At 42.3% G+C, this 57671-nt stretch carries 51 protein-coding genes, 3 tRNA genes, 3 rRNA genes, 1 other RNA gene and 1 riboswitch (2 of these 59 cut by a window edge); of the genes, 5 read left to right on the top strand and 53 right to left on the bottom strand.

Annotation, left to right across the window (positions count from 1 at the left end; all coding sequences use genetic code 11):
- The 15 genes from HUE98_RS00525 to yabG form a co-directional block, all read right to left on the bottom strand.
- Positions 1–724, bottom strand: the 5' portion of a protein-coding gene (locus HUE98_RS00525; RefSeq protein ID WP_241421960.1) for a ribose-phosphate diphosphokinase. 245 nt of this gene lie to the left of the window's left edge; the window shows 724 of its 969 coding nt (coding positions 1–724); the start codon lies at positions 722–724; the stop codon falls past the left edge of the window.
- Between the two features lie 48 nt (positions 725–772).
- Positions 773–2152 carry a bifunctional UDP-N-acetylglucosamine diphosphorylase/glucosamine-1-phosphate N-acetyltransferase GlmU gene (gene glmU / locus HUE98_RS00520; RefSeq protein ID WP_241421959.1) on the bottom strand — a complete coding sequence of 460 codons (1380 nt, stop codon included), beginning with the start codon at positions 2150–2152 and terminating at the stop codon, positions 773–775.
- A gap of 70 nt (positions 2153–2222) precedes the next feature.
- Positions 2223–2507, bottom strand: coding sequence for a septation regulator SpoVG (spoVG, locus tag HUE98_RS00515; RefSeq protein WP_241421958.1), 285 nt, complete (start codon positions 2505–2507; stop codon positions 2223–2225).
- A 151-nt stretch (positions 2508–2658) separates the two neighbouring features.
- Positions 2659–3867, bottom strand: a complete 1209-nt coding sequence (ilvA, locus tag HUE98_RS00510) for a threonine ammonia-lyase (protein WP_241421957.1) — start codon at positions 3865–3867, stop codon at positions 2659–2661.
- Between the two features lie 11 nt (positions 3868–3878).
- The gene (locus HUE98_RS00505) at positions 3879–4631 is read right to left on the bottom strand and encodes a nucleotidyltransferase family protein (RefSeq protein WP_241421956.1); all 753 of its coding nucleotides are present in this window, start codon (positions 4629–4631) and stop codon (positions 3879–3881) included.
- A 66-nt stretch (positions 4632–4697) separates the two neighbouring features.
- On the bottom strand, positions 4698–5552 hold the full coding sequence (gene ispE / locus HUE98_RS00500) for a 4-(cytidine 5'-diphospho)-2-C-methyl-D-erythritol kinase (protein ID WP_241421955.1): 855 nt from the start codon (positions 5550–5552) through the stop codon (positions 4698–4700).
- Positions 5553–5776: 224 nt separating this feature from the next.
- The gene (cphA, locus tag HUE98_RS00495) at positions 5777–8434 is read right to left on the bottom strand and encodes a cyanophycin synthetase (protein ID WP_241421954.1); all 2658 of its coding nucleotides are present in this window, start codon (positions 8432–8434) and stop codon (positions 5777–5779) included.
- 127 nt (positions 8435–8561) lie between these two features.
- Positions 8562–9374, bottom strand: coding sequence for a cyanophycinase (locus tag HUE98_RS00490; RefSeq protein ID WP_241421953.1), 813 nt, complete (start codon positions 9372–9374; stop codon positions 8562–8564).
- Positions 9375–9496: 122 nt separating this feature from the next.
- Complete coding sequence (locus HUE98_RS00485; RefSeq protein ID WP_277623693.1) at positions 9497–9685, bottom strand: small, acid-soluble spore protein, alpha/beta type; 189 nt, start codon at positions 9683–9685, stop codon at positions 9497–9499.
- A gap of 102 nt (positions 9686–9787) precedes the next feature.
- Positions 9788–10012, bottom strand: a complete 225-nt coding sequence (locus HUE98_RS00480) for a hypothetical protein (RefSeq protein ID WP_241421952.1) — start codon at positions 10010–10012, stop codon at positions 9788–9790.
- A 286-nt stretch (positions 10013–10298) separates the two neighbouring features.
- Positions 10299–11303, bottom strand: coding sequence for a CAP domain-containing protein (locus HUE98_RS00475; RefSeq protein WP_241421951.1), 1005 nt, complete (start codon positions 11301–11303; stop codon positions 10299–10301).
- 231 nt (positions 11304–11534) lie between these two features.
- The gene (locus tag HUE98_RS00470; protein ID WP_241421950.1) at positions 11535–13073 is read right to left on the bottom strand and encodes a DUF3794 and LysM peptidoglycan-binding domain-containing protein; all 1539 of its coding nucleotides are present in this window, start codon (positions 13071–13073) and stop codon (positions 11535–11537) included.
- Positions 13074–13235: 162 nt separating this feature from the next.
- Positions 13236–14240, bottom strand: coding sequence for a S1 family peptidase (locus HUE98_RS00465; protein WP_241421949.1), 1005 nt, complete (start codon positions 14238–14240; stop codon positions 13236–13238).
- Positions 14241–14358: 118 nt separating this feature from the next.
- Positions 14359–14637, bottom strand: coding sequence for a Veg family protein (locus tag HUE98_RS00460; protein ID WP_241421948.1), 279 nt, complete (start codon positions 14635–14637; stop codon positions 14359–14361).
- Positions 14638–14752: 115 nt separating this feature from the next.
- Positions 14753–15601, bottom strand: coding sequence for a sporulation peptidase YabG (yabG, locus tag HUE98_RS00455; protein ID WP_241421947.1), 849 nt, complete (start codon positions 15599–15601; stop codon positions 14753–14755).
- A 138-nt stretch (positions 15602–15739) separates the two neighbouring features.
- Between yabG and HUE98_RS00450 the strand changes: the two genes are divergently transcribed.
- Positions 15740–16582: a glycosyltransferase family 2 protein gene (locus HUE98_RS00450; protein ID WP_241421946.1), complete on the top strand. Its 843-nt coding sequence runs from the start codon at positions 15740–15742 to the stop codon at positions 16580–16582.
- Positions 16583–16593: 11 nt separating this feature from the next.
- On the opposite strand, the gene HUE98_RS00445 is transcribed toward HUE98_RS00450, so the two are convergent.
- The 5 genes from HUE98_RS00445 to metG all read right to left on the bottom strand — a co-directional run bounded on the left by HUE98_RS00445 (position 16594) and on the right by metG (position 22173).
- Complete coding sequence (locus HUE98_RS00445; protein WP_318036510.1) at positions 16594–17067, bottom strand: ribonuclease H-like YkuK family protein; 474 nt, start codon at positions 17065–17067, stop codon at positions 16594–16596.
- Between the two features lie 27 nt (positions 17068–17094).
- On the bottom strand, positions 17095–17979 hold the full coding sequence (gene rsmA, locus HUE98_RS00440) for a 16S rRNA (adenine(1518)-N(6)/adenine(1519)-N(6))-dimethyltransferase RsmA (RefSeq protein WP_241421945.1): 885 nt from the start codon (positions 17977–17979) through the stop codon (positions 17095–17097).
- A gap of 96 nt (positions 17980–18075) precedes the next feature.
- Positions 18076–19143 carry a 3D domain-containing protein gene (locus HUE98_RS00435; RefSeq protein ID WP_241421944.1) on the bottom strand — a complete coding sequence of 356 codons (1068 nt, stop codon included), beginning with the start codon at positions 19141–19143 and terminating at the stop codon, positions 18076–18078.
- A 315-nt stretch (positions 19144–19458) separates the two neighbouring features.
- Positions 19459–20232: a TatD family hydrolase gene (locus HUE98_RS00430; RefSeq protein ID WP_241421943.1), complete on the bottom strand. Its 774-nt coding sequence runs from the start codon at positions 20230–20232 to the stop codon at positions 19459–19461.
- Positions 20233–22173 (bottom strand): methionine--tRNA ligase, encoded by a 1941-nt coding sequence (metG, locus tag HUE98_RS00425; RefSeq protein WP_241421942.1) that lies wholly within the window; start codon positions 22171–22173, stop codon positions 20233–20235. It lies immediately after the preceding gene.
- A gap of 445 nt (positions 22174–22618) precedes the next feature.
- Here metG and HUE98_RS00420 point away from each other — a divergent pair, with 445 nt between their 5' ends.
- Positions 22619–22858: an AbrB/MazE/SpoVT family DNA-binding domain-containing protein gene (locus HUE98_RS00420; protein ID WP_241421941.1), complete on the top strand. Its 240-nt coding sequence runs from the start codon at positions 22619–22621 to the stop codon at positions 22856–22858.
- Between the two features lie 26 nt (positions 22859–22884).
- Here HUE98_RS00420 and rsmI read toward each other — a convergent pair whose 3' ends face one another.
- A complete protein-coding gene (gene rsmI / locus HUE98_RS00415) occupies positions 22885–23730 on the bottom strand; it encodes a 16S rRNA (cytidine(1402)-2'-O)-methyltransferase (protein WP_241421940.1) in 846 nt (281 codons plus the stop codon).
- Positions 23731–23821: 91 nt separating this feature from the next.
- Here rsmI and HUE98_RS00410 point away from each other — a divergent pair, with 91 nt between their 5' ends.
- Entirely contained in the window at positions 23822–24991 is a 1170-nt protein-coding gene (locus HUE98_RS00410; RefSeq protein WP_241421939.1) for a Mur ligase family protein, read from the top strand.
- On the opposite strand, the gene HUE98_RS00405 is transcribed toward HUE98_RS00410, so the two are convergent.
- From HUE98_RS00405 to HUE98_RS00295, 23 genes are all read right to left on the bottom strand, one after another.
- Positions 24948–25793, bottom strand: a complete 846-nt coding sequence (locus HUE98_RS00405; protein WP_241421938.1) for a PSP1 domain-containing protein — start codon at positions 25791–25793, stop codon at positions 24948–24950. The genes HUE98_RS00410 and HUE98_RS00405 overlap by 44 nt on opposite strands.
- Positions 25793–26767: a DNA polymerase III subunit gene (locus HUE98_RS00400; RefSeq protein WP_241421937.1), complete on the bottom strand. Its 975-nt coding sequence runs from the start codon at positions 26765–26767 to the stop codon at positions 25793–25795. Before HUE98_RS00400 ends, HUE98_RS00405 begins: the two co-directional genes overlap by 1 nt.
- A 27-nt stretch (positions 26768–26794) precedes the next feature.
- Positions 26795–27454, bottom strand: a complete 660-nt coding sequence (gene tmk / locus HUE98_RS00395; protein WP_241421936.1) for a dTMP kinase — start codon at positions 27452–27454, stop codon at positions 26795–26797.
- Between the two features lie 39 nt (positions 27455–27493).
- Complete coding sequence (locus tag HUE98_RS00390) at positions 27494–28933, bottom strand: aminotransferase class I/II-fold pyridoxal phosphate-dependent enzyme (RefSeq protein ID WP_241421935.1); 1440 nt, start codon at positions 28931–28933, stop codon at positions 27494–27496.
- Positions 28934–29008: 75 nt separating this feature from the next.
- Entirely contained in the window at positions 29009–29200 is a 192-nt protein-coding gene (locus HUE98_RS00385) for a sigma factor G inhibitor Gin (RefSeq protein WP_241421934.1), read from the bottom strand.
- A 306-nt stretch (positions 29201–29506) separates the two neighbouring features.
- Entirely contained in the window at positions 29507–30967 is a 1461-nt protein-coding gene (gene guaB, locus HUE98_RS00380; protein WP_318036531.1) for an IMP dehydrogenase, read from the bottom strand.
- Between the two features lie 223 nt (positions 30968–31190).
- Positions 31191–32168, bottom strand: a complete 978-nt coding sequence (locus HUE98_RS00375) for a tRNA 4-thiouridine(8) synthase ThiI (RefSeq protein WP_241421932.1) — start codon at positions 32166–32168, stop codon at positions 31191–31193.
- 5 nt (positions 32169–32173) lie between these two features.
- Entirely contained in the window at positions 32174–32650 is a 477-nt protein-coding gene (locus tag HUE98_RS00370) for a DUF523 domain-containing protein (RefSeq protein ID WP_241421931.1), read from the bottom strand.
- Between the two features lie 132 nt (positions 32651–32782).
- On the bottom strand, positions 32783–33448 hold the full coding sequence (locus HUE98_RS00365; protein ID WP_241421930.1) for a DUF3786 domain-containing protein: 666 nt from the start codon (positions 33446–33448) through the stop codon (positions 32783–32785).
- 29 nt (positions 33449–33477) lie between these two features.
- Entirely contained in the window at positions 33478–34377 is a 900-nt protein-coding gene (locus HUE98_RS00360) for a diacylglycerol/lipid kinase family protein (RefSeq protein WP_241421929.1), read from the bottom strand.
- Positions 34378–34592: 215 nt separating this feature from the next.
- Positions 34593–35663 (bottom strand): uroporphyrinogen decarboxylase/cobalamine-independent methonine synthase family protein, encoded by a 1071-nt coding sequence (locus tag HUE98_RS00355; protein ID WP_241421928.1) that lies wholly within the window; start codon positions 35661–35663, stop codon positions 34593–34595.
- Between the two features lie 634 nt (positions 35664–36297).
- Positions 36298–36414 (bottom strand): 5S ribosomal RNA (gene rrf / locus HUE98_RS00350).
- A 351-nt stretch (positions 36415–36765) separates the two neighbouring features.
- Positions 36766–39970: ribosomal RNA gene (locus tag HUE98_RS00345) — 23S ribosomal RNA — on the bottom strand.
- A 122-nt stretch (positions 39971–40092) separates the two neighbouring features.
- Positions 40093–40168, bottom strand: a tRNA-Ala gene (locus tag HUE98_RS00340).
- 190 nt (positions 40169–40358) lie between these two features.
- A tRNA-Ile gene (locus tag HUE98_RS00335) sits at positions 40359–40435 on the bottom strand.
- A 204-nt stretch (positions 40436–40639) separates the two neighbouring features.
- A 16S ribosomal RNA gene (locus HUE98_RS00330) occupies positions 40640–42173 on the bottom strand.
- Together the 16S, 23S and 5S rRNA genes with 2 tRNA genes alongside form the textbook arrangement of a ribosomal RNA operon.
- Positions 42174–42544: 371 nt before the next feature.
- Positions 42545–42997, bottom strand: coding sequence for a CBS domain-containing protein (locus HUE98_RS00325; protein ID WP_241421927.1), 453 nt, complete (start codon positions 42995–42997; stop codon positions 42545–42547).
- Positions 42998–43021: 24 nt separating this feature from the next.
- Entirely contained in the window at positions 43022–44227 is a 1206-nt protein-coding gene (locus HUE98_RS00320; RefSeq protein ID WP_241421926.1) for a cation:proton antiporter domain-containing protein, read from the bottom strand.
- A gap of 156 nt (positions 44228–44383) precedes the next feature.
- Positions 44384–44451: riboswitch (Fluoride riboswitch) on the bottom strand.
- Positions 44452–44503: 52 nt separating this feature from the next.
- A complete protein-coding gene (locus HUE98_RS00315; protein WP_241421925.1) occupies positions 44504–44773 on the bottom strand; it encodes a 4Fe-4S dicluster domain-containing protein in 270 nt (89 codons plus the stop codon).
- A gap of 5 nt (positions 44774–44778) precedes the next feature.
- On the bottom strand, positions 44779–45429 hold the full coding sequence (locus HUE98_RS00310) for a 2-oxoacid:acceptor oxidoreductase family protein (protein WP_241421924.1): 651 nt from the start codon (positions 45427–45429) through the stop codon (positions 44779–44781).
- Positions 45430–45435: 6 nt separating this feature from the next.
- On the bottom strand, positions 45436–46185 hold the full coding sequence (locus HUE98_RS00305) for a thiamine pyrophosphate-dependent enzyme (RefSeq protein ID WP_241421923.1): 750 nt from the start codon (positions 46183–46185) through the stop codon (positions 45436–45438).
- 20 nt (positions 46186–46205) lie between these two features.
- Positions 46206–47273: a transketolase C-terminal domain-containing protein gene (locus HUE98_RS00300; protein ID WP_241423466.1), complete on the bottom strand. Its 1068-nt coding sequence runs from the start codon at positions 47271–47273 to the stop codon at positions 46206–46208.
- A 153-nt stretch (positions 47274–47426) separates the two neighbouring features.
- Positions 47427–48089: a P-loop NTPase family protein gene (locus HUE98_RS00295; RefSeq protein WP_241421922.1), complete on the bottom strand. Its 663-nt coding sequence runs from the start codon at positions 48087–48089 to the stop codon at positions 47427–47429.
- Positions 48090–48595: 506 nt separating this feature from the next.
- Here HUE98_RS00295 and prxU point away from each other — a divergent pair.
- A complete protein-coding gene (prxU, locus tag HUE98_RS00290; RefSeq protein WP_241421921.1) occupies positions 48596–49192 on the top strand; it encodes a thioredoxin-dependent peroxiredoxin in 597 nt (198 codons plus the stop codon).
- A 213-nt stretch (positions 49193–49405) separates the two neighbouring features.
- Here prxU and HUE98_RS00285 read toward each other — a convergent pair whose 3' ends face one another.
- The 6 genes from HUE98_RS00285 to dnaX all read right to left on the bottom strand — a co-directional run bounded on the left by HUE98_RS00285 (position 49406) and on the right by dnaX (position 55363).
- A complete protein-coding gene (locus HUE98_RS00285; protein WP_241421920.1) occupies positions 49406–51466 on the bottom strand; it encodes a methyl-accepting chemotaxis protein in 2061 nt (686 codons plus the stop codon).
- 336 nt (positions 51467–51802) lie between these two features.
- Positions 51803–52075, bottom strand: a complete 273-nt coding sequence (locus HUE98_RS00280; RefSeq protein WP_241421919.1) for a pro-sigmaK processing inhibitor BofA family protein — start codon at positions 52073–52075, stop codon at positions 51803–51805.
- A gap of 59 nt (positions 52076–52134) precedes the next feature.
- Positions 52135–52392 (bottom strand): DUF2508 family protein, encoded by a 258-nt coding sequence (locus HUE98_RS00275; RefSeq protein WP_241421918.1) that lies wholly within the window; start codon positions 52390–52392, stop codon positions 52135–52137.
- Positions 52393–52504: 112 nt separating this feature from the next.
- Positions 52505–53101 (bottom strand): recombination mediator RecR, encoded by a 597-nt coding sequence (recR, locus tag HUE98_RS00270; protein WP_241421917.1) that lies wholly within the window; start codon positions 53099–53101, stop codon positions 52505–52507.
- Positions 53102–53145: 44 nt separating this feature from the next.
- On the bottom strand, positions 53146–53469 hold the full coding sequence (locus HUE98_RS00265; RefSeq protein WP_241421916.1) for a YbaB/EbfC family nucleoid-associated protein: 324 nt from the start codon (positions 53467–53469) through the stop codon (positions 53146–53148).
- Positions 53462–55363: a DNA polymerase III subunit gamma/tau gene (dnaX, locus tag HUE98_RS00260; protein ID WP_241421915.1), complete on the bottom strand. Its 1902-nt coding sequence runs from the start codon at positions 55361–55363 to the stop codon at positions 53462–53464. Before dnaX ends, HUE98_RS00265 begins: the two co-directional genes overlap by 8 nt.
- A 150-nt stretch (positions 55364–55513) precedes the next feature.
- Between dnaX and HUE98_RS00255 the strand changes: the two genes are divergently transcribed.
- Positions 55514–56071: a PH domain-containing protein gene (locus tag HUE98_RS00255; RefSeq protein ID WP_241421914.1), complete on the top strand. Its 558-nt coding sequence runs from the start codon at positions 55514–55516 to the stop codon at positions 56069–56071.
- Between the two features lie 70 nt (positions 56072–56141).
- Here HUE98_RS00255 and ffs read toward each other — a convergent pair.
- The 3 genes from ffs to HUE98_RS00240 all read right to left on the bottom strand — a co-directional run.
- An RNA gene (ffs, locus tag HUE98_RS00250) (signal recognition particle sRNA large type) lies at positions 56142–56406 on the bottom strand.
- Positions 56407–56469: 63 nt separating this feature from the next.
- Positions 56470–56563, bottom strand: a tRNA-Ser gene (locus HUE98_RS00245).
- A gap of 353 nt (positions 56564–56916) precedes the next feature.
- Positions 56917–57671 carry the 3' portion of a transglutaminase-like domain-containing protein gene (locus HUE98_RS00240; RefSeq protein WP_241421913.1) on the bottom strand. 394 nt of this gene lie beyond the right edge of the window, so only the last 755 of its 1149 coding nucleotides appear in the window; the start codon falls outside the window, past its right edge; its stop codon occupies positions 56917–56919.

Below are 57671 nucleotides of genomic sequence, written 5' to 3'. Positions count from 1 at the left end.
CTCCATGGACAATGGTCCCGGCGGTATCAATAATATCGTCAATCATAATTACCGTCCGGTTTTCTACCTTTCCAATAATGTTCATCACTTCAGAAACATTGGGTTCAGGACGCCTTTTGTCAATAATAGCTATGGGACAATTGAGATAGTCCGCCAGTTTTCGTGCCCGGGTCACTCCCCCTAGATCCGGTGAAACCACAGTAGGGGAATCCAGCTGCTTTTGATTAAAATACTTGGCAATTATAGGCACCCCCGGAAGGTGGTCTACTGGAATGTTAAAAAAACCCTGAATTTGACCTGCATGCAGGTCCATGGTAATCACCCGGTGAGCTCCGGAGGTGGTTATTAAATCCGCCATAAGCTTGGCCGTAATGGGATCCCGGGCCCGGGTTTTCCGGTCCTGTCGGGCATAACCAAAATATGGGATTACCGCATTAATACTTTTAGCAGAAGCTCTTTTTATAGCATCTATCATTATTAAAAGCTCCATAATATTATCATTGGTGGGAGGAGCCAGTGGTTGTACTACGTAAACATCTGCGCCCCTTACGCTTTCTCCAATATAGCTGGTTATTTCACCGTCACAAAACTGCTGGATTTCACCCTTACCTAAGGGAATACCAATATGCTGGGCAATTTCTTCAGCTAAAGGGATATTAGCCGTCCCGGTAAAGATCTTAAGTTTTTTATCGGGATACACTTTTTTAGACCCCCTGCTCTTCATTATCTATGCATACTTTATTTTCTCTTTATATAAAAGATTTTCCTGCTGCTATTTATTCTTTTTTGATTTTAATATGGAACGAAGACGCTCTGCTCCCTTTAATTTGTTAACCTGGGCAGCCCTTCCAATGGCCAGGGCATTTTGGGGCACATTCTCTTTAATGGTAGAACCGGCCGCCACATAAGCCCCTTCTCCTATAACTACCGGAGCGATTAGATTGCTATTGCACCCCACAAAGGCTCCATCTTCTATATAGCTGTGATGTTTAGTAACCCCATCGTAATTCACAATTATGGTGCCGGCTCCCAGGTTGGCCCTTTCTCCCACGGTAGTATCCCCGACATAACTCAAATGTGGCACCTTACTCCCGCTCCCGATCTGAGATTTTTTAATCTCTACAAAGTCTCCTACCTTTGCTCCACGACAGATACGGGACTCCGGACGGATGTAAGCAAAGGGGCCGATGTTAGCTTCCTCTTCCACAATGCTCTCTAAAATAATAGAATTTTGGAAAGTTACCTTATCTGCCAATGTGGAATCCACCAGACGACTTTGCGGTCCAATCACACATCTCTCCCCAATTTGGGTGCGACCCTGAACTATGGTTTGAGGCATAATTACAGTGTCCTTTCCTACCTTGACATCCACGTCAATGTAGATTGAGGCAGGGTCCACCATAGTAACCCCTTCCAGCATTAATTTTTCATTAATCCTTTTTCGTAAAACTGCTTCTGCCTCCGAAAGCTGCACCCGGGTATTGATTCCCTGAGCTAAGAAAAAATCATCAATTTTAAATGCAGATACTTTCTTTTGCTGATTACTTAAAATCTCCACCAGGTCTGTTAAATAATATTCCCTGTTTTCATTATCATCAGAAATGAGAGCCAAAGTCTCCTTGAGGAGCTGCGCATTAACACAGTAAGTACCGGTGTTTATCTCCCTAATCTTTCGCTCCTCCTCATTGGCATCCTTTTCCTCTTTAATTTTAGTAACCTTTCCTGTTTTGTCTCGAATTATACGGCCGTAACCAAAAGGATTATCCAGATTAGCGGTCAGAACCACCGCGGCACACCCTTCACTCCTATGAAAAGCCAAAAGACCTTCAAAAATATCTTGGGTCAATAGAGGAGTGTCTCCGCAAACAATGAGCACATCCCCTTGCTCTGGAATAGAACTCAATGCCTGGTTTACCGCATGCCCGGTACCTCTCTGCTGATATTGGTAGGCATAGATTACATTCTCTCCTATGGAAGCCCTAACCTCTTCTGCCCTATGACCAATAATAACAATACTTTTCTCCACCACAGGCTTCAAAGCATCAAGAACATGCCCAATCATAGTCTTCCCACATAATTTATGCAGTACTTTAGGCACATCTGATTTCATCCTTGTTCCTTCCCCTGCAGCCAGTATCACCGCCGTGCTCATGTAAATGCCTCCTGTCCTGTTAAAATTTTCCCCTAAAAGAAAAAAGGAGCTTTCAGCTCCGTTTTGATGGTTAAATAAATTCTTCTGCTACTTCCTGCTTATCTAGTTCCTGGTCGTAGGCAGTCAAAACTGCTAACTGAATTACCTCTCTAGTCTGTGAAGTAATTGGATGGGCAATATCTTTAAACTCCCCATCGGGAGTCCTTTTACTGGGCATCGCAACGAACAGACCGTTATTGCCGTCAATAACCCTTACGTCATGAACTACAAACTGTTCATCTAATGTTATAGATACGATTGCCTTCATCTTCCCATCTCGATTAACCTTCCTGACCCTTACATCAGTTACCTCCATAAATCATTCCGCCCCTTTCCTGTTATCCCTGATAACGTAAGCTCTTCATCCTCTCTCTTCCTCTAGCACCCTTCGACGCCCAGTTAAAAAATTCCTGCTACTTTTAGAAATATTTAGAAATAATTGCAACAGATGCTAAGATAGTAATATTTTAAATATAATCTTTTTTCCTAAGTTCCTCTACGATTTCTTCAGAATGCTCCCTGTCCCTGGTTTCCAGCGTCAACTCTACTTCAGCACAATCTACCGGCAGCTCAAAATCTAAACGGTTATGCCTGATACTCATGACATTGGCTCCCTTTAAAGCAACAAGCTCCAGCAAATCCTTTATAGAACCGGGAGCATCTTTTATCGCCACCGTAAACTTAATTAAGCGCCCACTCCGGGCTAACCCCCGGTCAATAATTCTTGCCAGCAGAGTAACATCTATGTTTCCGCCGCTTAAAACCACCACCAGCTTTTTATTAATAAAATCAGTATTGCCAGAAAGAAGTGCCGTAAGGCCCACGGCCCCGGCCCCCTCCACGATGAGCCGAGCCCTCTCCATAAGCAGCAGAATAGTCTGGGCAATATCATTTTCCTCTACGGTAATTATATTATCCACGTACTTCTTAATAAGTTCAAAGGGAATATTCCCCGGAGTTTCCACCGCTATTCCATCGGCCATGGTAGGGTTCCTTTTCAATGTAAGAAGGCGGCCCTGCCGAAAAGACTCACAGAGAATGGGACAGCTGGAGGTCTGAACCCCCACCACCTGAACCTCCGGCCTCATTTTTTTTACAGCCAGTGCAATACCTGAAATAAGTCCCCCTCCCCCCACAGGAACTAAAATTACCTCTACATCTTCCACTTCTCTCAATATTTCTAGACCGATGGTGCCCTGTCCCACAATAGTCATGACATCATTAAAGGGATGAATCAGAGTCATATTCTTATTTTTAGCAAAATCAACAGCAAATTTTTCCGCCTGGCTGTAAGTCTTTCCTGAAAGCAGCACCTTGGCCCCGTACCCTTGGGTAGCGGAAATCTTGCTTAAGGGAGCGTTTTCCGGCATAACCACTACAGCCGCAATACCCAAAATACCAGCTGCCAAAGCTACCCCTTGAGCATGGTTTCCAGCGGACGCCGCCACAACACCCCTTTTCTTTTCCTTAAGGGACAGAGAATACAACTTATTAAAAGCCCCTCTTATCTTAAAAGAACCTGTTTTTTGTAAATTTTCCGCCTTAAGATAAATTGAGTTTCCCGTCATCAAACTAAAGGTGGAGGAAAACTTAACTGGAGTCGGGGAAATCACTCCCTTTAATACCTTCTCCGCTTCCTGAACATCTTTTAAGCTTATGCTTTCGCTTTCATACATATTTTTACCTCTTATTTTAAATATTCTTCGGCTAAATGCAGATCACTTACTTTATCCACGTCAAAACCGATTTCTGCATAAGGGGATATAATTGCTTTGCCCTTAACCCCAAAGATAATTGAGGCTCTCCTTTCCGCATCCTCCAGGCTTACTTTTTTAAAAATAAATTTAACAATAAAAGGAAGCCCTAGTTTCACAGCCATCAGGTGGGGTTTTTTGCGCAGAGCAAGAAAAGAAATAGCTTTTTTCGCTGTTCTCTCCACAATGGCAGAATCAATGAGAAAAATATTGCCCCCAGTAAATAAACCCTCTTTCAATCGGACGTAAGTCCTGACCACCCCTGAATATTTCTTTTCACAAACCTCTTTTTCTATTACCGGATAACAAAAATCCGCCTGGGTTTCAAGGCTTCTCTCTATAAAATCCTCCAGGGATTTACAGGTAATTAGAGGAATATCTGAAGTAAGTATAAAAGTGGGCCCGGCATCAGCAGTAGAGAAGCTGCGAAACCCCTCCAACATATTCTCCATAATTTCCCCTTTTTCCGGAACTATAGAAAAAGGAACAGCCGTTTTTATTTTTTTCAATTCCTCAGGTGGCCCTACCACCGTAATTTTTTTAATACCCTTTACACAATTCAACTCTTCCAAAACATACTGAATCATCGGCTTACCGTGAATAGGAATTAAAGATTTATTTGTAAGGCCTAACTCTTCCACCAGGGGGGAAGAGCCTCTGGCTCCGGCCAGCAGTAAAGCTTGCATGTCTTGTCTCCTCTCCGATTACTGCAAATAAGGTCAAAAACTATAGTGTTGACATAATTATTATTCTTATATAGTCCGTGTAATAATATATTCTTCTTCCTCCAGACTTAAAGCCTCCACAGCCCGCTCCACTTCATTACGTTCAGAACTTAAATAAAATAATGTGGGGCCACTTCCGGTCATGAGAGTACCGGAAAAACCTTTTTTTAAAAGATCTCTTTTCTTTTTGGCTATTTGGGGATACCTTTCCAAAGTAACACTTTCTAAAACATTGGCACAGGAAATTTTAAGTGCCGGCAGGTCACCTTTCTCAAGGGCCTTAATAACCGCAGAGGTGTCCGGTCTTCCTTTTAACCCCATCAGTCGAAAATGGCCGTATATTTCTGCAGTAGATACACTAATGGGGAAAACCACCAGCAGCACCCACATTGGCCTTAATGGAGATAGAAGAGTAAGCTCTTCTCCCTTCCCCCGGGCCAAACAGGTTCCACCTTTCATACAAAAAGGAATATCCGCCCCCAGCTCAGCCCCTATTTCCAAGAGCTTATCTCCGGATAAACCTAAATCCCACAACGTATTCAATGCTAACAGAGCTGCAGCGGCATCGGTACTTCCCCCAGCCAATCCCGCCGCCACCGGAATACGTTTTTCCAAGTGGATACTCACCCCTTTATTTGTACCGGTTTCCTCTCTTATTCTGCGTACCGCCTTCATAATAATATTAGAGTCATCTGAGGGAACTTTTAAATGAGAACACGTAAAAAGAACCTCCGAACCTTTCCTAAAGGTAAAGGTCAGCATGTCCGCCAGTTCAATGCTCTGCATCACCATCTCCACCTGGTGGTAACCATCCGGCCGCTTTGCAAGAACGTCCAGGGAAAGATTAATTTTAGCTCTGGCAGGAAAATAAATTTTATCCATTTAGCTTCTCCTCTCCAGCTTAGTGCCTTTAAATGGTTTGGACAAAGGAATCATTTGTCAGCAATTTAATTTCAGGTAAACTTCGCCATTTTAAACCTTTTCCCTTCTTCTTTAAAAATATTAATGGTTAGTAACACATTAAGATGACTCTAGAGTATGATGCTTGGCACAAATCCATTTACACCAGGTATGAGAAAACAGGGCCGAAAGAATTACAGCCCTGTTTATATGGCCCGGCCGGCCAGATGTTTTTTCCTTTTGGCTTCCGGTTGTGACAGGCTCACCACTTCACCTGTTTTTTGCAATATTTTTAAAATTGGCTCCAGCCTTTCATAAAAAACAATCACTATATCTCCTTCTTCTACCCTCTTAAGTGCGGTAATCAGGGCATCTTCTTCCTTCAATATCACTTCAGGTTTTATCTTGCTTCCCGCTTCTTTTATCCCCTTTTCCAGAAGGGAGGCTACTTCTCCTTTTTCCCTTCCCCGCAGGGATTGATCCTCTTTAATGTATATACAGTCAAAAACTCGACCCGCAGCAGCCCCAGCTTTTTTTATAAGCTCATCAGACCTATCCCCCGGAACGCCTACCACGCCAACCATGCGGCGGGCACCAATTTTCCTGCCCATCTCTGCGGCACTTAAAAATCCGGCTTCATTATGGCCATAATCCACAATCACTTTGAAACTACCATAATCAAAAACATTACCTCTTCCGGGATTATGATCCAGTGAAAGAGAGAAGGTCTTTAATCCTTTTACTATATTTTTTCTGCTTAACCCAAAAGCCCTGCCTACCGATGCCGCTGCTAAAGCATTCTCAGTATGATGCGATGCCTTTCCCTTTAAAGTGACCGGCAGATCGGTCACTTTTACCAAAAACTTGATTCTATGATCCTCTGCTGTATATATGGCCCCTCCTTTTATAAAAACAGCCTTTCCTCCATCAGCTAAATGTCTTTTTAAAATTATATTGCTGCTCTTCTTACTGAAGTAAATAACCTCCGATGCTGCCCAGCGGGATATATCCACAACATTGACGTCATCGGCATTTAGAATTACATAACCCCCGGGCTTAACCGCTTCTGCCACCAGGGATTTAACATACAAAAGATCTTCGATATCATTAATTCCATCCTGACCCAGGTGGTCATGACTGATATTGGTTATTACCGCAATATCACAACAGTCATAACCCAGTCCACCCCTGATAATTCCTCCCCTGGCAGTTTCCAAAACAGCCGCCTCAACAGAGGAATCCTTTAAAATAGTTTGAGCACTAATGGGGCCGGTAGTATCCCCCCTTATAATTCTTCGATCATTTATATAAATACCATCGGTACTGGCCATCCCCACGGTTAACCCCTTTTGTTTTAACAAATGAGACACCATTCGAGTCACCGTCGTCTTTCCGTTTGTTCCTGTTATGCTGATTACCGGTATACGAGCCTTCGCTCCTGGAGGAAAGAGCATATTCACAATAGCTTCCCCGGCCTTTCGAGGCTTTCCAATGCTGGGATGCTCGTGCATTCTTATACCCGGAGCGGCATTAATCTCAATAATTGAACCATAATTCTCAAATAATGGCATAGAGATATCTTTGGATATAATATCTACCCCAGCAATATCCAATCCTAATATTTTAGCTGCCCTTTCTGCTATATATTTATTTTCAGGATGAACTTTATCGCTAACATCTTCTGCATATCCTCCGGTACTCAGGTTTCCGTTATCCCTTAAAGTTACCTTTTCACCATAGGAAGGTACAGACTTTAAGTCCATTCCCTTTTTTTTCAGCACCCTCAAAATATGTGAATCCAACTTTATCCTGGTCAGGGGCTTTTCATGACCCTCCCCCCGAGTAGGCTCGCAATTAAGTTTCTGAATTAACTCCTTTATACTGCTGACACCATTCCCCAAAACAAAAGGAGGAACTCTCTTAGATGCAGCAACCAATCTTCCCCCTACCACCAGCAATCTGTAATTTTGACCATCTATCTGTTGTTCCACCACAACCCTTGAACTGTATACAGAGGCTTCCTTAAAAGCCTCCACCAAATCTTTTTTTCCATCCACATTCAAGGTTACCCCTCTTCCATGGTTTCCATTATGAGGTTTTAAAACCACCGGGTATCCTATACTGTCTACCAGTTCCAAAGCCTCTTTAATGGAACCCACAGTGGCTCCCCGGGGAACGGGTATCCCTGCTTCCTCCAATAGATTTTTACACATGCCTTTATCCCCTGCCAGGTCAACCGCCATACACCTGGTTTCACAACTTATTGTTGAGTTTAAACGTTTCTGATGTATTCCGGTCCCCAGTTGAATAAGGCTGGTACCCTCCTTTAATGCAATCACCGGTATATTTATTTTACGGGCTGCATTTATAATCGCTTTGGTACTGGGGCCGTAATCATATTTTTCAGCAACCCCAGCCAGCTCCTTTAATTTTTTCTTAAGGGGGTAATTATTATCCTCCAAAATATTTTTCACCAGATTAACCGCTATATAACCTGCACCAAACCCTACCTCTTTAACATCAAAGCTGTAAATAACCTGGTATATTTTTGGATCATCTGTCCCCCTGGTCTTACCAAAATTTAATGGATAACCTAATTTCCGCTGCAGCTCAATAGCCGTATGTTCAATTACATGTCCAAAGAAAGTACCCTCTTCCATTCTTTCCACAAAGCCTCCCGGCCTTCCCAGAGAACAATGGTGCTCCTTAAGTTCTGGTATTATTTTTACCAGTTTGTCTTTAAATGCCGGAACCATATCTGTAGAGATTCCCGCCCACTTCTGCAGATTTAACCTCATCAGGACACAGGGATGATGGCTGTAGATATTTCTGCCTGAAAATGCGCGAATATCTTCTATATACATTATTTTATGCTCCTCCTTTTACAACATCAAACGAAAGAAATTTTTCCGGTATTAATATTTCCTAAATAAAGTTTTATATTCAGCAGAAACCTTCCATTAAAGCTCTATAAAGAGTCTCTCCCATGACTCATTCGATGATTTTGGGCATTCTATCCTTCAAGCTGTACCTGGCACCGCTGGATAAGGCATGTAAAGTTACCCCAGTTATAGATAAAGACTGCTTTCCATCAGACAGTTCTGACACATTGGAATACTCTACCCTGGTGCCATCTAAAATAGTTACGGAATTGGAACCAATTACCTCCAGTTCCCCCCGGGGAAACACGACAACCGCCGTATCTTCATCTATCCCAATTCCCAAAATATTTGGATTGCAAGCAATTACGGACAACAGCCTACCAATTCTCCCCCGTTGAGCAAAATGCTGGTCCACTACGGATTCTTCCAGAAAACCCAACCCTGGGGCAAGTGATAAAGTGGAAATATGAGGGGCTTCATCACTATCTCCCCCAATAATCATAGTATCACTCATAACAGAAGCCCCGGCACTGGTCCCAGCAATAACCACACCTAAACGATACATCTGCAAAAGAGTTTTCCCTAAGAGTGTTCCCCCTAAAATACTGGTAATTCTTAATTGATCCCCTCCGGTAAAAAAAATACCTGTTTTTTTTGCCAACTCATTTACTATTCTTTTATTATTAGCATCCTGTCGATTACTAATGTCAAAAATACTTACTTCACTAAGCCCCAGTTTTTTAAATACTAATTTGTAACTCTCTCCTGTCTCTTCCGGTTTCTCAGAAGCTGTTGTCAAAACAGCTAAATCGGCTGAATCTCCCCCAGCCAGGCCTATCACTCTTCTTAAAATAATACAATCTTTTTTTTTATCCTCCGCTCCACCCACAATAACCAAATTCCCCTGAACTTGTTCTCCCATACAATCCCTCTTTTTATTTTTAGCTTAGTATAATTTTCAAATAGCTATACATATTACCAATCCCTTGGCGCTTTTGGTACTGAAAAAGTAAAGGGATATGCATTTAGCATACCCCTACCACTTTATTTTTTATTATTTTCTTCTTGTAAAAACCTGTCGGCTCTTCTAATCGCCAGCTTAACCATATTCCCGCAATTTCTTGAGCTTACTTCGGCAAATCCTTCGGTTCTTACAATGTCGTCGACACCCAGTTCTTTGGCTAATTCGTACTTAAGCTCCTCGGACATAACACTTCTGCGTCTTCTGCCCAACTCGCGCCAACTCCTTTTTTAAAAAAATAAAGCGGCACTATATATCTTATGTTTTTGCCTATATAATTATTACGCCAATAGTTTGACAAATTGCCAAAAAAATTATTTTTTAATTTTGTTTACAACAGCTTCACTAAGCTCTTCTTCTGTATCATAACTGGCAAAATCAAAATCTAAATTGAATAACAAATCCAGTGCTACTCTACACAATAAACTTTCATTTAATTTCCTTTTTCCTTTTTTTCGATTTTCATAAACAATGCCAGCCAAAACTTCTACCTGTTCGGCTCGCAGATAAATACCTTTTTTCACCAGCATATTCTCCACTTTTTCCACTCCCTCAGCTTATTGATTAAATAAAAATATTGGAACTTTATTAAGAAATCAACAGATATCACTTTTTTCTTCATTATAACTGCTTTTAAAAATTTCCTTGATGCCAAGCTTATCCACAAAAAATTTTTTGTATAATATTCTCGTTCAGTAATAGAAGTTTACTTATTGTATTTTATGCAGTATGCTTCAAAGTGTGCAGGCATAAAGGAAAACCCCTGTATACTTACAAGGGTTTTAAGATACCGCACCTTATTATTTTTTTTCTGCACAGTCTTTTTTACTTCTGAATAAACATCTGGGTAAATATTTTGCCATATTGTGATCCGTTAACAATTCCTATGCCTATATGAGTATAATGAGCATTTAAAATATTAGCCCGGTGTCCTGGTGAATTCATCAAAGAGGTATGAGCCCTCTGTACGGTGGAAGAACCGGCCAGGTTTTCTCCGGCCCTGATATACCTGATACCAGCATTCCTCATCATATCAAAAGGACTTCCATATGTAGGAGACTGGTGGCTGAAATAATTGAGATTTACCATATCCTGACTTTTTAAGCGGGCAATCCTAACCAAATCCATATCAATTTTCAATGGACTTAAACCGTACTTCACTCTCTCCTGGTTAACAAGTGTAAACATCATCTGCTCATCAGCAGTTAATCCGGCAGGCACAGGGTCAGGATCTGGCTTCGGCTCTGGTTTCGGCTCTGGAACTGGGTCTGGCTTCGGCTCTGGCTTTGGCTCTGGAACTGGGTCTGGCTTCGGCTCTGGCTTTGGCTCTGGAACTGGGTCTGGCTTCGGCTCTGGCTTTGGCTCTGGAACTGGGTCTGGCTTCGGCTCAGGCTTGGGCTCTGGAATTGGGTCTGGCTTCGGCTCAGGAACTGGATCTGGATTTGGCTTGGGAGCCGGTACTGGAGTAAGCTTGGAAGTCTTAACAATAATTATAGTCTGTCCCGTTTTGAGTTGATGACTATATAAATTATTAGTTTTGATGATATCTTGTACTGTACTGCCAAACCTGCTGGCAATACCCTCAAGGGTATCTCCTGTGTTAACTTTATAAAGAATAATAGTTATTCTCAAGTTCCAATTGGAAAGACTACCCCTGGGGACAAAAATAGGACTTAAAATTTTGTTTACCTGTACAGTTACGTCCTCATTAGCGCCGCTGCTTATATTCCGATTATTATCGCAATATTCAATTGTACTTGCTTGCACTGATGATATTAACAAACAAAACATTAATATGACCAGTATGGCGGTATTGATTATTTTACTCATTTTTCATTACCCTCCTCAATTTACATAATCAGACTCTTTTGCCATTATAGTAAACTTACTACAAATGGACAAGGAGCAATAAGAAGGGTAATATATTATGTAACCTTAATAACTGTTAATGCTTCTTAAAAATTGATTGTTTTTATACTATTTCACAGCAATGGTTATTGTTGGCAAATTTCACTCATCCTTTTTTAAAAAAAATTGGGTAGCATTATTAATGCTACCCAATTAGCTTCTGCTTCGACAAGTGATTAACAATTTCTGACCTTCATAAATAAGGTCTGCATCCTCCAGCTTATTTTCTTTTACAATGGTCTCTATGGATACATTAAACTTTTGAGCGATATTAAATATGTTATCCTCTCTCTGAACTACATATACAACGATTACCGCTCCGGAGCTTTCAAATTCTTTAACCTCTTCTTCCACTTCCCTTTTATCTATAATGGCAAACTGACGCTCTAGCACATCCACAGCCTTGACGGAAATATCTATTAATGCTGAATATTTAATGCCCCTTTTATCCTCCAACAGCAGTGTGTTGGTTTTTTCAACCCGGGGATAAATAAATACGGACATACCCTTGTCAACTCCCGGCACAGCCAATTGATGACTAAAATCCTCTTCAAATTCATCCCGTTCTATCTGGCCGTCTTCCTCGCTGACAAAGCTAAACTTTACCTTAACTGTTCCTTTGATTTCTATTTTATCTTCGGTTATGTCTGCCGTTAAGTTAACAATATTTGATTCCGGCGGACAGCTTACCTTTGAAGCCACCTTATCCAGCTCTATTTCTCCCAATAAGGATAACTGGTCAGATGCTTCGCCTATGACCTGAAAAGTGTTTAACCTACCTTTCTCCAACTGAAAACCTTCGATGCCGGTGACTACTTCAATTTCTTCCTTTCGCTTTACTTGAACATAAAGATTCAAATTCAAAGACTGGTTTACCTTATTTCTTTCCCGAGGGTTTATTTCATGAGTAATCTTTGAAACCCGGGGTTTAACTACAACATCCATACCGGGTTCTACCCCCTGCATATCTACCTCACAAGAAAAAGAATCCTTAAGATTTTCTTCCATTAGAGAGCCGGACATTTCCTCCAGGTAAAATACCTGCTTTATAATACTTCCTTCAATGGCAACCCTTTGATAGTCAGCCGATATAACCAGATCTTCAAACCTGCAGTTTACGGAATCAATCCTGGCAGCCGCTTCATCCAGTATAATCTCTGAGTCAACCGTTACTACTTCAACCTCTACCCCCACCAGTTTTTCAAAGGAAATCTTCTCTTTTTGGACTTTTTTAATATTTATTTCTTCAACATCCAGAATTATTTCTTCCTTTACACTGCTAAGGAATAAGGCCAGTACCTCCATCATCACTGTCTGGCTTAAAATAGTCTTTTCCATATCTTTTACCAAATCATCATGCTTTACAGTTTCAACTCTTGGATATACCTTTACGGTCTGGGCCCTGATTTCCTCGGGATAAGGAATAAAAATCATAAATTCTTCTTCCACATGATGTTCCAGGGGGGTCCCTTCTTCGTTTAAATATACTATTTTTTGAATTAATGTTCCCCTGGCCACCACCTTTCCTTCCGTGACTTCTGTCTCCACATCGCTTATTTCATTTTCGGTCTCTTTAATTCTTTTTACATCACCGGGGATAATTATTTCTCTAGACATAGAACACTGGGCTGCATTTTCCCCTACCAGCTGTTCCATTACCAGAGTATCAGTAACAAAGTTAACCTCTTTCATTGTATCCCTGCCTCCCTTCAGAATTCTAAACTCTAAAAAAGCACTCCCTCCTTTTCATAATTATTAAAAAAGCAAACAGGATATTCCTAATTTATAAAACTTCCCTGAAAACCGACACAAATAGAACCCCGGAGCCTCTACTGCCCCGGGGTTTTAATTAAATTATTCTGTTACTAATCTTACACCTAAAGCAGTTAATACATTACTAATTTTATTTCCTATTGTAGCCATATTTGAACCTGCACATAGAAGGCCTACCGCTTTCAGCTGTTGATCCATTATTAACGAACCGCTGTCCCCTGGTTTTCCCATGGAACTGCATACAATCTGTTCACTCATAATAATACTATTTTCATCATCTACAGCAACCTTTACCACAGCTTCTATAACTTTTACAGAGCCTGTAGTTACCCCGGTTGTTCTGCCGCTTTTAATTACTTTCATCCCAGGTTTGGCCTGCCTTATTCCTTTAGGGATCCCCAATTGATATATTTTAGGATGAACTACTCTTTGATTAACAGGTTTAGCCAGGGCAGCGTCTACCTGGTTTTCGGCTCTAGTATTTTTATACAATTCAATTCGGTAGTTTCTTTTTGATATATTTAAAAAAAACTGGCTAACCTTTTTAAATCTTTCTGCTTTAGAACAAAAACTCTTTACTCGCTCTCTGTGCAGAGGGACAAATTTATAAAGATGCCCTAACACATCCTTTTCTGTCCCTCCGTCATAAGAACCCGGCTGCAAGATTGGATCGTTTAGACTGGCCCTACCATCCCTGCCATCAGTTGCGTTGGCCAGAACATGATTATTAGAAAGAATAAATAATTGATTTTTACGATTACGAACCAGAGCTCCGAAAGTCCCCGCGGTAGAATTAATATGTCCTATACTTATACCGGGCACAGCTGGCCTCATTTTGCCTTTTACATCTAAAAGTCTTAACTCTCCCACTTCAATCACATCAGTATTCATATCCTCTATTTTTTTAGGTAAAACCTCAAAACGGGTCAGCATTGTTTTGGGAATCTTTTTCTTAACCAAAAAAACTAACGCCGACTCACTGCTTCTTACTCCATTCTTTTCTTTTAACCCCAAACCTGTCCCCACCACGTTGTCCATCTGTAAATATTTTAAACAGTTTTGTTTACTCCTGTTATTCCAATTCACTGAAAACCTCACCCCGTTTTATTTGATAAACAAGTCATAATATTATCATATTAAAACAGGCAAAAAAGTTTAATAAAAAAAAGAACCATTTAAATGGTTCTTTCCTGCATGTTAAAAATTAACTGGATGCCGCCGTTTTAATTTTTTCATTTCCGTGCTTGTTAAAAACTGTAAGCTCTACCGTTTCAGTCAGGACATCCGCGTAGCTAAAAGATAACCTCTGGTTATAGTTTATTTCATCTACACGAATTACAAAAATAGAAGGATACGTGTTTTCCAGAATTCCAACTTTCTCTAAAGTTTTACGACGGCCACGGTTTGCCCTTAACTGTATTTTTTCTCCTACGTGGGATTCAAGATCTTTTCTGATCTGCCATAATGAATTTTTTGCTGCCAATTGCATCACCCTTAAAGAGATTTTAATACTTTATAATACTATCATATTTTCTTATTTTTGTCAAATAATAATGAGTTTTCGTCATTTTTCGATAAATTAAGAGTCTATTTCAAATTTAATAGGGTGACTTGGGAAAACCAAACCGAAAGGTTCCCTTCGTCTCAATTCCTCCCAAACCATCAATCCCTGTGATGGTGTTATTAATGACTTCCGTTATTTTAATAGAACGTTTAAAAGAAGTATAGGCAATTTTTTCTACAATAAAAACCGGATCCAATGCACTAATTAAAACTCTCTGGGGGGACGAAGCAAAATTAGCTCCGGCGGCCATCAATTCTTCATAGTGAGACTGACAGGCTCCTGCAAATATAATCAGACTATCCTTACCAGGTTCATAATTGCGGGCAATTATGGTAGAGCGTACAAAATATTTAGAGTTCCGGTAGTTATTTATATTTTGATAATTTTTTTTCCCCTTTAAAATCGCGTCATGTCCCGTTAAGACTAGAATATCCGGCTGATTTTTTCGTAATAGGTTTTCTACCATATCAGGCTGTTTTTTTTCCGGTATAAAAACACCCTGAGCACTAATCTCCAGATTTTTGTATAACTTCATACACTCCTCCAGGTAGTCTTGGTCCCCATCTATATGCAAAATCTTACCGGGAATTTCATAATAGCTATCAGTATTCCCTCCCCGGGACTGCTTATTTCTGCTCATACTGCGGGTTTTATAAATGCGATTTATACACTCCCGGGCTTTTCCATTATATTTTTCATTGTTATCTTGAATACACTGACTTTCAGGTTTATACAGGTCATCGATAGGAGCATCCGCCATCAAACGAAAATGTACCCCTTTAAGCAAAGTCGTTTTTTTACTCCAGTTTATTTCTATTATTTTAAAAACTACATCTCCACCATATGATCTCCTGCAGACGATGTCCCCTACCTTTAAGTCCATGCAACCGCCTCCGATTAATATTCTAATACAGCTTACTTTTAATATATGAATAATTAAACTAAAGCGTACTTACTTTATTTGTCGTAACTTAATAAAAAACTCCATCATATAATGAAAGCAAAAAGGAGAGGACTTTATATGATTTCTGCAGTGGTCCCGGCTCAAAACGAAGAAAAAAGAATAGGCATAGCACTCCACCAACTGCTAAATTTAAAAATTGACAAAATCATTGTGGTTCTAAACGGTTCCAGCGATAACACCCTGGGGGAGATTCATCGGCTCAAATCCTCCCGGATAGAAATAATTAATTTTAAGGAAAAGCTGGGCATTGATGTGCCCAGAGCTGTCGGGGCAAAATACGCCTATAAATTAGGAGCTAAATACGTCCTTTTTGTAGACGGCGATCTAGTTGGAAATATCGCTTATGAATTAAACCTTTTGTTGGAAAATTGTATAAAAAATCGGCTGGACCTAAGTTTAACCGACTGTTATCCCACCACCCCAAAGCTTTGCTATCTAACTAAAATTATTGTTTTTTTTCGTCAACTGCTGAACCAGGAAACCGGCTTGATAGATTCCCTTGGCATCTCCTCCCCTTCCCATGGCCCCCACATAGTCTCCCGTCGGCTTCTGGAAACCATTCCCATAAAGGAATTAGCTGTTCCACCAATAGAAATGGTAATGGCTTTAAAATCAGGATTAAAAATTGCCAAAGGTGTAGAAATACCTCACAGTCGCCTGGGTTCTTCTATAAAAAACTTAGAACACAGCCAGTTGATCGCCCAAACCATTGCCGGGGATTGTCTGGAAGCCTTAACTATTTATAAAAATCAACCCCGAAACAGGGAATACAATGGAATTAAATATATGGGCTATCACAGCACTCGAAGATGGGACCTCTTGGCGGCCTTCTTTTCCCAGGTAGACAATATGAAATCAGCCTACAATAAAAAACTCCCTGAAAATGTTCAGAGAGACTAACTAATCTGATTTTATTTAGTATATTTATCTGCCACTGTTGAAGCGCCGTATGAATCAGGCTTAATACGTGCATCAAAACCACTTCCTATGACCATACCTACCACTTCCCGGATAATGTCCTTAGTATCACCATTTTCACCCACATCCAGGTGAATTTCTACGTTCATATTAGCGTAGCCATTTTCAGATAATTTTCCGGAAAGCCGGGAAGCCGCTTCCAGGCTCAGGAAGGTCTCATAATAAATCCTCTGACGTAAACTCTCCATATAACGGTGTTTCTGTTTGTGAAAGTAGTATCTGGCACCTTTCCCTACCCGGTGAATAATTATAGCAGTTACAAATATAGCAGACTCCTTCATCTGAGAATCGGAACCTGTAATAAGTTTGTACTGCTCTTTGGGCTGCTCATTTACATAGTTAATGATATCCTTAAACATTTCTTCAAAGGTCATTACACCTTTAGTTGGGCTGACAAATTCCATCATTCATCGGCACCTTTCTATAGGTCCTCCTCATATTTTGGTTCGTGTATATTCTCCAATGCTATTATAGAGGATATTCGCTAAATTTGCAAATTGACCAGGGGACAGGCTTTCTGCCCTAGAGGAGGGTTCAATACCTGCTTCTCTAATAGCTGCATCCAAACTGCCCTTGTCAATATTCAAGGACATCTTTAAACTGTTGAGAAGTGATTTTCTTCGATGCTGGAAACTGCCCCGGACAACTTTGGTAAAGAATTCTTCATTCCGGACTTCTTGCAGCGGTTTTTCCCTCATGGTTATTTTTATAAGCGAAGATTCAACCTCCGGCTGTGGAATAAAAACCCTGGGAGAAATATTAAAAGCTATTTCCGAATGAGCATAGTAGTGCACCAGAACGGAAACTGCACCATATTCCTTCCCTCCGGGCTGGGCTGTAATCCTATGGGCTGCTTCCTTTTGAACCATAAATATCATGTGTTGAATGAATTCTCGATGCTTTAACAAATTCATAATCAGGGGGGTGGTTATATTATAGGGCAGATTAGAAATGATTTTGCACTTTTTATCCACCGCCAGAGAACTTAAAATATTTGCTAAATCCTCTTTCATTATATCCCCCTGGACCACTTCAAGATTATGACACTGTTTTAGAGTATCCTCTAAAACCTCAATCAACCTCCGGTCAATCTCAACTGCCGTCACCTTTTTGACCCTGGGACACAAGTATTGGGTCAGAGTTCCAATCCCAGGACCAACCTCCAATACACTGTCATTTTGACTCAGGTCACAAAAACTGAGAATCTTGAGCAGTATATTCTCATCAACTAAAAAATTTTGCCCATATTTTTTAGTCAATTTTATATTATATTTTTTAATCACTTCTGCGGTCTTCCGCGGTGACACCAATTTATCCACAGGCCTATCCTTCCCTTAACTAATTTTATTAAGTATTCATTTAAAAAAGAAACAGGAAGTAATCTTTCTTACTCCCTGTGCGTTCTTTAAGCCTTGCTATCTTATACTATCTAAAATATATATCTTCAGCCTTTTCCTCCCAAAAGCAAGAGCCTTCCCATGGGAATCCATCAGGATATCAATCTTATTTCCCCGGATAGCGCTTCCTGTGTCTGCAGCAACTGCCACCCCAAATCCATCGATATAAACTTTGGATCTCAGAGGAATAACCCCCGAATCCACCGCAATAATATGAGGATTGGCCCTGGTACCACTTCCCGGCACCGCTGGGATACCTATTGAAGTCCTGGCACTACCACCTTCACTCCCTGTGCACTGTGCACAATTACAGTAGGCCAAAGCCGTAACCGTCAATGCCCGGTTATAATTCATAGTATAACCATCTCGAGAAAGGACCGAATTCTCTCCCACCTCTATAATTTCATCTTGCTTTGGTTGGACTATCTCCGAAGATATAACCTCTCTTCCTATCTCTTCACCATCTCTGTATACGATTTCCCACGTATCTTCCCTCAATCCCGGTTTTCCTCTTTGGACAGTTCTGGTTGATCCTCTGTCCAGACTAGAATTACCTCTTCTAACGACAGAATAGGCTAATTCCACCTCTTCAACTACATACTCTCTCTCTACCCTAACAATGTTAATGGTGGTTTCCTTGTCCACCAGGCTGGAGAGAGAAGGCTCCACTTCATCCTCTATTCCCAACACTATGTCTAGATTCTGTATAATTTCCCTTACAGAACTTTTAGTAGTCCAATGAGTGACTTGATCATCACTTATGGCTACATGAACAGGAAATGCCCTTTTAATAGTGACCTTCATTTCCTTTTCTAGAGGAGTTTCTAGAGAGGGATATATTTCATCCCGAGAATACAGACGAATTTCCGTCTCACTCAACGCCTCCTCTACCGTGGATGCCCAGGTTGTCACAACAACCTCCTGCCCATCATCGACACTAAAAACTACTTCCTTGTAAAAACGCTCATAACAAATAGCTGCTGAACAGCTTGCGAGGAAAACAAAAACCAGGATTAACAAGAGACAATTGTGCTTAACCCAGCCTCCTACACGCTTGATACCGGTGGCTATAGGAACATCATCCATTGTTAAACCCCCTTGTAAGGAAACATTTTACTTCATAAATGAAATTTTGTCAAATTTTTGTACTAACACAAAAGAGAATTTTTCCCTCATTCGGTAGAAATGTTATTATATCCCACCCCCCTTTCTCTGTCTTTACTAACATATGGTACAAACTTATAAAAATGACAAAAAAGTGAATAAAAAAGCAGGGCAGCTATTAAAGCCCTGCTTTTTATTTTCAGGTTATTTTTTCTTAAAGATTATACTTTACTTATCTTTTACTTTCCCTTATGTCTGCTTCAACCCTACAAAATTAACTTAATACAGCTTAAGGTATCAATCCAAGCGGAAACAATTTTTTGTGTTAGTAAAAGTAACCTGGGCCAGCTCCTCCCACTTCATTCCCCGGAGAGAAGCAATTGTTTCTACCGTATACTTCACATGGGCAGGTTCATTTCTCTTCCCCCTGTAAGGCACAGGCGTTAAATAAGGACAGTCGGTTTCCACCAGTAATCGATGCAGAGGAGTTCTTTTCGCTACATCCCGAAGGGAATCGGAATTTTTAAAGGTTACCGGCCCAGCGATAGAAATATAAAAACCCAATTCTATACATTCCTGCGCCATTTCCCAGTCTCCGGAAAAACAGTGAAAAACACCACTGTTTTTCCCTCCCTGCTCTTCTCTAACGATCTTCAGCACATCCTTATGGGCCTCCCGATCATGTATTATTGCCGGCAGCCCCATCTTCTGAGCCAACAGCAGCTGCTCCCGAAACACCTGCTTCTGTTTCTTCCGGGGGGAAATGTCCCGGTAGTAGTCCAGGCCAATTTCTCCAATGGCCACATTTTTCTTGTTCTGCGCCAATTCCTTTACGTTTTGCAGGTAATCCTCAGGCACCCTGGCTGCTTCATGGGGATGAACGCCTACTGATGTGTACATGAAAGGGTAATCTTGGGCCATATCTACGGCCTTAGAAGAAGTTTTTATATCATACCCCAGATTGATAATCAGCTTAACCCCAATATCCAGGGCCCTCTGAATTACTTGGCTGCTGTCCTTTCGGTATGCTTTGTCAATTAAGTGTGCATGGGAATCTGCCAGGAAGGTCAATTAACTCACCTGGCTTCCAGGGGCAATATCACCATCAACAGAAGATAGAACCAACTTTCCCTGGGAATCCACTGCCGCCAGCAGCATACCCTGAGATTCAATCCCTCTTATTTTAACAGGAGCTAAGTTAGCTACCAACAGTACTTTTTTACCGACTATTTCCTCAGGGTTGTAATGCCGGGCAATCCCCGCCACAACCTGCCTTTCCTCTTTCCCTAAGCTTACCTTCAACTTCAACAGCTTATCTGCTCCTTCTACCTTTTCCGCCGTAAGGATTTCCGCCACCTTAAGGTCCACCCGGGCAAAATCATTTATTTTTATCTGCCCCATCCTTTCAATCTTATCTTGAGCTTGAGCAGTAGATGCAGGAGCTTTCTTGTCAGGTTTTTGTTCCCCCTCATTATCCAGTTCTATACGGGGGAAAAGAACTTCTGATTTTTTAACCCGGGTACCCTTCTTAAAACAACCCCAGGTCCTGCTGCTGTCCCAGGTTTGAAGTTCCGGTTCATTAGACATCCCTATAAGCTCCCAGATCTTATGAGGAGTTTTAGGCATAAAGGGCTGGAGCAAAACACTAATGATGCGGATTGTCTCCAAATAATTGTAGAGAACTGTGTTCAACCTTTCTCTTTTTCCCTCCCGGTTCAGTGCCCAGGGTTCCGTTTCATCTATATACTTGTTAGCCCGACCCACCAACTTCCAAAGCACTGCCAGGGCATTACTAAACTGCAGATTATCCATCAGTTTTTCCATCTCTCCAGAGGTTTCCAAAGCCAATATCTTCAGCTCTCTGTCATAGTCCCCCTCCTCCAGGGAAGGTCCTTCTATAATCCCTTGGGAAAACTTACTGACCATGTTTAAGGTTCGATGTATTAAATTACCCAAATCGTTGGCCAGGTCAAAATTAATTCTTTGAATCAGGGCTTCAGGAGTAAACACACCGTCAGACCCAAAGGGAATCTCCCTCAACAGGTAGTATCTGATGGCATCGGACCCGTACAGATCTACCAGCACCGTCGGGTCAATAACATTGCCCTTGGATTTAGACATTTTTCCTTCTTTTAAAAGTAACCACCCATGACCAAAAATTTGTTTGGGCAGAGGTAGGCCCAGAGCCATCAAAAAGATGGGCCAGTATATGGTGTGGAACCTGACGATCTCTTTACCGATTAAGTGAACATCTGCAGGCCAATACCGGTTCACCTTTTCCATATCCTCGGGATAACCCAATGCTGTGATATAATTGCTCAAGGCATCCAACCATACATAAATAACATGTTCTTTGTCAAAAGGAACCTCTACACCCCAATCAAAAGAGGTCCGGGAAACACAAAGCTCCTCTAATCCAGGTTTTAAAAAATTGTTAATCATCTCATTTTTTCGAGAGGGAGGCTGAATAAAATCCTCGTTTTCTTGAATATGCTCATAAAGTCGCTGAGCATATTTTGACATTCTGAAGAAATAGCTTTCCTCAGACACCATTTCCACCTGTGAGCCACAGTCGGGGCAGCAGCCGTCTTTCGCCTGCCGAACCGTCCAAAAAGCCTCACAAGGAGTACAATAAAGCCCCTCATACTTATCCTTATATATGTCTCCCTGCTCATACAACTGATTAAAAATAGCCTGGACTGATTTTTTATGCCGCGTCTCTGTAGTTCGGATAAAATCACTGCAAGATATATCCAATATATCCCATAGTTCTTTAATCCAGTCTACGATTTCATCTACAAAAACTTGAGGAGATTTGCCTGCCTCTGCCGCTCTCCGCTCAATTTTTTGACCATGTTCGTCGGTCCCTGTCAAAAACCATACATCATAATCCTTTAACCGCTTAAAACGGGCCATGGCATCTGCAGCTACCGTAGTGTAGCAGTGCCCAATGTGCAGTTTATCACTGGGATAATAGATAGGGGTAGTTATATAAAAGCTTTTCCTGGTCAATCTCTTAAAAAACCTCCTTTATCTAAGGAACAGCTTTAAAAATAAAATATTCACTGCCCATAGTAATCATTTTGACTTAACTTTATCTTACCAAAAACTTATTTGTCAAGAAATCTATGTAATCTATTAGAATTATTTTTATATTTTAAGTCTACAGCACTATAATAGAATAATAATATCTAAATATAGAAAAAAATACTAATATTAATTATCCTTCCATGAACTCTAACAAAAATACCTAAAAACATTTAAAATTAAGAAAAATGTTATTCTTTTCAATAAATTAACGATGTTGACATTATATTGATTAGAAATTATGGGACCTTAATCCTATTTTTTAGTAATTATTGCTAAATTTGAATAAAAGTGTTGCTCTCCTTGGGAATTGTTGGTATACTATAGACATACAAAAAATGTCGAAGATTGTTGAAAGAGGAGGTTCTGGATGAAATCTACAGGTATTGTAAGAAAAGTAGATGAACTGGGGAGGGTAGTCATTCCCATAGAGTTGAGAAGGACTCTGGGAATCCAAGAGAAAGATGCACTGGAGATTTATGTGGACGCAGAAAAGATTATTCTTAAAAAGTATGAGCCTGCATGTATTTTTTGCGGAAGCGCGGACGACGTACAGCATTATAAAAACAAGATTATCTGCAGTGAATGCATCAGTCAAATGAAACAATAAAGAAAGGGCCTTTGCCCTTTTTTTATTTATCCTTCTTTTTCCTCAATCACCTTTTTATATAATTCTCTTGAGGGCAGGTTTAAATATTTGGCTGTTCTTTTTACCGCTTCTTTTTCCTTTAATCCTGCTTCTTTAAGCTGCCTGACCTCCTCAACCCCTTGGGTCAAACTTCCCCTGCTGCAGATCACTGCCTCCTTATTTGCTCCTATTATTAACGTTATCTCTCCCTTGGGTGCTTTAACTTCAAAATCATGAATTAACTGAGATAAGGATCCCCTTTTAACCTCTTCAAACAATTTCGATAATTCTCGACAAACTGCTGCATCTCTATCTCCTGCTGCCTCCAAAAGCTCTTTTAAAGTTTTAAGTAGACGGTGCGGAGCTTCATAAATAACTACAGTTTTGTTGGACTCAATAATTTCTTCTATTTCTCTTCTTCGGTCTTTTTTCTTCCTGCTTAAAAAACCATAAAAAACAAATCGATTAATGGTGAATCCGGACACTGTAACGGCAGTAACCGCCGCACAAGGCCCCGGCAAAGAAGTGATCTTTATACCCCGATGGATAGATTCTTGTATCAATTCAAAACCCGGGTCTGAAATTCCCGGAGTTCCGGCATCAGCCACCAGGGCTATTTTGTGCCCTGCCAGTAATTTTTCTATTATTTCTCTGCCTCTTTTTTCTTTGTTATGCTCATGATAGCTGATTATCGGAGTTTTTATTTGAAAGTGATTCAATAGATTTACGGTTCGACGGGTATCCTCCGCTGCAACTAAATCAACCTCCTTTAGAGTCTTTAAAACCCGAAGAGTGATGTCTTCTAAGTTCCCTATAGGAGTTGCGCAAAGATAAAGAATTCCTGCTTCATCCATTTTTATCTCCCTCTCAAAATGAAAAACACATATTTTTTTCGGCTTCACAAAGACTATTAGTAAGAAAGACAAACATGAAAGGAGCTATTACATGCCGGATAAACCTATTATAGCAGGAATTACTGGAATAAGCGGAAAGTCCAGCACCTTAAAAATTTTAGAAAACATCTTCCGATTAAATAATCCCCACTTAAAGGATTCATTTAAAATTTTCTCCTCTTCTATAACAGAGAAACCGTCATTGAAAAACAAAATAAACGACGCCTACCGTGATGGAACCAAATACTTCTTCCTGGAAATCTCTCCCCGTGCCCTGTCCAGCCCCCAAATAAAATCCCTAAATTTAAATCTGCTGGCCGTAACCAACCTATCCCCTGAAGCTGCCGCTGACCCTCCAGGTAAAATTAACGGCTTAATGTCCAGCTTTTCTAAACTGCTGAAGGAAGACAGCACAGCCCTGATAAATGCCGATGATACCCTGGCGTTACAGATGGCTGATGTGACTCACAGCCAGGTAATCACATATGCCCTTGATTATCCCAATGCTATGGCAACGGCAAAAAAGATTCAACTAAAATCAAAACAGTCCCGGTTCAGTGTAATGTTAGAGAGTGATATTGACACCCTCACAGGTAAAATCATCTCCCCCGGCAGCCAAGATTTTACTCTTCCTCTCCCCGGGAGGCACAATATTTATAATGCCCTGGTAGCCATCCTAATTTCCCTGGCCTGCGATATAAGCTTTGAATCCATAAGCGAAAAACTTAACCGGATGCCTCATTTTAAACGCTGCCTGGAAGCCGTGTATAGTAATCAATTTAAAATAATTGACGATGGAGCATCAAATCCCGGAGCCATCGAAAGCGTCCTGAAAACTATCAGTTCGTATCAATTTAAAAAAATTATTCTAGTTTTTGCCTTATCGGGAAATCACAGCAGCAGCATCAATGCCCTAAATGGCAAAGTAATTTCCCATTGGGCTGAAAAAATTCCCATAGAAAAAATAATTATTACCAAAAGCATACATCAAGTTAATAAAAAAGCTCGGGCCAGCCTACAGGAAGAAAAAGTTTTTTTGGAAAAATGTCAAAATATAAAGGGGCGTATTTCAGTAATCCCTGGACTGGGAGACGCCCTTCAGGATTCTATTCTCAGCGCCCGGGAAGGGGATATTATCCTCCTACTGGGAGAAAAAGGAATGGAAGCTGGAGCTTCTCTCAGTCAGAAAATCCTTCATTCTTTTTCGGGCACTTCTGGTTAACTATCTTTTCAATAACCTCTTCTAAGGGAAACTCCATGACTTTATGGGATTCAAATAATTCTACGGCTATGCTTTTTTTCAGCGTGTTGACTTTAACAACTCTGCCCTCCCCCTCCGGCGTAACCACTTCTTTGCCCATGCGGGGGCAGACTTCCCTTGCATCTTTATAGGCGTCAGATTCAAAACGCAGACAACACATGAGCCGACTGCATATACCGGATATTTTGGTTGGGTTTAGGGATAAGTTTTGATCTTTGGCCATTCTTATGGAAACCGGTTCAAAGTCTCCAAGAAAGATGGAACAGCACAGCATCCTGCCGCAGGGACCCAGCCCACCCATCATCTTGGCCTCATCCCTGACCCCGATTTGCCGGAGTTCAATCCTGGTTCGAAAAACTGCCGCCAGATCTTTTACCAGCTCCCTGAAATCTATTCTGCCGTCGGCAGTAAAATAAAAGATAATTTTGTTACGATCAAAGGTATACTCCACATCTATGAGCTTCATATCCAGGCCATGTTCTGAGATTTTATCCAGGCATATTTCAAAGGATTCATCCTCTTTTTCCCGATTCTCTCGTACCTGCTGATGGTCCTTTACCGTAGCAGTACGGATAACTCTCTTTAGAGGAAGTACCAGTTCCTCTTCTTTAACCTCCTTTCTTCCCACCACCACTTCTCCAAACTCTACTCCCCGGGAAGTTTCTACAATCACAAAATCTTCTTTTTTGATATCCTCATCCTCAGGGTCAAAATAATAAATCTTACCCGCCTTCTTAAACCTGACACCGACTACATCAGGCATTATTTCACCCCTTTCATTTTTACCAGCATTGCTTCCAGTGCATTTTTTTTATTCAACGGAACAGACAATTTTCTTTTAAAACTTTCCAGTTCTTCTATTGCTTTTATCAATAATCTACTGGAACCAACCTCAATCTTTTTTATTTCCTCTAAATAATCAATATTTATAATCAGGTCTTCTTCCCCAGTAGATCCATATACCAGGCAGTCCCGGTAATAACTTTCTATAAAATCTAAAAATTCTATTAAGTTTTCCTCCTGGGCTAACTGTTCCCCATAGGAAAATAATTCCCTTGATTTACAGTGGAGAAAACCCTTCCACCACTGAAAAGAACTATGCCTCCACTGGTTCCAATCCTCAGAACCTGCTAATTTTATAGCTCTCAAAATACTTCCTTCAGCCGCATGAGCAGCTGCCTGCAGTTTTTCCTGGGACAGATGGGGTTTTTGAACTTTCAATACATTATAAATTTCTTTTCGGGAAACCCTGCCAAAGGGAATACATTGACATCTGGAAACTACCGTATCAGGAAGCAGAAAGAGTTCAGGTACCAATAAAATAAATACAATATAATCAGGGGGCTCCTCCAATACTGCCAAAAGACTATTAGCTGCAGGGAGACTCATTTTATGTGCCTCCTGAAAAATGTAGACTTTTTTTCTTCCTTCATTGGGTTTAAAAGAGGAAAGATTTTTCAGCTGCCTGATCTGTTCTATCTTTATATTCTTTCCTTCGGGAGAGACCACTGAAACATCCGGGTGGATACCCCTGTCCACCTTTCTACAGGAAATACACGTACCGCAAGCATTCCCTTTGAGACAATTCAACATTTTAGCTGCCATTAGAGAAAAGGTAAACTTCCCACTCTCTTTAGGGCCGTAGAAAAGGTAGGCATGGTTAATCCTGTTTCCGTGAATAGCTTTTTCCAATAATTCTGATGCTTTTTTCTGACCTGAAATTTCTTTTAATTTCATTTTATTATTCCTTAACACATCTCATTTTCATACCTGAACATCCCTTACCAAAAACAGGTCCTCTACCGCTTTAATAACTTCCTTATGAACCTCTTGTTCCCCTACACCTGCTTCTAATAATAAAACTCTTTCTTTTTGAATCTTTGCCAAAAACAAATAACCCTGCCTTACCTTTTGGTGAAACTCCAGTTCTTTCATTTCAATTCGATCCTGTGCTTTTGATCCCTTAGAATATCTTTCCCTCTGCCGCCTCAAGCCCTCTTCGGGAGCAACGTCTAAAAGCAAAGTTAGGTCCGGGTAAAGGCCCTGAGTTGCCTCTTCGTTCACCGTCAGGACAAAATCAGTTTCCTCTCCTAACCCAAAAGACTGATAAGCAAAACTTGAATCTATGTACCGGTCACAGATCACAACTTTTCCCTGTTCCAGTGCCGGTAAAATTACCTGAGTTACCAGCTGGGCCCGGGCAGCTGCATACAAAAAAACTTCTGTTTTGGCACACATTTTTTTATTTTCGTTATCCAAGAGAATATCTCGAATTTTGTCTCCAATAGAGGTTCCTCCCGGTTCCCTGGTAAAAAGGCAGTCAATTCCCCTCTGTATAAAATATTCTTTTAATTTAAGAGCCTGAGTCGTTTTTCCTGCACCATCAGGGCCTTCAAATGTTATAAATATTCCTGTTTTTCTCACTGATCCCGGGAAAGTTACCTTCCCCGGAATTCACCTCCTTTATTTTATTACTCGTAATGCAGCAGCTTCCTCTATATCTATCTTAATTTCCGGGTGGATGTTTTTCTCCCGATGAATAAATTCAATGATTTCTGTAGTTATAACCTCCCCCGGCACCAAAAGGGGAATCCCCGGAGGGTAAAGCGTAATTAACTGGGAGGATATCCTACCCGCTGCTTTCTTCAACAGGACATTTTCCCAAGGAAGATTAAAAGCTTCCCGGGGAAGCAGGGACTTCTCCGGCATAGGAGGGAGAGAAGAATTATATCTGCAGTCATCTGTTTTAGAACGTTTAAGGGTAAGCCGTTCCCGCATAGAACCCAGAGCACTCAACATTGAAGCCCAGTCTTTATCATCATGCCCTAAGGTTAGTAAAAATAATATATAATCCTGCCCACTCATTTCTACCTGAATTTTACCGCTTCGACGCAGTATAAAAGCTGCTTTTTTTCCAGTTTCCACAAACCGGTCTGTAAAAAAAGCCAGCTTGGTAATATCTAAACTTAATTCCCCCTGCTGCCTGGGAATCAATTTAAAATCCAACTGCTTCAATGATTTCCTGGCTTCTTCGGCTAAAAAAATAACTTTGTCCAAAAGTTCTTTTCCTCTTAAAGCTATTTGCCTCCTGGCAGCGTCCAGAGATGCTAGAAGCAGATAAGAGGGGCTGGTGCTCTGAAAAATGGTCAGCATATCTCTTAACCGCTCCCGGTCAATTCCCTCACCCGCGGCGTGAAGCATAGAGCTCTGGGTCAATGATCCGAGAGTTTTATGGGTGCTCTGCACCCATAAATCAGCTCCTACTTCTGAAGCGGCGCAAGGCAGGTCCGGATGGAAGGAAAGATGACCGCCATGAGCTTCGTCAACCAGCAGAAGGACACCTCTCTTTGCAGTTATCTTTCGAATTTCTTTTAAATCTGCACAAACGCCAAAATATGTAGGATTATTCAACAAAACCGCCCGGGCCTCCGGGCATTTTTCTAAAGCCTGCTTTACCTGAGAGCTGGTTACATTGGTAAACTCCCACCTGTTTTGGTTAGAATCCTCCGGAATATAAACAGGATCCGCACCAGAGGTTATGATCCCTCCAAAAACCCCCTGGTGCATCCTCCGGGGAATGATAATCTTTTCTCCCGGCCGGCAGACAGTATTGACCATGGCCATAAGCCCCGCAGTAGACCCATTCACCAAAAAGAATGTCTCAGCGGCACCAAAAGCCTCTGCAGCAATTACCATTGCCTCCTTAATTATACTGCGGGGGGCATGAAGATTGTCCAACCCTGAAATTTCAGTTAAATCAGCCTTAAAAGGCTGCTTTAACAGCAATTTTAATGGCCCGTCCATTCCTTTGCCCCCCTGATGACCGGGAACATGGAATGACTTGTAGTCCTCTAAGATATATTTAAAGATACCTTCCAAAACAGGTGCTTTTTTCTGATTCAATAAATTCACCTTCTAGTTATTATAGCCTATCCTGTTAATTATATCAGAAAAAGACGGGGAAAACCCCGTCCTTTGCTAATATGTTAAAACGAACTCCCATATTTTTTTTAGCTTATGAAGATAGCCGCTGTACTCATGATCATGAACCCTGGTCTCAATAATTTTTTTCTCACATTCATCACAAATAAACGAACCCAGGACAAAAATGCCGGAACACTTCTCCTGCTCACAAACCAGACAGGCTGATTTAATTTTTTCCTCCAACATTTATCACCCCTTACTATTATGTGCATTATTTAGTATATTTTAGTAAATTTGGTATTATGCTTAGTTTTACTAATTATTATATCTTTTTTTAGAAAAAAAGTGCCTGTCTTGTTTATCTTTTCAGTTTCAAAACAATAATAGGCCAGGACATATTCATAAGTGAACTGGTTTCAGCAAGCTGAAACATCGGGGAATCAAATGGAGAGTCTACTCCACCTGAGTAAAAACCCCACCTACGCTAACGCATAGTGGTGGGGAGCTTATTAAAAACAAGTTTCTGCTAAAGTCAGGCTATTATCCCTTAAATTAGATATTCCCCAGCATATAGTTGGGGGCCTCTTTCGTGATTTGAACATCATGGGGATGATTTTCCTTTAACCCCGCCGAAGTCACCCTGATAAATTTTACTTTAGTTTTAAGTTCATTAACATCCTTGACGCCGCAGTACCCCATTCCTGCCCTGAGGCCTCCCACCAGCTGATAAACTGTATCGGATAATGTCCCCCGGTAGGGGACCCGTCCTTCAATACCCTCAGGCACCAGCTTGGTAGTGCAGTCCTGAAAATACCGGTCACTGCTTCCTTCCTTCATGGCTCCCAAAGATCCCATGCCGCGGTATACTTTATAGCTTCTTCCCTGGTATATTTCAAACTCTCCCGGGCTTTCCTCTGTGCCCGCAAAAAGGCTTCCGATCATAACCAGGTTTGCCCCCGCCGCCAGAGCTTTGGGAATATCTCCAGAGTATTTGATTCCTCCATCTCCGATAATAGGAACCCCTGCCTCCCGGGCAGCTTCAGCGGCATCATGAATGGCCGTAACCTGAGGCACTCCAATCCCGGCAATCACTCGGGTTGTGCAAATTGATCCAGGGCCAATTCCAACCTTAACGCAGTCGGCTCCCGCTTTAATCAAATCCCTTGTTCCCTCTGCCGTCGCTACATTTCCTGCTACCAGTTCAACCTGGGGATATTTTTCCTTCAAGGCACTTACAGTATTTAAAACTGACACCGAATGTCCATGAGCAGTATCTACAACAATAACGTCTACACCTGCCTCCGACAGAGCTCTCGCCCTCTCCATGGTAGCAGCATCAATCCCAACAGCGGCAGCGGCCAGCAGCCTCCCGTTTTTATCTTTCGCCGATTGGGGAAATTGAATGGCCTTTTCAATGTCTTTAATAGTAATTAGACCTTTTAAATTAAATTCACCGTCCACAATGGGGAGCTTTTCTATTTTATATTTCTGCAGAATTACCTTGGCTTCTTCTAAAGTAGTGCCCTCTGAAGCCGTTACCAGCTTATCTTTGGTCATCACTTCTCTTATTCTTTTGGAATAATCCTCTTCAAAACGAAGGTCACGGTTAGTTAAAATCCCTACCAACTTAATCCCTTCGGTAATGGGGACACCGGAAATTCTATAACGGGCCATAAGATCAGCAGCATCCTGCACCCTGTGATGGGGAGAAAGATGAAAAGGTTGGGTAATCACTCCGTGCTCGGATCTTTTGACTCGATCCACTTCCATAGCTTGTCTTTCAATGGACATATTTTTATGAATTACACCGATACCTCCCTCTCGGGCGATGGCAATAGCCAGCCTGGCTTCGGTCACTGTATCCATCCCAGCACTCATAATTGGAATGTTTAGTTTAATTTTTTTAGTTAAATACGTAGAAACATCCACATCCCCCGGCAGCACCTCAGACCTGGAGGGAAGCAGCAGAACATCATCAAAAGTTAGTCCCTCTTTACTATATTTTTCGGGGATCAATAAGTTCACCTCACTGTAAAGTATTAAAGAGTATTATACCACATTTCTTTTCCATTTAACACATCCGTCCAATCTGAGATCAAGCAGCCCATTTAACGCCTGGACTTCTGGAATTCTGGGGTTAAGCTTGAATGATTCCCAAATTCTTGTCTAACTAACTAATATCTTGGTTAAAATTAGTGAGTGAATAAAGGAATATTTCAAGCCTGACCCCCGTCTTTTACTCAATTCGTAAAACAGCTATTTTTTTATCCTCCAAAGGTTTTACTGTTATTTCTTCTTGGCCCTCTTTCCCCACCCTTGTCACGATGACCGGCACACTCTCCCCTTCAGCATCACTGTAGCGAGCGGTAAGGGCTGCTGCAGTGGGGAGGTAATCCCCTTCTCCCCGGTACAGTGCCGTAGGGCCCGGAATATTTGCAGCCTTTAAAATCCGATCCCCTAATTGGGCCAAGCTTTCTATAGTATTGTTCTCCTCATGATTCCTGCCCACCACCAATTTAATGCCCGGTGCCAGGCGAAAGTGCCTGCCCACCTTTAAAAGCTCAATCTCTAAGCGTTGGGGATCTGGATTATCCGCCAAAAGGTCTTTTAACTTTTGAGAAAAGCCCTCTACCGTCAAAAGGCAACCTCCGGCTGGACTGGGATACTCCTTCAGTTCATATTTTTTTGCCAGGGCCATTTGAGGCTTTCGGGAGCGTCCTTGAATGTCTCCAAGTTTTTCCCGGTCCACCCAACCCTTTTGTTCAGGGATTGTAGGGGATAATTGCCTGGCGGACAGAGGCCTCAAAAGAAGCCCTTCATACCCAGATTCCCTGGCCACAATCTCCAGGGCTTTATAATTTTGGGACTTAGGCCTTTCCCCTAAAACTTCCCCGGTGATAATAAATTGAGCTCCTATCTTTTCCATATATTGACCAGCCTTTTTCACCATGAGAGCATGGCAGTCGATACAGGGATTAAGATTTTTCCCATGGCCATAAACCGGGCTTTTAATTAACTCCATCAATCCCTGGGTAAAGTCCTCCACCTCCAGCGGAAGTTCCAGCTGTTCAGCAGCTTTTATGGCCGCTTCCGGGGTAAAAAAAGGAGTAGAAAAAGTAATACCTACCACCTCCACCCCCTGCTCCTGAACCATAAGGACCGACAATTGGCTGTCCAACCCTCCGGAAAACAAAGCTACCGCTTTTACCTTCATGTCTTTCACCTCTTTAAATCCTTTCCCTTTTGGTTATCAGAAAATATGTTTTCATTTAAAACCAGCAGTCCTTTTTCTTTCAAGAGAGCTGCCGTGACACCTTCTCCCTCTTTCAATTTTCCATCAAAATCTCCACTATAAATGAACCCTGAGCCGCAGGAGGGACTGTGGGATTTTAATATAGCCGTATTGGAGCCGGTGATCTCTGCCAGTCGCAGCGTCTCAGCCGCCCCTTTCAAAAAAAAAGAGGTAACCTCTTCCCCTTGTTGATTTACCACCTGGGCCGTTTTCCCTAAGACTTCTTTACCGGCTCCACCAATTATTTCCGCACCAACCCGGGGGGTAGGAAGGCCGCCTAACTGTTCAGGACATACAGGGATCAGGGGCACCTTTTTCCCCAATTCCAGCACAAAGGGATTCCGGTTGTTTTTCCCATTATATTTACAGTTGATCCCCAAGAGGCAAGCACTGACTATAATCACGTTTTTCATGCTCCTGATTTTTTAGTTAACACTCCTGAAATAATAATTGTTCTAATATAGACAATTGTCTATGGTGCGGCACTTCACATATATTTTTAGCAAACCCCATCATTTCAATACCCTTTTTTGAGCTTATATGATTTCATGAAGGGTTAGATTCTCCGCCTTATCCACCAGCAGTTCCGTCAGATATGCCCCGGCAGCGGCAAGATCTTCCGTATGAAGGTATCCGCCGGCAGAAGAATCAAATAAGATGTTTGCCTGGGAGTTAATCTCTTCATCTCCCGGCCATACAATGTACTTCAACGGAACCCTGGGAAGAAACCAAAAAATTATTTCAGTTCGGCAAGCTGTTTCTATGACATTCCCACCCAGCTTTGAAGAAAGAACCTTTAAATTATGAAGATTCTGCCCAAAAACCTGTGCCAGGGGTTGGATAGCACTCTGAAAAAATGCAGCATTAAAGGTATCTCCTCCAGGAAATTCCCGGTAAGGAATAAATTGATAGGTTAACGGTTCCCCATCTGCCCTGGAAAGATAATTTATAAATATGAGCTGTAAAGAAAAATGAGGTTCAAGCCCCTGCTCCCGGCTGAATTTGACTATTCCCTGAGGGTGCTTTACGCTAAATTCATGTCCTAACGCTTTCAATAATATTGTGTCCCCTTTATAATGTGTACCGCTTCTTAGGGCCATCTGCCCGGGGTCCTTAATTGAAAATTGGCTGCGGGATTCCTTCAGAGCTAATATATAGTTTTTAGGGTCGCTTTTTTCATAAGAGGGAAGATACAGGCTCATTTTATCTCCTTTTATCATTATGTAATGCTTTAACCAGCTAAAACCAGGGTTTCAGCTGTGCCGGGAACTTTAATTGTAAGTTTCCCGGGGACCACAGAATATTTAAGGGAAGTAAGATTAAGGATTTCTCCATCACAGTGGACCGGCAGCGGACGCTGTGTTTTTATTTCCAATTCTCTTTCCCGAAAAAACCTTACCTTGGGGTGATCCAGATGAGTTCCTTTATAAACCTGGGGAAAAACCTTCAAAAACTCCAACCGGGGTAGTTCTTCTACAATAATAATATCCAACAATCCATCATCTAAAAGTGCCCGGGGGGCCACCATCATTCCGTTACCATAATACTTCCCATTGGCTACAGAAACCATCCAGGCCCGGGCAGAATAGCACAGATCCCTGCCCAGCACTTCAATATGTATGGGTTTAAAACAAATTAACTGCTTTAAAAGACCCACAACATAAGATATTTTTCCTAAATATTTTTTTAAACGATTGGCATCACATACAGTCATGGCATCCAGGCCGGTTCCCGAAAGATTAATAAAATAGTATTCGTTAATTCTACCCAGGTCCACCGGCATCTCATTACCATTAGCCAACACCCGACAGGCTTTTTTCCAGTCCTGAGGTATGCCTGCCGTGCGGGCAAAATCATTGCCTGTACCCATGGGAATAATCCCCAGGGTAACCTTTCCTGGATCAATTCCGTTAATCACTTCAAATATTGTTCCATCCCCACCCACTACAATAATTTTTTTAATCTTTTTTGCCATAGCCCGGCAGGCCAGTTCCCTGGCATGATTCAACCCCCGAGTAAATTCATAAGTGAAACATATTTTTTGCTTCTTCAGATAACTTTCTATATCAGGCCATAATTTTTTTACTTTTCCTTTACCTGCTGCGGGATTCACTATAACAAACCATTCCAACTTTAGACCACTCCTCAGACAATTGCCGTTTTAGTTTACAGATCTATTTACAAAGCATAGATTCCTATCATAGGGATAAGTCTCTTCCATTGTTACTATATCTGATTTTTAGGGTATAAGGCCCCACCTCTAAGGGTTAGGGTAGGTTGGGCTTAAAATCTGGTGGAGTAGAGTCTGCACCTGATTCCCCGATGTCTCGGCTTGCTGAAACCAGTTCACTTCATCCGCCCAGAGATCTCCGCCGTAAGGCTGTAAGCCCTCTCTGCGTTTTCCCGTAAATAAAGGCCTGTCCCACAACAAGGAGTAATGATCATCTGTTTATATAATAAGCTCTCCTCTACTCCCCTGTTAATCAGTTTTTTTAAGATTTCATTGAGACGTTTAAGCAGCGAGTCTGCTGTTTCTTGATAAAGGATATCATTTACCGGCACAATACCCCAGGCGATATAACCTCCTTTTTTTAAAAATTCATTTAACTCATCTCTTACGGTCAAAAGAGATGTAAAATAGTTATAAGCATCTAAGTTTATTATATCAGGTTCACTGGCAAGAAGCACTGACCAATCTGCTATACAGCAAGCATGAATTCCTGCTGCTGCTCCTTCTCTTTTAATGGCATCTATTATGCTGCGAAAGGAATCTATAATCCAATCTCCCCTGAGGCTTAAAAATTGTTTATTTCCATAGGCCTGCATCATTCCTTCATCCAGGAAGATAATTACTGGTAACCCCAGCTTTTTTAACTCTCGAACCTGCCAAATTACATGCAGCTCCAAAGCTTTTACCACAATATCCCTTAACTGTTCATTAAAAAATGAAGAGGCTCCTTCTGCATCCAGCACCTGCATCCCCACAGTTAAAGGGGCTGCTGCCTGCCCCTTCAAACATATAGCCCTGCCCACACCTTTTTTCTCTAACTGATTTATAAAGTAGTAAAAACCAACAGCAGAACTCTCCGGCATCGCCAGACGCTCATCCAGTTTCTGGCTGTCTACATTACTCAAGTACAATTCATAAAACAGCGCAGCTCTATCTAAAAAATCTACTCCCTGATCCAAAAACCTGGGGTTTTTGCCCTCTTCTTTTTTAATTATCTCCAAACCTTTCAGCAGATAGAGAACCTGCAGGTCAAAATATTCTTCTGCTTTTGTAGGGAACTGCGGCCAGTGGGGACAAAGGGGAAAACTCTCCTGAATCAGGCTGAGCGCCCTTTCCTCTCCTATATCTGGAAGGCTGCCAATTCCCGTGGCCGCTTTGCTCATCATTTCTGGAACACTGATTAACATAAAAATTATCCCACCTTAATAAATTTTTGCAGCTGCACCGAAACATACGTTTCAATGTTCTGCCAAATATAAATCCCAAAAGGGCCTGCTCCTGAGTTACATTAAATTCAAGTTTTTTTTTAAATTTTAATACTTATTCGTTAGCCAATGAAATATTTCCTTTAAATACTTCCTTGATTTGTTCTAAAAACGTAAATTCTAAAAACATAAGGGAAAACACAAGAGGAAAGTTCTTTTGTGTACCCCTTATGTCCCACTTCTTTGTGTACCAAAAGTTTTCCCCTGCTATTTCTAACAACAAAAGAGACCCTAAGCAATTCGCTGCTTAAGAATCTCTTTTTAAAATTAATTCCGGCGAAGACCTGCTCTCCCGGGGACTCGCGTCCCAAGTACCATCGGCGCTGGAGGAATTTCGGGGAATTTCGGGGACAGTTTACTTAATTATTAAGAAATTTGGGAATTTTGAATTTCGGGGCGAATTTCGGGAACAGCTTACGATTACAGAAGTGAAAAGCCCAGAATTCCTTCCATAGGACAAACAGGTTTTTATAGTAAGAGCTCTGGCTGAAACGTAAACAGCGGTAATAAAAAAAGAACCCTTACATAATTGTAAGGATCCTCTTTTTAAAATTAATTCCGGCGAAGACCTACTCTCCCGGGGACTCGCGTCCCAAGTACCATCGGCGCTGGAGGGCTTAACTTCCGTGTTCGAGATGGGAACGGGTGTGGCCCCTCCGCTATCTTCACCAGAAAAGGTTATCTTTGAATGAATCTGTGTTCACACGATTTTGTAATGGAACTGGTTTTACTTTTATAGAGAGCTCGTCAGTGGAATGAATCCGTGTTCACACGATTTTCAATCGAACTGTTCACACAGATTCATTCCACTGACTTGCAGCTTATAAGAATCTGTACTTACTTCTGATTTTTAAATCGAACTGTTCACTTGATTCTTCCGCAGACTTGCAGCTTAAACAATATGACTTTGATAGTGATGCTCACGTCTTATTTTTAAACTGTTCTCTTAAGATTCATTCTACAGACATAAAATTATAGAGAAAGTTTGTTCTCTCAAAACTGTACAGCGGAAACGAATTTTTTGTGGGTCAAGTCCTCGACCTATTAGTACCGGTCCGCTGAAAGCATTACTGCTCTTACACTTCCGGCCTATCAACCAGGTCTTCTTCCTGGGGTCTTATTCCTTTTACGGATGGGAAACCTTATCTTGGAGAAGGCTTCGCGCTTAGATGCTTTCAGCGCTTATCCCTCCCGGACTTGGCTACTCAGCTATGCCCTTGGCAGAACAACTGATACACCAGCGGTCCGTCCATCCCGGTCCTCTCGTACTAGGGACAGACCTCCTCAAGTTTCCTACGCCCACGACAGATAGGGACCGAACTGTCTCACGACGTTCTGAACCCAGCTCACGTACCGCTTTAATGGGCGAACAGCCCAACCCTTGGGACCTACTACAGCCCCAGGATGCGATGAGCCGACATCGAGGTGCCAAACCTCCCCGTCGATGTGGACTCTTGGGGGAGATAAGCCTGTTATCCCCGGGGTAGCTTTTATCCGTTGAGCGATGGCCCTACCACTAAGAACCACCGGATCACTAAGCCCGACTTTCGTCCCTGTTCGACCCGTCGGTCTCACAGTTAAGCTCCCTTATGCCTTTATACTCTACGCGCGATTCCCAACCGCGCTGAGGGAACCTTTGGACGCCTCCGTTACATTTTGGGAGGCGACCGCCCCAGTCAAACTGCCCGCCTGACACTGTCCCTAGACCGGATTCACGGCCAAAGGTTAGAATTCCAATACTGAAAGGGTGGTATCCCAACAGTGGCTCCATGCAGGCTGGCGCCCACATATCGATGCCTCCCACCTATCCTGTACATCCAGTACCAAAATCCAATATCAGGTTGCAGTAAAGCTCCACGGGGTCTTTCCGTCTTGTCGTGGGTAACCTGTATCTTCACAGGTATTACAATTTCACCGGGTCCCTTGTTGAGACAGCGCCCAAGTCGTTACGCCTTTCGTGCGGGTCGGAACTTACCCGACAAGGAATTTCGCTACCTTAGGACCGTTATAGTTACGGCCGCCGTTTACTGGGGCTTGAGTTCAGAGCTTCGCAAGTTCCGAAAAACTCACTAACCCTTCCCCTTAACCTTCCAGCACCGGGCAGGCGTCAGCCCCTATACTTCGTCTTACGACTTAGCAGAGACCTGTGTTTTTGGTAAACAGTCGCTTGGGCCTATTCTCTGCGACCCCTTCAGGCTAAAGGAGCAAGTCCTCTCACCCTAATGGGGCACCCCTTCTCCCTAAGTTACGGGGTTAGTTTGCCGAGTTCCTTAACAAGGGTTCTCCCGCGCGCCTTAGGATCCTCTCCTCGCCTACCTGTGTCGGTTTGCGGTACGGGCACCTTTTATCCTGACTAGAGGCTTTTCTCGGCAGTGTGGGTTCAGCCAGTTCGCTACTTAAATTTCGCTCCCCATCGCGCCTCGGATCAACACAGGGACGGATTTGCCTATCCCTGCTACCTACACGCTTAGACGCACTCAACCAACGGTGCGCTGTACCTACCCTCCTGCGTCACCCCTTCGCTATTAACGGATAAAGGTGGCACTGGAATATCCACCAGTTGTCCATCGCCTACGCCTTTCGGCCTCGGCTTAGGTCCCGGCTTACCCTGAGCGGACGAACCTTCCTCAGGAAACCTTAGGCTTGCGGCGGGCGAGATTCTCACTCGCCTTTTCGTTACTCATACCGGCATTCTCACTTCCATATACTCCACTACTCCTTACGGTATAGCTTCTATGCGTATGGAACGCTCCCCTACCCCTACTGGAGGTTAGAAGTTAGATGTTGGAGGTTAGATCTTTCGCCAGGTTTGTATCAGCTCACTTTAGCTGCTTTCCCAATATATCGTATTCTTGGCGATATTTAATGGGATACTGACGGCTGAACGTCTAATTTGACTGCTCAACTCATACCTCTAATCTTTTTCCAATTTCCAACCTCTAACTTCTAACCTCCAATAAGCCGTAGCTTCGGTATCAGGCTTAGCCCCGTTACATTTTCGGCGCAGAATCACTTGACCAGTGAGCTATTACGCACTCTTTGAATGGTGGCTGCTTCTAAGCCAACATCCTGGTTGTCTGGGCAATTCCACATCCTTTTCCACTTAGCCTGAATTTAGGGACCTTAGCTGACGGTCTGGGCTGTTTCCCTCTTGACTATGAAACTTATCTCACATAGTCTGACTCCCAAGAAACAAATCTGCGGCATTCGGAGTTTGACTGAGATCGGTAACCTTGTAGGGCCCCTAGCCCAATCAGTGCTCTACCTCCGCGATTCTTTTATCTTGAGGCTAGCCCTAAAGCTATTTCGGGGAGAACCAGCTATTTCCGAGTTCGATTAGCATTTCACCACTACCCACAGCTCATCCCCCAATTTTTCAACATTGGTGGGTGCGGGCCTCCACTCGCGTTTAAACGAGCTTCACCCTGGCCATGGGTAGATCACTCGGTTTCGGGTCTACGACCAGCAACTAATAGTCGCCCTATTAAGACTCGCTTTCGCTGCGGCTTCGGCACTTAGTGCCTTAACCTTGCTGCTGATCGTAACTCACCGGCCCGTTCTACAAAAAGTACGCCATCACCCTTGGAGTAAACTCCAATAGGGCTCTGACCGCTTGTAAGCATACGGTTTCAGGTTCTATTTCACTCCCCTTCCGGGGTGCTTTTCACCTTTCCCTCACGGTACTGCTCCGCTATCGGTTGCCAGGTAGTATTTAGCCTTGGGAGGTGGGCCTCCCTGATTCACACGGGGTAACACGTGTCCCGCGCTACTCGGGTAATCGCTTGAGGAGCCTTGAGCTTTTCGTCTACAGGGCTTTCACCTTCTGTGGCTCTACTTTCCAGTAGATTCGACTAAACTCAAGGTTTTTGACTCCTCTGAATGGCTGCCGCCAGTCAAAAAGCAATCCCCACAACCCCTATACCGCAACTCCGGCAGGATTTAACACGGTACAGGTTTGGGCTCTTCCCCCTTCGCTCGCCGCTACTAAGGGAATCACTATTGTTTTCTTTTCCTCCGGGTACTAAGATGTTTCAGTTCCCCGGGTCTCACCAGCTGGGGTTAATGGTTTTGGCCCCAGCTTAATGCGGCTTTACCGCATTAGGTTGCCCCATTCGGGAACCTTCGGATTATCGCCTGCTTGCGGCTACCCGAAGGTTATCGCAGCTCGCTGCGCCCTTCTTCGTCTCCTGGCACCTAGGCATCCACCGTACGCTCTTTCTAACTTGACTTTACTTAAATCTTCGTTTCCGCTGTTCAGTTTTCAAAGAACAATTTAACTGATTACTTTATACCGCCATTCTTTTGAATCGCGGCTAAATCTTTGATTGTAAAAGGTAATCTTTGCAAAATTTGGTGGAGATGAGCGGGATCGAACCGCTGACCCCCTGCTTGCAAGGCAGGTGCTCTCCCAGCTGAGCTACACCCCCCTGATTAGAAGTTGGAGGTTAGAGGTTGGATATTAGATTATTTGCCGAGATGTCTTGCAAACACCCCGTATCTAATTCCGGCTAACCTAAACTTCTTTAATCCAAAGTGTCACCTGTTGTTTTTGAGATTGAATGTGTAAGGTTTTGAGGTTTTCTAACCTCCAACTTCCAACTTCCAACCTCCAATAAGTGGTGGGCCCAAGTGGATTCGAACCACCGGCCTCACGCTTATCAGGCGTGCGCTCTAACCGACTGAGCTATGGGCCCATGTTATTTGGCTCCACAATTAAAATAAAAACAAAACAGGACTCACTTGGGTTCTTACTTTACACACCTAAGGTTTGCTCACTTTCGTGGGCAAATCTAAGGGTCGGTTTAACTTGTGTTAAACCTGCTTGGAAGGTTTAATGCTGCTCATTTAGAGCTTTTGGCTAAAATGATACAGGCTCTTTAAACCTTGATTATCCTTAGAAAGGAGGTGATCCAGCCGCACCTTCCGATACGGCTACCTTGTTACGACTTCACCCCAATCACCTACCCCACCTTCGACGGCTGCTTCCGTAAACGGTTAGCTCCACCGGCTTCGGGTGTTGCAGACTTTCGTGGTGTGACGGGCGGTGTGTACAAGGCCCGGGAACGTATTCACCGCGGCATGCTGATCCACGATTACTAGCGATTCCGACTTCATGCAGGCGAATTGCAGCCTGCAATCCGAACTGAGACCTGCTTTATAGGATTAGCTCCAGGTCACCCCTTCGCAACCCGTTGTACAGGCCATTGTAGCACGTGTGTAGCCCAGGACATAAAGGGCATAATGATTTGACGTCATCCCCACCTTCCTCCGGTTTGTCACCGGCAGTCTCCCTAGAGTGCCCATCTTTACATGCTGGCAACTAAGGACAAGGGTTGCGCTCGTTGCGGGACTTAACCCAACATCTCACGACACGAGCTGACGACAACCATGCACCACCTGTATACCCGTCCCCGAAGGGAAACAATTAGTTTCCTAGCTGCGTCAGGTATATGTCAAGTCCTGGTAAGGTTCTTCGCGTTGCTTCGAATTAAACCACATGCTCCACCGCTTGTGCGGGCCCCCGTCAATTCCTTTGAGTTTCAACCTTGCGGCCGTACTCCCCAGGCGGGGTACTTAATGTGTTAACTGCGGCACAGAAGGTATCTAAACCCCCTACACCTAGTACCCATCGTTTACGGCGTGGACTACCAGGGTATCTAATCCTGTTTGCTCCCCACGCTTTCGCGCCTCAGCGTCAGTTACAGGCCAGAGAGTCGCCTTCGCCACTGGTGTTCCTCCCGATATCTACGCATGTCACCGCTACACCGGGAATTCCACTCTCCTCTCCTGCACTCAAGTTAAGAAGTTTCAACTGCAGGTCCAGGGTTAAGCCCTGGGTTTTCACAGCTGACTTTCTTAACCGCCTACACGCCCTTTACGCCCAGTAATTCCGGACAACGCTCGCCCCCTACGTTTTACCGCGGCTGCTGGCACGTAGTTAGCCGGGGCTTCCTCCAGGGGTACCGTCTTTTGGTCTTCCCCCTTGACAGAGCTTTACAACCCGAAGGCCGTCATCGCTCACGCGGCGTCGCTGCGTCAGGGTTGCCCCCATTGCGCAATATTCCCCACTGCTGCCTCCCGTAGGAGTCTGGGCCGTGTCTCAGTCCCAGTGTGGCCGTACACCCTCTCAGGCCGGCTACCCATCGGAGCCTTGGTGAGCCGTTACCTCACCAACTAGCTAATGGGACGCGGGCCCATCCAAGAGCGATAAATCCTTTCCTATAATGGAGATGCCTCCTTTATAGGGTATCCGGTATTAGCAGTCCTTTCGAACTGTTATCCCAGTCTCTTGGGCAGGTTGCCCACGTGTTACTCACCCGTTCGCCACTAGGTAACAGCTTCTGGCAAGCCAGATGCTGCACCCCGTTCGACTTGCATGTGTTAGGCACGCCGCCAGCGTTCGTCCTGAGCCAGGATCAAACTCTCCAGTTATTATTGAACCTCTTACCCGAAGGTCTTAGAGGATTTTAACCAGTTCGTCTGCCTTTGCTTCGTAACGCTGACCTTTTGTCCGTGATAGGGACTATTTATCCCTACCAATTTTGAATCGGTCGTTATTAGGAATTGAAAGGGATTTATTAATGATTCATCAATAAATCGCCTTCTTGGCTTAAAAACTTTTTGACTCTTGGCTTTTAAAAGCCTTAAGTCTAGTGAGTCCTGTTTAGTTTTCAAAGAACAATGCCCGTATCAGGCACGAACATAATCTTACCACGTTTTTTTTGCACTGTCAAGCTTTTCTGAAAAGTTTTTAAAAGCTGTCCCTATCTGGCACATCTCCAACAGGCTGGTGCCTATGGCTATTAATATTTCTCCACAAAAACCTTAATCACATCTTCCCGGGCGATAATACCCAGCAGCTTGTTTTCTTTTACAACAGGGATTCGGCTTATATGGTGCTCCGCAAACTTGCTGATAATTTCTCTAATAAGAGCTTCTTCGGTAACCATTACAAGCCTGGTGGACATAACATCCTTTACCTTTTTATTTAATATAGCCCTTATATCTGCCTCTATTCTTTTTGGATCTATCTCTTCGTAAAAATATTCTAAAAGCCTCAGATATTCAGGAAGATTAATTTTCTGGCGATATTTCAAAATGTCAGAGTCGGTAATAATTCCAACGATACTGCCAAAATCGTCAACTACCGGCAGCCCGCCTATTCCGTGTTTGGACATTAAAACAGCCGCTTCCCTTAAGGATGCTTCCTTATCCACCGCGATAACATTTTTGTGCATTATATCTATTGCCTTCATCAATGTTAACCTCCTTTTCTGAACTTAACCCAATTCATTACTTGCACTGTTTTCCTCATGATGCTCCAAGAGCAGCGGAGCTGATAGTTTTATAGCGATGGCCCCCAGGGGAGCCGTTATTAATATAGAAAGTACAGCGACAGCCAGTATCAATTCCCCGGAAGGCACCCCTGCCGCCAGGGGAATTCCTCCAATGGCTGCTTGAACAGTAGCTTTAGGCAGATAAGATATAATACAAAAAAGCCTTTCCTTTAGGCTTAAAAATGAACCAAAAGTAGAAATGAACACCCCCAGGGAACGAAAAGTTAAGCCTACGGCAATAATGATAAGTCCCATAAGCCCTGCTTCTAAAGCAACCTGTATATTAACCGCAGAACCGATTAAAATAAAAAGAAAGATTTGTGCCACCGCCCAGACCTTGCTTAACCTGCCCTCCAAATAATAAGCCGTATTTTCCTTTTTTGCCAGCAGCACAAAACCCACTGTCATTACCGACAAAAGACCGGCTGCATTCACATAGTCCCCCAGGACTTTAATAGCAATAGCTGCCGCTGTTAAGACCATTAATTCCTCCATCCCATTCAACTGATGAGCAAAACGGTCAAAAAATTTAACCAATAAAAGGCCTGCAATGTAACCCAACAGTATGCTGGCTGCAATTTCAACGGGTATCATTCCCAACTGCAGCAGAGAAGACCCTCCACTTCCCGTCCCCATGCCTAAAAACACAGAAAATAAAGTTATAGCAAAAACATCATCCACAGATGCCCCGGCCAGAACAATAATAGGTACTCCTGAACCCATTCCCAACCCCCGGTTCTTCAGCTCCAGCATGGAGGGCACAATGACAGCCGGGGACACGGCAGCAATTATAAATCCCAGCATACCCGCCTCAAAAAAGGGAAGGCCAAACCAATAGTGAGCTGTATATGTTACGGCAAAACCCTCCAACAAGCAGGGTATGGCACTCATTTTCAGAGCAGTAAACCCCACTTTCTTTAAAATCTCCAGATTAAGCCCCAACCCTGCCCTGAGCAGTATTACAATTAGAGCAATGAGACGGACTTCATTGGAAATAAGAAGCAATTTTTCGTCTAAGAAACCTGAAACATAAGGGCCCATTAGTATTCCTAATAATATAAGGCCCAACAGCCCTGGAAGTTTGAATTTTTGGAACAAACGGCTGGCTAAAAGCCCACATAAAAGCATCATCGCCAAACTTAATAACATGACCCTCACCACCTCATTTAAAAATAATAGCTAATAAAGCACGGCTCTTCTATCTAACATGATTCCCATGATTTACATCACTTTTTACTTCAAGAATATTTCTTTTTCCTTCATTAATAATACAAAACTAATAATAGAAAAAACTCCTGCCAAAATAAATCAGCAGGAGTCATCAGCATTTGCAGTTTAGGTTTCCCAGGGCGAACTCCATCACCAGTTTTTAACTTTTCTAAACTTAATAATAATATGTATGACCCTATCTGTCAATCTTCAATACTAACCAGACTTGACTTTTTCTTTCTTTTTCTTTTCTACTAAAATTGCACATTCCGGACAAAACATTTCACAAAGTCCACAGGCTGTACATTTTTCAATGTTTACCGGCTCCACAATGGGTGAACCGTAGATCCCCAGTTCATCAGACCAACCCAGCACCTGAAAGGGACACTTTTCAGTGCAGAGGCCGCAGCCTTTACAATAATTCGGAAATATATTAATAAAACCTTTTTCCCCTTGAAACCGTATTTTATCAATTTTACGTGTCATTGGCCTCAGCTCCTTACCAGTGCTTCTTTTACAGCGTCGATGCCTATTTTCAATGCTTTGTAGTTCAATTCCCTCAACTCAGGATTTTTGTCAAACTTTTTGCCAAGATTATTTTCCATAGCCAGCTTAACATTTTCTTCCTTTACAACTCCAGCCGCCTCCACTATAGCCCCTAATATAATCACATTAAAAACTCTGGGATGAAGCTCTTTCTTGGCTATGGCCGTTGCAGGCATCGCAATTATCTTGCCCTTACTGGGAAGAATTATTTCCTGGTCATTTTTCTGTTCAGGCCTGCATTCTTCCTCTTCTGTTGATTTTTCTATGTTACTGTTCTCTCCCGCTTCTGATGCTTCTATTAAAGAACTGTCATAGACAAAAACAGTATTGATACCTACATGACATTTTACCCGATTCACAGCCCTATCACTTAAAGCTACTACAACATCCCCTTTTTCAAACTTCGGAGAACCTATCAAGTTGTCCGCAATCTGAACGAAAGCAACAGAAACGCCGCCTCTCTGCTCTATTCCAAAATTAGGAATATACAGAGCCTCCAACCCATCTTCGTTGCCGGCCTCCGCCAGTATATCCGCAATGGACTGAACGCCCTGCCCTCCTTCTCCGGCGATGACAATCTTCACTAACCTGTTCACTTTAATTTACCCCTCCCTTTCAGTGGGAGGGACTTTTAACTCACCCACCTTAAAATACTTTGCCATATCTTTTTCCAGGAAATTCCAGGTATCCCGAGCATTGGTTCTCCAGTTAGTGGGGCAGGTGGATAACACCTCAACAAAAGAAAAACCGTTACCATTTTTCACATTCTCCAAAGCCTTTTTAATATTCCTTTTCAGCTGTTTCATGTTTGACACAGTGCTTCTGGCAACATAAGCAGTTTCCGAAGTAATGGCTGCAACCATTTCGGGACCCAATGTTGGAGCTCCGGTCTCTTCAATGTCTCTTCCATAGGGAGATGTTTCCGTGATCTGGCCGGGCAATGTGGTTGGTGCCATCTGCCCGCCGGTCATGCCATAATTTGTATTATTTACCAACAATACAAATAATTTATCATTTCTATTAGCCGCATTGACCAGGTGCTGGGATCCAATCGCATACCCGCCTCCGTCACCCATGTATGCAATCCCCACTAACGAGGGATTTGCCCGAACTAATCCGGCAATCACCGGAGTGGTTCTACCATGATGAGTTTGTACCGTATCAATATTGAAAAAATCCCAGGCCAGAAGAGAACATCCAATGTCGCAACCAAAAACAGTCCTGTCCTGAATTTTTAGTTCATCAATCGCCTGGCCCAAAGCTTTTAATACAAGACCATGACCACAACCGGGACAAAATTTATGAGGTTTTGTCTCCCTCCGCCAGGATTTTGGCATAGCTGTCTCTGACATAAGATGACCTCCAGTCTTGGTTAAAATTCATTTATTTTAATTTCTGACTCTTTTTTTACATGTGCAACAATCTTTTCTGACGTGACTGCTAACCCCGGCAAGAAAATGCTTTCCATTCCAGCTTCCAACCCGAAAAGTGCATCTTTTGCCAGCCTAGCTAACTGTCCATAGGCGGACTCAACCACCAAAAACCTGGGGGTTGTTTTACAAACCTTCCTCAACGCTCTAACAGGAAACGGCTTGAGAGTAATGGGACGGAAAAACCCCACCTTAAACCCTTTTTTCCGCAGGTTCTCCTGTGCTGTCATGGCCGCTCGGCTTACGATCCCATGGGATACAATCACCAGGTCCGCATCCTCACAACCCAAGGATACATATTCTTCAATTTCAAGAGAGATTTTATTGAAATCCTCAACTTGTTCCATTATTACTTCATACAGTTCTTCCTCCATACTATAAGCATTCCTCAGATGGGCAGGTTCTCTATCTACCCCAGGCGTCCCCGGCATTCCCATGAAAGGTTCTGGCATAACCATCTCCAACCCTTTATCCTGGGGATCATACATTACCAGCGGTTCCCTCATTTTCGCTTGGTATCCATCTCCCAGTATAAATGTTGGAAAACGATACTTCCAGGCGACATTAAAAGCTTTTATAGTATAATCAAAAAGCTCCTGATGGGTTGCCGTTGAATAAACAATTCTCAAAGCTTCTCCATTTCCTCCAGAGGTAGTCAGGTTAACCTCCTGCTGAGAATAAATCACCGTAGCGGTAGATGGCCCTCCCCTCTGCTGAATAGCCACAACTATAGGAATGCGCATCATTTCTGCCATGGTTATCGGTTCCTGAAGCAGAACATTACCTGGCCCCGCTGTAGCCGTAAAAGCCCTGCGGCCAGCCAAAACCCCTCCAATAGTAGTAAACCCTGCGGATAGCTCGTCCTCCGTCTGTAAAAATTTTTTCCCGTGTTTAGGCGCCAGGCGTGTCCAATAATGCATGATTTCATTTTGAGGAGTAATGGGATAACCATACATTATATCGGCTTGAGCCGCCAGGGCTCCCCAAGCCACAACTTCATTCCCGGTCATGAACACCCTTTTCTCTTCCTTGATCGCCCTTTCCAATTTGCGGTAACACCTCCAAGTTCCTTTACTAATTGTATTGGAATATTCTAACAACTTAAAGCAATATATAAATGAAAACAGCAAGAAGAGATAGCTGTTTTGACATTCTCTTGTTCACTACCATATATTATGAGGCATATACCGTTCTAAAAAGCGAATGGGAAGTCCCCTTAAAGATTTATTCGTCACCAAGGATTCCAGATTTTTTTCTATACTAACGGCAATCACCGGAATACCCGTAATTTCACTGACATTACTAATCACCTGGACCCCTTCCTCTATAATCTCTAAATCAGTCAATTCCCCTAAATGACTGTTGTTTATAATGCCATCTACCCTGCCAAAGAGATTTAAGTAAGCGATGATTTCTTCCACCGATGAGGTCATTGGACGGCTTATGTTTACAACTGCGTATATTTTTAAATTATTTTCTTCCAAAGCCCCTTCCACCAAATTAAATATTTTGAAACCCTGTACACCATACCCTACATCAAAAATTATATCTCCCTTTCGACGCAAAGCCCAGCGCATCTCAGGCTTCATCACATAACCGGCTTCTCCCAATCCAAAAGTATCCTGATTCTCCCAAGCAATAACTTCAATCCCCAGGTTTTCAAGTTTCTTTTTTAATGGTCGCAGGGTATAAAAGGGCTCCACCAAATCCAGATCCACCAGGACAACTTTTCTGCCCTGCTTCACCAGTTCTAACGCTCTATTTACAGCATTTTCACTTTTACCACTGGCGTATTCCCCTACATAAGCTTCAATAATCCTTGACAAAGAAAATTCCCCCGCTCCGTTAAATCAATAAAACTCCCCTTAACAAAAAAAAGATTTTTCTTTATTAATTATGTCTTAAATTAAAAAATTTCCCTGTTATAACTCATTTACAACAAATTTCTTGCAAAACTATGCACTAGATTATAACAGAATTTAATAATAACGTCAAGAAATTTGCTTTTCATACCATAGAGTGAACTTACCTGACCTTTCCTGACTTTCCTACTATAGAATAAACTTGCAATCATCTCTACTTCAGCAGTTTCTGACTTATTATAGCATAAAACAACTGATTGTGACAGAATTAACATAAAAAAATTCACTTTTTTTTCATGGTAAATTTTCTCTCTTTTTGCTTTTAGTTTTTATTATCTAATATAAAATATTAACTTTTAATAATTATTCTATCCTTCCGGCAGACAATATGGTAAACTATTTTCATAAGATAGTTGTTCATTTATTAATAATAAATAAATAAATGAACACAAGAAAGGAGAAGTGGATAAATGGTTAAAGTTGGTGAAAAGGCTCCAACGTTTAAAACAAAGGCATACGTTCAAGGAAAAATTAAACCTGTCAGCACAGAAGATTTGCTGGGCAAATGGGTGGTGCTCTGTTTCTACCCCGGAGACTTTACCTTCGTATGACCCACGGAAATATCTTCGGTAGCAGTTCGCTATCCGGAATTCGAAGAACTGGGAGTTGAAATACTGTCAATCAGTGTAGACAGCGTTTTTTCCCACAAAATTTGGGAGGAGACCGAACTTTCCAAAATGATTGAAGGACCGGTACCATTCCCTATGCTTTCTGACCCTGGCGGAAAAATAGGTTCCCTATACGATGTTTATGACGAAAAAGGTGGAGTAAATGTCCGGGGAAGATTCTTGATTGACCCTGAAGGAGTAATCCAGTCCATGGAAATCCTTTCCCCTCCTGTAGGCAGAAACACAGAAGAATTGCTCCGTCAGATAAAAGCTTACCAGCACCAACAAAAAACCGGCGAGGTTATTCCTGCGGGCTGGCAGCCGGGGGATCCAACCTTAACCCCCAGCACAGAGCTGGCAGGTAACGTATGGAAGATATGGAAACCTAAAAAGAAATAAGCTTTAACTACTAAAATACTGCAATTATAGTGAACTCGTTTCAGCAAGCTGAAACATCGGGGAATCAGGTGGAGACTCTACTCCACCTGATTTTAAGCTCCACCTACGCTAACGCTTAGAGGTGGGGGTCTTATACCTTAAAAATTATTATAATAAAAAGAGCTATGCAGCATGCTGCATAGCTCTTTTTATTATAATAATTTTTTTCATGTTTTATAATTTAAATCTCCTAATTAACCCATTTAATTCTTCCGCCATATATGCTAATTCGCTTGTAGTTTTGCTGATATCATCCAATACATTTGTTTGTTCCTCAGTGCTGGCAGCAATCTCTTCTGTTGAGGCAGACTGTTCTTCTACCGCGGATGCAATGTTCTTAATAAGATCGCTCATCTCTTCCACTGCTTTTTGAATTTCTACCAGATGCTCCCGGGCTTTTCCCCCCAACCCAGCTCCTTTTTTTACAATTTCACTGGCTGCTTTCATTTTTTCCACGGCATTTCCGGTTCGACCTTGAATATCAGATATTAAACCACCGATTTCACCGGCCGCCGAGCTGCTTCCCTCTGCCAACTTTCTAACTTCCTCTGCAACTACCGCAAATCCACGACCCTGTTCTCCGGCCCTGGCTGCTTCAATGGCTGCATTTAGTGCCAAAAGATTCGTCTGTTCAGCAATACCCGTAATGGTGTTTACAATCATTTCAATCTGCTTTGACCCTTCATCCAATTCCATTATTACATGTCCTACCTCTGAGGTTGCCTGATCAATCTCCAGCATAGCTTTCATGGCATCATCTACAGCCTGGCCCCCATCTGTAGCAATCCTTTGAGTCTCTGCTCCGCTTTCTGTTGCCTGTTGAGATATTAGAGCAATGTCCTGCGCTTTCTTTGCCACTTCACCCTCTACTGTAGAAGATATCTCCTGCATAGCTGCATTGCTCTCTTCAATAGAGGATGAAAGGTCCTGAGAAAAACGAGATACCCGATCCGTCGTCTCCGACACTTTTTTTATTATATCCCTCTGTCCCTCCAACATATTGTCAAAACTGTTAGCCAGCAGCCCTAATTCGTCACGGCTTTTACTGATTACCTTTACAGATAAATCCCCATCCTCTGCCTTTTTCATCCACTTTGCCAGATCATTTACCGGAATTGTAACCCCCCGGGTGAGATAATAAGCAATAATTACTGCCATCACCAGGCTTATTACCCCAATAACAATAAACCTGTTGAGACTCTCCGACTTCATAGTAATAAAAGGAGCTTCTGGAATACCGACATAAAGAATTCCCACAATGTCCCCCCAGGGGTCTATTATAGGATCATACGCTGTAATATAATCTTCTGTAACCACAAAGGCCTTACCCAAATACCTCTCCCCATTGGTTAAAACTTCGTGCCCAACCGCAGAAGAAATTCGGGTCCCTACAGCACGGTTTCCACTTAAGTCTCTTACGTTTGTGGAAACTCTTAACTCGTTTAAAAAGAACGTGGAAGTAACCCCTAATAATTCTCCTATCCGATCTACCATATCAAAGTTATTATTTAGAATATCCCCAATCACAATCATTCCTGCGAATGCCCCTGTTTCGTTATAAATAGCTGCTGCAGAAACTAAAGCCAGTCCCCTTCTCTCTACAGACTCCGATGTATCCTCTGTGGCAGCAACAATTAATGATGCCTCATCTGCCAACCCTTCTAGTAAGAGATAATCCTCCTCCAAAATAACTACCCCTTCCAGAATTCCACCGTTAAGCACCGAATTAAAAAAAGGATGATCAGACAGGCTATCCCCTATATTATCGCTGGAAGACCTGTAAATGACAGATCCTTCGCTATCGGTAACCGTTAAAAAACTTAAATTCTGGAGCTCATAATGCTGACTTAATATTCTTTCCAAGCTCTCTAAGTTCTCCCTAACTTCTAAGTTCTCCCGATTTTCCCGGTTCCCTAAATTCTCCTGGTTCTCTATTTGAACATAAGCTGCTATGCTTTCATCTAATGAAATTAAACTGGTTAACAAAGTTAATTCACTAACCCTTTGTCCGAGGATTTCATTGGCGGAATTCAGGTCACTGTTAATGGCAGATTGGGCCTGAGTTTCAATTCCTTCATTAATTCCTATTATGGCGGTATAGGCAGCCATAATCATGGGAACTAGAGCAATAACTAAAAACCCTGCCACCAGTTTAGTTCCAAGTCCTATCTTAACCTTTTTATTTTTCTCATCCTTTTCCTTTTTTTCCTTTTGCTTTTTTTTCCCAAAAATCACATTTCATTTCCCCTCTCTTTGTTCTTATAATGAATTGTAACTACTCAGGCAAAAGATTAATCAGTATAAAATATACCCATGAGATGAGCAGACAGCACATCAATTCCCGTAGGGTCTTGTCCTACTATTGCTGTTACCTGAATCGTTTCCAATTAATTCAAATCAATTGCAATATATGTGCTTCAATACATTTTATATTTCATTTATATGGAATACACTAATCGACATAATTTTGCATAGCTATTTATATACCTTTATAGTTTGACATAACTTTCCTTAAAACCTTTTTTAATTTTCTAAAAACTATATAAAAAAAAAGCCTTCTTTTGAAAGGCTTCAACCCAGGATAAATTGAATTATAATCAACAGTATAAGTCCGGGAATCCCTAAAAAACCAACAACCAAAGCAGTAATTATATTAATCCCTACACTAAATCCCAAGGGGGAGCCGATCAGATTAAAAAAAACCAACAATACCCCACCAATTAAAGCATTAAGCACCAGCTTAACAATAAGCTTAAAGGGAACTAGAAGTAACCGAGCAACTAAATACAACAACAGAGCAGCAAAAGCAAACGCCATTACGGAATTAAAATCCAGTGCATCCAAAAAAACACCTCCTTTTTCCACTCTATACAATCTTTCTTACCCTTTATCTAAATAAAACTTTACGCATCTACTTTATATCCGGCATTCCTTGCCCGTTTCAAAAAAAACATATATTTTTTTTCTGCGGCATTTAAGGCATATATAGCCTGATCTACCTGTTCAGGCTCAGAAACAAAATCAAAAAAACTTTTAGCCTGGTTCATTTCTATTCGGGCTTGTTCAATTGTTTCCAGCATAGTATCTTTCTCATTTTGTTCCGGCACGTTGTCTGATTTCAAATTTGAAATCTTTGAAATCGCCTGTTGAATCTTACTCATATGGAAGACAACCCCCTTGCCTTTATACCATGTATATGCTGGAAATTATAAAATATTATAGTTACAAGAAAATAAATGAATAACTATTAACGGGGGTCCTATTCATTTATAATTATATTTCCCTTCTACCCTCCAACGCCCTGGCCAAAGTAACTTCATCGGCATATTCCAGGTCTCCTCCTACAGGTAACCCGTGGGCAATCCTGGTAACGTGTATTCCCAGGGGCTTTACAACCCTGGAGATATATACTGCCGTAGCTTCTCCTTCTACATTAGGATTTGTTGCCAAAATAATTTCCTTAACCCGATGATTCTTCACCCTGGCCAATAATTCCTTTATCTTCAAATCCTCGGGGCCTACTCCATCAACGGGAGATATAGCCCCCTGCAGCACATGGTAAAGTCCCTGGTATTCTCCCATTTTTTCTATGGCTAAAACATCCCTGGGCTCCTGAACCACACAAATAATTTCACGGCTTCTCCGTATATCCTCACAGATTATACAGGGCTGTTTTTCTGTCAGGGTGCCGCAGCAAGAACAGCAGGTTATTTTCTGCTTTGCCTCCAGCAGTGCCCGGGATATAAATTCAACTTCTGCCAAGGGTAATTTTATAATAAAATACGCCAGGCGTTGAGCGGTTTTAGGCCCAATTCCCGGCAGACGCTTGAAAGCTTCAATAAGTTTGGCCATAGGTTCAGCATAATACATAATAATCTCTCCAATAACAGGTCAAATTTACTAATATTATTATCTTAAAACATCCCCGGGGGCAGGTTTAGATTTCCTGTAATTTTTTGCATTTCCGCCGCAACCATCTCTTCTGCTTTCCTCAAAGCTTCATTAACCGCACTGAGAATCAAATCCTGCAGCATTTCTACATCTTCAGGGTCCACCGCTTCCGGAGCAATGATTATTTCCTTTATTTCCTTTTTACCTGTAGCCACTACCTTAACAGCACCTCCCCCGGAAGCAACCTCTACATCCCTTTCCTCTAGTTCTGCCTGAAGTTTGGCCATATCCGCCTGCATCTTTTGGACCTGTTTCATCATTTTGTTCATGTTACCACCTTTAAACATCAAAAATACCTCCTCTTTTTTTGTCTGGTTCTAAAATTTTACCTCCAAACATATCTACAGCCATATCAATCAAACTCCCTCCATGCATATCATCACTTATTTCTGCGGAGGATTCAGTGCTTATACTGCTTGTTTCCCATTGATCCGGAAAACTACTGTCCTTTTTAAAAGAAGAGACTTCCGATTCATTGTCAGTTTCTTCTCCAACAGTATTATTTAATACAAAACTAAAACCTATATCTTTACCGGTAAGTTTTCGAAATGATTCCCGTATACCCTTGTTGTTATCATGTAAATTTAGTTTTTCTTGACAGATGAAGTTTTCTACGGCTACGGTTAACGTTCCTTTTTCAAATGATACCGGCTTTCCTCGAATCAGCATGGAATGCATCTTAACATCTTTACGGGAAAACAGATTCAATAATTTTTTCCACAAGACTTTAACCTCTTCCAAGGACAGCTGTTCTTCTATCAATGGTTTTGTGCCTACAAAATCTTTGGAACTTTTGTTTTCTTTCATCGAGCACTGCTGGACATCATTTCTGTCGTCAGTCTCCCCTTGGGAGATAAATCTTTCTGTAGATACTTCTTTAACTGCATCTTCTTTGAGCAGAAGATCTCTGCTCCGGCTGTTGTCTACCCCAACATCAATGGAGGGATCCCTGTTTAGCCGGGATTGAAAGCCCCTGGACTTATAAGGCTTTTCCTGCTGTGGATTTTCACCTTCAGATAATCTTTTGTCGAACCCTAAGATCCTTTTTTCCAAAACCTCTACTTTTTGCTGAAGGTTTTTCAAGTTCAGACAGTAATCCACCTGGCAGATTTTAAACACTGTTGTTTCCAAAACAAACCTGGGCTGGGAACTGCCCCTGAGGCTCAGAAGGGCTTCCCCCAAAAATTCCAACACCGACATCAGTGCTTCATGGTTGAAAGACTGTGCCTGTTCCCTCATGACATCCAGGCAAACCCAAGGAATCTCTAACTGCATGGGTCCTTCTCCCTGCATTTTCAAGAGCACCAGGCTCCGGAAATAGCTGGACATATCCCTGATAAACTTGCCCATATCGTTTCCTGAATCCACCAAATCTCCAGCAATCTTCAAGCCCTTTACTAGCTTTTTTTCTAAAACCGCCGCTGCCATTTCTATAAATATCTCTTCTTCTACAATACCCAAAATCTTTTTCGCAGATTCCAAAGTAACGGAATTGTCGCTATAGGCCATAACCTGCTCCAGCAGCCCCAGGGCATCCCGCATCCCCCCCTCTGAACTCCGGGCAATCAAGTGTAGGGCCCCTTCCTCCACCGAAATTCCTTCTCCCGAGGCTACACGGGATAACCCCTGGATCAGATCTGGAACAGAAATACGGCGAAAATCAAAACGCTGACAGCGGGATAATATAGTCTGGGGAAGTTTATAAGCTTCAGTAGTAGCTAAAATAAATATAACATTCTCTGGTGGTTCTTCCAGTGTCTTTAAAAGAGCATTGAAGGCTTCAGCAGTTAACATGTGAACCTCATCCACAATATATACCTTATACCGGGCCTGGGAACACCCGTAGCGAACCTTATCCCTCAACTCCCTGATTTCATCAATCCCCCGATTTGAAGCTGCATCTATTTCCAAAACATCCATCACCCTGCCTCGGTTAATTCCTAGACATAAATTACATGCATTGCAGGGGTGGGCCGTTGGTCCCCTTTCACAGTTTAACGCTTTGGAAAGTATTTTAGCAGCACTGGTCTTCCCTGTACCCCGGGGGCCACAAAAAAGATAGGCATGTGAAACACGCCCACTCTTTACAGCATTTTCAAGAGTACGGGTAATATGGTCCTGGCCGATTAAATCTTCAAATGTCTGCGGTCTCCATTTGCGGTATAACGCTAAGTAATTCATAGTTCACCTTTTCTTTTTTTATCCTTGTTAAACCCATTTTATCACAGAAATAGAGATAATCAAGGAGGTCCAATATAATAGAAGTTACTATTTAAAAGAAGGAATCTCTTAATGCTATGTTAAATAATAAAAGGGGGAGTGATATATAATATGGAAGATAAAAATAAAGTCATCATACAAAGGATTGTAAAAGCCCAAGAATCAAAGGTTTTAATATTGTTTTTCAGTATGTTTGTTATTGTAATTTCCTTCCTGGTTTTTAATAAGACCAATTTAGTTGTCCCGGGATTCTTAACCCTGGTAATTCTGTTTTATATCTTGTCCGCACCCCAATCCCGATTAGGTTACTATATCGTAGGAAACAGTATTGTCTTCACCAGCCTCCAGGGCAAAAAAGAAATTGATATCAGCACCATTGAAGATATTAGAATAATAAATATCCCTTTTATCTCTTTTCCTTTTTTAACTAACGGAGTAGGCTACCATGTGGGTAAACCTAAGCTTAAAGAATGGGGGCAGGTAATGATGTTGGCCAGCACCTTCCCCGGTGAAGCGCTTCTTTTAACTGCTGGAAAAGAAGCATTCGTAATAACTCCAGCACAGCCCAGCGTAGTTAAAGATATATTGCAGGAGAAAAAAATATCGAATATTTCCGGCCAAGAGCAAATTCAACCCGCAGCTTGTAAAGAGCAGCAGGCAGAAGCATAGAAAATTAAATTAAAAAAAACAGAGGCACCTGATGGTCCCTCTGTTTTTTTTAATTTAAATTATTATATGGCCGTGCACCTTTCGTCGATTTAATTCCCCAGACGTTACCCTGGTAGTTAGCTCGGACCAGGCAGCCCTGCGGCACCCGCAAGGGTTCACTTACCGCTGCTTCCTTCCGGACCTGACGGGGTTCATGAGCTCACGTCGCACAGGACCCAATCCTCATCACCACTTGCCAGGGGCAGACCCTAAAGAATATAAACCTCGGTTAGGAATTCAGCCCTGCTATAGCGGTTTGCAGGTTCAGGGCACCGCTACCTCCCCACCTAGCACGACCAATCATTAATCTTATATAAAAAAGCCTGCTGATTCAAAAAAGGCAAGCTTTTACTTTAAAATGGCGGAGAGAGAGGGATTCGAACCCTCGAGACGGGGTTAACCCGTCTACTCGCTTTCCAGGCGAGCGCCTTCGTCCAGCTCAGCCATCTCTCCGAACAATAACTAACTTCATAAGCCCTTACTTTAGACCAGGTTTTAGCTGTAAAAGCATTTAATAAATAATCCAACATTTTTGATTATAACATATATTTGTTTTAATCGTCAAATCTAAAACACTTTCTTCTCCTCTGCATTTAGCATCTCTGATTATGCATATAATCATACTACCTGCTAAACACACTGCTGTCCCCTTAAAGCTTCCACCAACACCTGAAGTTCATGCCGGAACAACAAGGAAACTCCTTTTAAAAAATATAAAAGGAGCTTCCTAGATTGCAGCTGCTTACAACCGGTGGGGCGGCTGAATATGCTGCAAAAAAACTATGATAAATTTTTTTAGATAATTATTATATAATGGAATTCTTCCAAACTGCCCCTAAGCTTCCTCCTTGAAACCTTACTCTTATGGACTGATCGTTATATGTTTCAACAACGTGAGAGGCATGGGGGAAATTTCCAAAATACTTAAAGGTAAGGTCTACCGGTACCCACCCCAGGCCATCCACATAAAACTCTGCCCAGCTGTGACGGAAGCCCGCCAATGAACCGACAGCTATGTTCGTTCTTTGTGTCCTTGCAAAACCTGTAACCACCCTGGCTTTAAGCCCCTGTCCTGTGCAGTCATTGACAAATGCAACAGCCAATGTATAACAGTTTCCACTCCCTGCATATTTATTGTAAATCTGTCTGGCTGTTTCTACCGTATTATTGGTAGAGTTAATTGACACCGGACGTAAGGTCATATTGTAATCAGCAACAATAGTCTTGGTCTCTCCAGGTAATAACTCGCCAATATGAAATGTGCTGACTCTGCCGGCGGAAGAAACAATAGGATAGTTAGTAGAAATCAGGCTGGTAGTCTGGTAAGGAGAATTATTTTCCGGCAAAGGGACGTCTACCTGAATATTGTTTGATACTTCTCCACTGTTGTTGGTAACATCAACTTCCACTCTAAAACGAATAGTGTGAGCACTGCCAAATGAATAAGTTACAGGTGCTGTTGACTGCTGGGCCGTTTCTGTTGGAGTAATCTCTTCCTGTGGTTCTACCGGTTGTACTGCCTCCTGAGTAGATTCCTGAGTTGAAGCTGTTGTTTCTGGCG

This window comes from Candidatus Contubernalis alkalaceticus (genome assembly GCF_022558445.1).
GTDB lineage: Bacteria > Bacillota > Dethiobacteria > SKNC01 > SKNC01 > Contubernalis > Contubernalis alkaliaceticus.
This window is presented reverse-complemented; position numbering and strand designations above follow the sequence as displayed.

Excerpts from the sequence above, each read along its gene's own strand:
- HUE98_RS00435 (WP_241421944.1), bottom strand. The coding sequence starts at position 19,143 with ATGGATGATGTTCCTATAGCCACCGGTATCAAGCGTGTAGGAGGCTGG.
- HUE98_RS00300 (WP_241423466.1), bottom strand. The coding sequence starts at position 47,273 with ATGACCGGGAATGAAGTTGTGGCTTGGGGAGCCCTGGCGGCTCAAGCC.
- cphA (WP_241421954.1), bottom strand. The coding sequence starts at position 8,434 with ATGTATATAGAAGATATTCGCGCATTTTCAGGCAGAAATATCTACAGC.
- HUE98_RS00490 (WP_241421953.1), bottom strand. The coding sequence starts at position 9,374 with ATGGGAGAACAAGTTCAGGGGAATTTGGTTATTGTGGGTGGAGCGGAG.
- HUE98_RS00365 (WP_241421930.1), bottom strand. The coding sequence starts at position 33,448 with ATGAGCCTGTATCTTCCCTCTTATGAAAAAAGCGACCCTAAAAACTAT.
- HUE98_RS00320 (WP_241421926.1), bottom strand. The coding sequence starts at position 44,227 with ATGTTATTAAGTTTGGCGATGATGCTTTTATGTGGGCTTTTAGCCAGC.
- HUE98_RS00315 (WP_241421925.1), bottom strand. The coding sequence starts at position 44,773 with ATGACACGTAAAATTGATAAAATACGGTTTCAAGGGGAAAAAGGTTTT.
- ilvA (WP_241421957.1), bottom strand. The coding sequence starts at position 3,867 with ATGTATGAAAGCGAAAGCATAAGCTTAAAAGATGTTCAGGAAGCGGAG.
- HUE98_RS00255 (WP_241421914.1), top strand. The coding sequence starts at position 55,514 with ATGGAAGATAAAAATAAAGTCATCATACAAAGGATTGTAAAAGCCCAA.
- HUE98_RS00475 (WP_241421951.1), bottom strand. The coding sequence starts at position 11,303 with ATGAGTAAAATAATCAATACCGCCATACTGGTCATATTAATGTTTTGT.
- recR (WP_241421917.1), bottom strand. The coding sequence starts at position 53,101 with ATGTATTATGCTGAACCTATGGCCAAACTTATTGAAGCTTTCAAGCGT.
- HUE98_RS00420 (WP_241421941.1), top strand. The coding sequence starts at position 22,619 with ATGAAATCTACAGGTATTGTAAGAAAAGTAGATGAACTGGGGAGGGTA.
- HUE98_RS00400 (WP_241421937.1), bottom strand. The coding sequence starts at position 26,767 with ATGAAATTAAAAGAAATTTCAGGTCAGAAAAAAGCATCAGAATTATTG.
- HUE98_RS00265 (WP_241421916.1), bottom strand. The coding sequence starts at position 53,469 with ATGTTTAAAGGTGGTAACATGAACAAAATGATGAAACAGGTCCAAAAG.
- HUE98_RS00325 (WP_241421927.1), bottom strand. The coding sequence starts at position 42,997 with ATGAAGGCAATAGATATAATGCACAAAAATGTTATCGCGGTGGATAAG.
- yabG (WP_241421947.1), bottom strand. The coding sequence starts at position 15,601 with ATGGACTTAAAGGTAGGGGACATCGTCTGCAGGAGATCATATGGTGGA.
- HUE98_RS00410 (WP_241421939.1), top strand. The coding sequence starts at position 23,822 with ATGCCGGATAAACCTATTATAGCAGGAATTACTGGAATAAGCGGAAAG.
- glmU (WP_241421959.1), bottom strand. The coding sequence starts at position 2,152 with ATGAGCACGGCGGTGATACTGGCTGCAGGGGAAGGAACAAGGATGAAA.
- HUE98_RS00505 (WP_241421956.1), bottom strand. The coding sequence starts at position 4,631 with ATGCAAGCTTTACTGCTGGCCGGAGCCAGAGGCTCTTCCCCCCTGGTG.
- HUE98_RS00470 (WP_241421950.1), bottom strand. The coding sequence starts at position 13,073 with ATGAAAGAGGTTAACTTTGTTACTGATACTCTGGTAATGGAACAGCTG.
- dnaX (WP_241421915.1), bottom strand. The coding sequence starts at position 55,363 with ATGAATTACTTAGCGTTATACCGCAAATGGAGACCGCAGACATTTGAA.
- HUE98_RS00385 (WP_241421934.1), bottom strand. The coding sequence starts at position 29,200 with ATGTTGGAGGAAAAAATTAAATCAGCCTGTCTGGTTTGTGAGCAGGAG.
- HUE98_RS00405 (WP_241421938.1), bottom strand. The coding sequence starts at position 25,793 with ATGCCTGATGTAGTCGGTGTCAGGTTTAAGAAGGCGGGTAAGATTTAT.
- HUE98_RS00375 (WP_241421932.1), bottom strand. The coding sequence starts at position 32,168 with ATGAAGGTAAAAGCGGTAGCTTTGTTTTCCGGAGGGTTGGACAGCCAA.
- HUE98_RS00275 (WP_241421918.1), bottom strand. The coding sequence starts at position 52,392 with ATGAGTAAGATTCAACAGGCGATTTCAAAGATTTCAAATTTGAAATCA.
- HUE98_RS00445 (WP_318036510.1), bottom strand. The coding sequence starts at position 17,067 with ATGATGGAATTTGTCAGCCCAACTAAAGGTGTAATGACCTTTGAAGAA.
- rsmI (WP_241421940.1), bottom strand. The coding sequence starts at position 23,730 with ATGGATGAAGCAGGAATTCTTTATCTTTGCGCAACTCCTATAGGGAAC.
- ispE (WP_241421955.1), bottom strand. The coding sequence starts at position 5,552 with ATGGATAAAATTTATTTTCCTGCCAGAGCTAAAATTAATCTTTCCCTG.
- HUE98_RS00355 (WP_241421928.1), bottom strand. The coding sequence starts at position 35,663 with ATGTTAATCAGTGTTCCAGAAATGATGAGCAAAGCGGCCACGGGAATT.
- HUE98_RS00305 (WP_241421923.1), bottom strand. The coding sequence starts at position 46,185 with ATGTCAGAGACAGCTATGCCAAAATCCTGGCGGAGGGAGACAAAACCT.
- spoVG (WP_241421958.1), bottom strand. The coding sequence starts at position 2,507 with ATGGAGGTAACTGATGTAAGGGTCAGGAAGGTTAATCGAGATGGGAAG.
- HUE98_RS00450 (WP_241421946.1), top strand. The coding sequence starts at position 15,740 with ATGATTTCTGCAGTGGTCCCGGCTCAAAACGAAGAAAAAAGAATAGGC.